The 55,861-nt window shown below is 68.5% G+C and carries 56 protein-coding genes, 1 tRNA gene and 1 pseudogene (2 of these 58 cut by a window edge); 41 read left to right on the forward strand and 17 right to left on the reverse strand.

The window, feature by feature from the left end:
• Positions 1–578 carry the 3' portion of a prolyl oligopeptidase family serine peptidase gene (locus BG482_RS08970; RefSeq protein ID WP_069768369.1) on the forward strand. 1,240 nt of this gene lie to the left of the window's left edge, so the window shows 578 of its 1,818 coding nt (coding positions 1,241–1,818); the start codon falls outside the window, past its left edge; the stop codon is at positions 576–578.
• A 295-nt stretch (positions 579–873) separates the two neighbouring features.
• On the opposite strand, the gene BG482_RS08975 is transcribed toward BG482_RS08970, so the two are convergent.
• On the reverse strand, positions 874–2,757 hold the full coding sequence (locus tag BG482_RS08975; protein ID WP_069768370.1) for an NAD(P)-binding protein: 1,884 nt from the start codon (positions 2,755–2,757) through the stop codon (positions 874–876).
• A 452-nt stretch (positions 2,758–3,209) separates the two neighbouring features.
• Between BG482_RS08975 and BG482_RS08980 the strand changes: the two genes are divergently transcribed.
• The 5 genes from BG482_RS08980 (at position 3,210) to BG482_RS09000 (ending at position 6,643) form a co-directional block, all read left to right on the forward strand.
• Positions 3,210–4,208, forward strand: a complete 999-nt coding sequence (locus BG482_RS08980) for a permease (protein WP_069768490.1) — start codon at positions 3,210–3,212, stop codon at positions 4,206–4,208.
• Positions 4,205–5,119, forward strand: coding sequence for a TIGR03943 family protein (locus BG482_RS08985; protein WP_069768371.1), 915 nt, complete (start codon positions 4,205–4,207; stop codon positions 5,117–5,119). Before BG482_RS08980 ends, BG482_RS08985 begins: the two co-directional genes overlap by 4 nt.
• A 113-nt stretch (positions 5,120–5,232) precedes the next feature.
• Positions 5,233–5,628 carry a luciferase family protein gene (locus BG482_RS08990; protein WP_069768372.1) on the forward strand — a complete coding sequence of 132 codons (396 nt, stop codon included), beginning with the start codon at positions 5,233–5,235 and terminating at the stop codon, positions 5,626–5,628.
• Positions 5,629–5,916: 288 nt separating this feature from the next.
• Positions 5,917–6,432: a hypothetical protein gene (locus BG482_RS08995; RefSeq protein WP_069768373.1), complete on the forward strand. Its 516-nt coding sequence runs from the start codon at positions 5,917–5,919 to the stop codon at positions 6,430–6,432.
• Between the two features lie 25 nt (positions 6,433–6,457).
• Positions 6,458–6,643 carry a ferredoxin gene (locus tag BG482_RS09000; protein ID WP_069768374.1) on the forward strand — a complete coding sequence of 62 codons (186 nt, stop codon included), beginning with the start codon at positions 6,458–6,460 and terminating at the stop codon, positions 6,641–6,643.
• 916 nt (positions 6,644–7,559) lie between these two features.
• On the opposite strand, the gene BG482_RS09005 is transcribed toward BG482_RS09000, so the two are convergent.
• Positions 7,560–7,781 (reverse strand): hypothetical protein, encoded by a 222-nt coding sequence (locus BG482_RS09005; protein ID WP_069768375.1) that lies wholly within the window; start codon positions 7,779–7,781, stop codon positions 7,560–7,562.
• A gap of 311 nt (positions 7,782–8,092) precedes the next feature.
• Here BG482_RS09005 and BG482_RS42440 point away from each other — a divergent pair, with 311 nt between their 5' ends.
• Positions 8,093–9,352, forward strand: coding sequence for a hypothetical protein (locus tag BG482_RS42440; RefSeq protein ID WP_069768376.1), 1,260 nt, complete (start codon positions 8,093–8,095; stop codon positions 9,350–9,352).
• A 216-nt stretch (positions 9,353–9,568) separates the two neighbouring features.
• On the opposite strand, the gene BG482_RS09015 is transcribed toward BG482_RS42440, so the two are convergent.
• On the reverse strand, positions 9,569–10,603 hold the full coding sequence (locus BG482_RS09015) for a LacI family DNA-binding transcriptional regulator (protein ID WP_069768377.1): 1,035 nt from the start codon (positions 10,601–10,603) through the stop codon (positions 9,569–9,571).
• Positions 10,604–10,882: 279 nt separating this feature from the next.
• Here BG482_RS09015 and BG482_RS09020 point away from each other — a divergent pair, with 279 nt between their 5' ends.
• From BG482_RS09020 to BG482_RS09030, 3 genes are all read left to right on the forward strand, one after another.
• Positions 10,883–11,665, forward strand: coding sequence for a TIM barrel protein (locus BG482_RS09020; RefSeq protein ID WP_069768378.1), 783 nt, complete (start codon positions 10,883–10,885; stop codon positions 11,663–11,665).
• A gap of 336 nt (positions 11,666–12,001) precedes the next feature.
• Positions 12,002–13,249: a serine hydrolase gene (locus BG482_RS09025; RefSeq protein WP_069768491.1), complete on the forward strand. Its 1,248-nt coding sequence runs from the start codon at positions 12,002–12,004 to the stop codon at positions 13,247–13,249.
• 684 nt (positions 13,250–13,933) lie between these two features.
• Positions 13,934–14,302 (forward strand): hypothetical protein, encoded by a 369-nt coding sequence (locus tag BG482_RS09030; RefSeq protein WP_069768379.1) that lies wholly within the window; start codon positions 13,934–13,936, stop codon positions 14,300–14,302.
• Positions 14,303–14,636: 334 nt separating this feature from the next.
• Here the strand turns inward: BG482_RS09030 and BG482_RS09040 are convergent, their stop codons facing one another.
• Positions 14,637–14,963: a hypothetical protein gene (locus BG482_RS09040; RefSeq protein WP_069768381.1), complete on the reverse strand. Its 327-nt coding sequence runs from the start codon at positions 14,961–14,963 to the stop codon at positions 14,637–14,639.
• Positions 14,964–15,119: 156 nt separating this feature from the next.
• Between BG482_RS09040 and BG482_RS09045 the strand changes: the two genes are divergently transcribed.
• Complete coding sequence (locus tag BG482_RS09045; RefSeq protein ID WP_069768382.1) at positions 15,120–15,932, forward strand: hypothetical protein; 813 nt, start codon at positions 15,120–15,122, stop codon at positions 15,930–15,932.
• On the opposite strand, the gene BG482_RS43850 is transcribed toward BG482_RS09045, so the two are convergent.
• The gene (locus BG482_RS43850; RefSeq protein ID WP_176741332.1) at positions 15,929–16,084 is read right to left on the reverse strand and encodes a hypothetical protein; all 156 of its coding nucleotides are present in this window, start codon (positions 16,082–16,084) and stop codon (positions 15,929–15,931) included. The genes BG482_RS09045 and BG482_RS43850 overlap by 4 nt on opposite strands.
• Positions 16,085–16,295: 211 nt before the next feature.
• Positions 16,296–16,610 carry a hypothetical protein gene (locus BG482_RS09050; protein WP_069768383.1) on the reverse strand — a complete coding sequence of 105 codons (315 nt, stop codon included), beginning with the start codon at positions 16,608–16,610 and terminating at the stop codon, positions 16,296–16,298.
• A 380-nt stretch (positions 16,611–16,990) separates the two neighbouring features.
• On the opposite strand from BG482_RS09050, the gene BG482_RS09055 reads away from it, so the two are divergent.
• From BG482_RS09055 to BG482_RS42450, 4 genes and pseudogenes are all read left to right on the forward strand, one after another.
• A complete protein-coding gene (locus BG482_RS09055; protein WP_256096311.1) occupies positions 16,991–17,368 on the forward strand; it encodes a DUF5958 family protein in 378 nt (125 codons plus the stop codon).
• A 703-nt stretch (positions 17,369–18,071) separates the two neighbouring features.
• Positions 18,072–18,431, forward strand: a complete 360-nt coding sequence (locus tag BG482_RS09060; protein ID WP_141746559.1) for a hypothetical protein — start codon at positions 18,072–18,074, stop codon at positions 18,429–18,431.
• Positions 18,413–18,883 (forward strand): hypothetical protein, encoded by a 471-nt coding sequence (locus BG482_RS43395; protein WP_141746560.1) that lies wholly within the window; start codon positions 18,413–18,415, stop codon positions 18,881–18,883. The genes BG482_RS09060 and BG482_RS43395 overlap by 19 nt, the downstream gene beginning before the upstream one ends.
• 720 nt (positions 18,884–19,603) lie before the next feature.
• Positions 19,604–19,705 (forward strand): annotated as a pseudogene (locus BG482_RS42450) (site-specific integrase); the annotation flags it as partial.
• Between the two features lie 195 nt (positions 19,706–19,900).
• Here the strand turns inward: BG482_RS42450 and fxsT are convergent.
• Both fxsT and BG482_RS09070 read right to left on the reverse strand, forming a co-directional pair.
• Positions 19,901–22,348: an FxSxx-COOH system tetratricopeptide repeat protein gene (gene fxsT / locus BG482_RS09065; RefSeq protein ID WP_069768386.1), complete on the reverse strand. Its 2,448-nt coding sequence runs from the start codon at positions 22,346–22,348 to the stop codon at positions 19,901–19,903.
• 23 nt (positions 22,349–22,371) lie between these two features.
• On the reverse strand, positions 22,372–22,806 hold the full coding sequence (locus BG482_RS09070; protein WP_256096312.1) for a hypothetical protein: 435 nt from the start codon (positions 22,804–22,806) through the stop codon (positions 22,372–22,374).
• Between the two features lie 413 nt (positions 22,807–23,219).
• Between BG482_RS09070 and BG482_RS09075 the strand changes: the two genes are divergently transcribed.
• From BG482_RS09075 to BG482_RS09110, 9 genes are all read left to right on the forward strand, one after another.
• Positions 23,220–23,615: a hypothetical protein gene (locus BG482_RS09075; protein ID WP_256096313.1), complete on the forward strand. Its 396-nt coding sequence runs from the start codon at positions 23,220–23,222 to the stop codon at positions 23,613–23,615.
• Positions 23,612–24,769 (forward strand): caspase family protein, encoded by a 1,158-nt coding sequence (locus BG482_RS40725; RefSeq protein ID WP_079141698.1) that lies wholly within the window; start codon positions 23,612–23,614, stop codon positions 24,767–24,769. Before BG482_RS09075 ends, BG482_RS40725 begins: the two co-directional genes overlap by 4 nt.
• A gap of 1,576 nt (positions 24,770–26,345) precedes the next feature.
• Positions 26,346–27,134 carry a TIGR04255 family protein gene (locus BG482_RS40730; protein ID WP_079141699.1) on the forward strand — a complete coding sequence of 263 codons (789 nt, stop codon included), beginning with the start codon at positions 26,346–26,348 and terminating at the stop codon, positions 27,132–27,134.
• A 740-nt stretch (positions 27,135–27,874) separates the two neighbouring features.
• Entirely contained in the window at positions 27,875–28,783 is a 909-nt protein-coding gene (locus tag BG482_RS43400; RefSeq protein ID WP_141746561.1) for a hypothetical protein, read from the forward strand.
• 594 nt (positions 28,784–29,377) lie between these two features.
• Positions 29,378–29,905, forward strand: coding sequence for a hypothetical protein (locus BG482_RS09090; RefSeq protein WP_069768389.1), 528 nt, complete (start codon positions 29,378–29,380; stop codon positions 29,903–29,905).
• A 57-nt stretch (positions 29,906–29,962) separates the two neighbouring features.
• Positions 29,963–30,814: a helix-turn-helix transcriptional regulator gene (locus tag BG482_RS09095; RefSeq protein ID WP_079141700.1), complete on the forward strand. Its 852-nt coding sequence runs from the start codon at positions 29,963–29,965 to the stop codon at positions 30,812–30,814.
• A gap of 97 nt (positions 30,815–30,911) precedes the next feature.
• On the forward strand, positions 30,912–31,313 hold the full coding sequence (locus BG482_RS09100) for an ATP-binding protein (RefSeq protein ID WP_069768390.1): 402 nt from the start codon (positions 30,912–30,914) through the stop codon (positions 31,311–31,313).
• 175 nt (positions 31,314–31,488) lie between these two features.
• Complete coding sequence (locus tag BG482_RS09105; RefSeq protein ID WP_069768391.1) at positions 31,489–32,340, forward strand: sigma factor-like helix-turn-helix DNA-binding protein; 852 nt, start codon at positions 31,489–31,491, stop codon at positions 32,338–32,340.
• Positions 32,337–33,158: an integrase gene (locus BG482_RS09110; protein ID WP_069768392.1), complete on the forward strand. Its 822-nt coding sequence runs from the start codon at positions 32,337–32,339 to the stop codon at positions 33,156–33,158. The genes BG482_RS09105 and BG482_RS09110 overlap by 4 nt, the downstream gene beginning before the upstream one ends.
• Before the next feature lie 13 nt (positions 33,159–33,171).
• Here the strand turns inward: BG482_RS09110 and BG482_RS45055 are convergent, their stop codons facing one another.
• Positions 33,172–34,080, reverse strand: coding sequence for an LGFP repeat-containing protein (locus BG482_RS45055; RefSeq protein WP_176741333.1), 909 nt, complete (start codon positions 34,078–34,080; stop codon positions 33,172–33,174).
• Positions 34,081–34,865: 785 nt separating this feature from the next.
• Between BG482_RS45055 and BG482_RS09115 the strand changes: the two genes are divergently transcribed.
• The 9 genes from BG482_RS09115 (at position 34,866) to xerC (ending at position 41,034) form a co-directional block, all read left to right on the forward strand.
• Positions 34,866–35,213: a hypothetical protein gene (locus BG482_RS09115; RefSeq protein WP_069768393.1), complete on the forward strand. Its 348-nt coding sequence runs from the start codon at positions 34,866–34,868 to the stop codon at positions 35,211–35,213.
• 5 nt (positions 35,214–35,218) lie between these two features.
• Positions 35,219–36,583, forward strand: a complete 1,365-nt coding sequence (locus tag BG482_RS09120) for an FtsK/SpoIIIE domain-containing protein (RefSeq protein ID WP_069768394.1) — start codon at positions 35,219–35,221, stop codon at positions 36,581–36,583.
• A gap of 87 nt (positions 36,584–36,670) precedes the next feature.
• Complete coding sequence (locus BG482_RS09125) at positions 36,671–37,372, forward strand: DUF2637 domain-containing protein (protein ID WP_069768395.1); 702 nt, start codon at positions 36,671–36,673, stop codon at positions 37,370–37,372.
• A gap of 15 nt (positions 37,373–37,387) precedes the next feature.
• Positions 37,388–37,567 (forward strand): mobile element transfer protein, encoded by a 180-nt coding sequence (locus BG482_RS09130; RefSeq protein WP_030795965.1) that lies wholly within the window; start codon positions 37,388–37,390, stop codon positions 37,565–37,567.
• A 15-nt stretch (positions 37,568–37,582) separates the two neighbouring features.
• Entirely contained in the window at positions 37,583–37,738 is a 156-nt protein-coding gene (locus BG482_RS43860; protein WP_167467581.1) for a hypothetical protein, read from the forward strand.
• 19 nt (positions 37,739–37,757) lie between these two features.
• Positions 37,758–38,111, forward strand: a complete 354-nt coding sequence (locus tag BG482_RS09135) for a SpdD protein (RefSeq protein WP_069768396.1) — start codon at positions 37,758–37,760, stop codon at positions 38,109–38,111.
• Between the two features lie 60 nt (positions 38,112–38,171).
• Positions 38,172–39,518 (forward strand): replication initiator, encoded by a 1,347-nt coding sequence (locus BG482_RS09140; RefSeq protein WP_069768397.1) that lies wholly within the window; start codon positions 38,172–38,174, stop codon positions 39,516–39,518.
• A complete protein-coding gene (locus BG482_RS09145) occupies positions 39,515–39,721 on the forward strand; it encodes a helix-turn-helix domain-containing protein (protein WP_069768398.1) in 207 nt (68 codons plus the stop codon). Before BG482_RS09140 ends, BG482_RS09145 begins: the two co-directional genes overlap by 4 nt.
• Positions 39,709–41,034 carry a tyrosine recombinase XerC gene (gene xerC / locus BG482_RS09150; protein ID WP_218108780.1) on the forward strand — a complete coding sequence of 442 codons (1,326 nt, stop codon included), beginning with the start codon at positions 39,709–39,711 and terminating at the stop codon, positions 41,032–41,034. The genes BG482_RS09145 and xerC overlap by 13 nt, the downstream gene beginning before the upstream one ends.
• A 74-nt stretch (positions 41,035–41,108) precedes the next feature.
• Here the strand turns inward: xerC and BG482_RS09155 are convergent.
• From BG482_RS09155 to BG482_RS09165, 3 genes are all read right to left on the reverse strand, one after another.
• Positions 41,109–41,182: transfer RNA gene (locus BG482_RS09155), tRNA-Pro, on the reverse strand.
• Between the two features lie 42 nt (positions 41,183–41,224).
• A complete protein-coding gene (locus BG482_RS09160) occupies positions 41,225–42,010 on the reverse strand; it encodes a Pr6Pr family membrane protein (RefSeq protein ID WP_069768399.1) in 786 nt (261 codons plus the stop codon).
• Between the two features lie 98 nt (positions 42,011–42,108).
• The gene (locus BG482_RS09165; RefSeq protein ID WP_069768400.1) at positions 42,109–43,035 is read right to left on the reverse strand and encodes a metallophosphoesterase; all 927 of its coding nucleotides are present in this window, start codon (positions 43,033–43,035) and stop codon (positions 42,109–42,111) included.
• A gap of 94 nt (positions 43,036–43,129) precedes the next feature.
• Here BG482_RS09165 and BG482_RS09170 point away from each other — a divergent pair, with 94 nt between their 5' ends.
• On the forward strand, positions 43,130–43,594 hold the full coding sequence (locus tag BG482_RS09170; RefSeq protein ID WP_069768401.1) for a GatB/YqeY domain-containing protein: 465 nt from the start codon (positions 43,130–43,132) through the stop codon (positions 43,592–43,594).
• A 183-nt stretch (positions 43,595–43,777) separates the two neighbouring features.
• On the opposite strand, the gene BG482_RS09175 is transcribed toward BG482_RS09170, so the two are convergent.
• Positions 43,778–46,060 carry a transglycosylase domain-containing protein gene (locus BG482_RS09175; protein WP_069768402.1) on the reverse strand — a complete coding sequence of 761 codons (2,283 nt, stop codon included), beginning with the start codon at positions 46,058–46,060 and terminating at the stop codon, positions 43,778–43,780.
• Positions 46,061–46,466: 406 nt separating this feature from the next.
• On the opposite strand from BG482_RS09175, the gene wblA reads away from it, so the two are divergent.
• Positions 46,467–46,805, forward strand: coding sequence for a transcriptional regulator WblA (wblA, locus tag BG482_RS09180; protein WP_069768403.1), 339 nt, complete (start codon positions 46,467–46,469; stop codon positions 46,803–46,805).
• Positions 46,806–46,831: 26 nt separating this feature from the next.
• On the opposite strand, the gene BG482_RS09185 is transcribed toward wblA, so the two are convergent.
• Together BG482_RS09185 and BG482_RS09190 are read right to left on the reverse strand one after the other, a co-directional pair.
• A complete protein-coding gene (locus BG482_RS09185) occupies positions 46,832–48,334 on the reverse strand; it encodes an ArsA family ATPase (RefSeq protein ID WP_069768404.1) in 1,503 nt (500 codons plus the stop codon).
• Positions 48,331–49,308 (reverse strand): ArsA-related P-loop ATPase, encoded by a 978-nt coding sequence (locus tag BG482_RS09190; RefSeq protein ID WP_069768405.1) that lies wholly within the window; start codon positions 49,306–49,308, stop codon positions 48,331–48,333. Before BG482_RS09190 ends, BG482_RS09185 begins: the two co-directional genes overlap by 4 nt.
• Positions 49,309–49,428: 120 nt before the next feature.
• On the opposite strand from BG482_RS09190, the gene BG482_RS42455 reads away from it, so the two are divergent.
• From BG482_RS42455 to BG482_RS09205, 4 genes are all read left to right on the forward strand, one after another.
• Positions 49,429–49,587, forward strand: a complete 159-nt coding sequence (locus tag BG482_RS42455; RefSeq protein ID WP_020129281.1) for a DUF4177 domain-containing protein — start codon at positions 49,429–49,431, stop codon at positions 49,585–49,587.
• Complete coding sequence (locus tag BG482_RS09195; protein ID WP_069768406.1) at positions 49,584–50,048, forward strand: RidA family protein; 465 nt, start codon at positions 49,584–49,586, stop codon at positions 50,046–50,048. Before BG482_RS42455 ends, BG482_RS09195 begins: the two co-directional genes overlap by 4 nt.
• A gap of 162 nt (positions 50,049–50,210) precedes the next feature.
• Complete coding sequence (locus BG482_RS09200) at positions 50,211–51,089, forward strand: NUDIX domain-containing protein (protein ID WP_069768407.1); 879 nt, start codon at positions 50,211–50,213, stop codon at positions 51,087–51,089.
• 118 nt (positions 51,090–51,207) lie between these two features.
• Positions 51,208–52,038 carry an MBL fold metallo-hydrolase gene (locus tag BG482_RS09205; RefSeq protein WP_069768408.1) on the forward strand — a complete coding sequence of 277 codons (831 nt, stop codon included), beginning with the start codon at positions 51,208–51,210 and terminating at the stop codon, positions 52,036–52,038.
• A 9-nt stretch (positions 52,039–52,047) separates the two neighbouring features.
• Here the strand turns inward: BG482_RS09205 and BG482_RS09210 are convergent, their stop codons facing one another.
• Positions 52,048–52,875: a nucleotidyltransferase gene (locus tag BG482_RS09210; protein WP_069768409.1), complete on the reverse strand. Its 828-nt coding sequence runs from the start codon at positions 52,873–52,875 to the stop codon at positions 52,048–52,050.
• A 19-nt stretch (positions 52,876–52,894) separates the two neighbouring features.
• On the reverse strand, positions 52,895–53,569 hold the full coding sequence (locus tag BG482_RS09215) for a Crp/Fnr family transcriptional regulator (RefSeq protein ID WP_020129286.1): 675 nt from the start codon (positions 53,567–53,569) through the stop codon (positions 52,895–52,897).
• A gap of 328 nt (positions 53,570–53,897) precedes the next feature.
• Between BG482_RS09215 and nth the strand changes: the two genes are divergently transcribed.
• The gene (gene nth, locus BG482_RS09220) at positions 53,898–54,890 is read left to right on the forward strand and encodes an endonuclease III (RefSeq protein WP_069768495.1); all 993 of its coding nucleotides are present in this window, start codon (positions 53,898–53,900) and stop codon (positions 54,888–54,890) included.
• Positions 54,891–55,167: 277 nt separating this feature from the next.
• Positions 55,168–55,861, forward strand: the 5' portion of a protein-coding gene (locus tag BG482_RS09225; RefSeq protein WP_069768410.1) for a CoA pyrophosphatase. 2 nt of this gene lie beyond the right edge of the window; only the first 694 of its 696 coding nucleotides appear in the window; it begins with the start codon at positions 55,168–55,170; only part of the stop codon is in view: it crosses the right edge, with 1 base visible at position 55,861.

Raw genomic sequence — 55,861 nt, forward strand, 5'->3', positions numbered from 1 at the left:
TCAACTACCGCGGCTCCACGGGCTACGGGCGCGCCTGGACGGACGCGCTGAAGCACCGGGTGGGCCTGATCGAGCTGGAGGACATCGAGGCCGTGCGGGAGTGGGCGGTGAGCTCCGGTCTCGCCGACCCCGCCCGGCTGATCCTCACCGGCGGCTCCTGGGGCGGCTACCTCACCCTCCTCGGCCTCGGCGTCCAGCCCGACGCCTGGGCCGTGGGCATCGCCGCCGTCCCCGTCGCCGACTACGTCACGGCCTACCACGACGAGATGGAGGCCCTGAAGGCGATGGACCGCACCCTGCTCGGCGGCACCCCGGAGGAGGTCCCCGAGCGCTTCGAGGCCTCGTCCCCGCTGACGTACGTCGACAAGGTGCGAGCCCCCGTCCACATCTCGGCCGGCGTGAACGACCCCCGCTGCCCGATCCGCCAGATCGACAACTACGTCAAGCGCCTGGAGGCGAGAGGAGCGGTGCACGAGGTGTACCGCTACGACGCGGGCCACGGCTCACTGGTGGTGGACGAACGCATCAAGCAGGTCCGCCTGGAACTGGAGTTCGCCCAACGTCACCTGCTGTCCTGACCCTCTCCTCTCCGCTCCCTTCAGCCCCTGCCCGGTCATTCAACCCCTCCGGCTTTCGAGGAGCGGGGGGCGGGGAGCAGGGAGCGGGGGGCGGGGGCGGGGAGCGGGGCCTCGGGGGCGCAGCCCCCGAGGACGGGACGGGACGGGACGGGACGGGTAGGGGAGGCGGGGGCGGAAAACCCCATCGGCCGGGGGGCGAACACCATCCACCGCCCCACCCACCCCACCCGCCAGGGAGCCGGCCAGAGGGTGGCCGGAGGCCGGGGGACCGGGGGACCGGGGGCACCCCGACCCACTACCGCCTGCGCCGCAGCAACTCGGCCAGCCCCCGGCGGGTGGCCGCCAGCACCACCCGGTCCGAGCCCCGCAGGACGTACTCGTCCGGCAGATCCCACACCAGCCCCGGCCCACCCTGCCGCTCCCGCCCGGTGTCCAGCGCCAGCACCCGCCAGTAACCGGCCCGGAACGCCTCCTCGACCGTCTTCCCCTCCAACTGCGCGTACCCCGCGACCTCCAGCGCGGCGAACAGCAGCACCCGCCGCTCCACCGGGATCGCGCCCAGGATCTGCCGGCCCATCATCGCCCCGGCGAACGACGGCGCCGACAGGTGCGAGACGCTCCGGCTACGGGTCAGCGCCTGCGGATGCGCCGCCCGCAGGGTGCGGTACACGGCGGTCGCGAAGTCGTCGTCGTACAGCCGCAGCACCACCCGCAGATCGGGCCGCAGCGACCGCGCGTACAGCGCGGCCTCCAGGTTCGTCGTGTCGGAGCTGGTCACCGCGAGCAGCGCGTGCGCACGGTGGATCTTCGCGGCCTCCAGCACCCCCTCCTGGGTGACGTCCCCCAGCACCACCGGCGCCCGCAGCCGCCGCGCCACCGCGAGCCCGCGCGCCTCGGGCCCCGCCTCGACGCACACCACCGGGATGTTCAGCTCGCGCAGCCGGATCAGCACCCGCGTGCCGATCTTCCCCAGCCCGAGGAGCACGACGTGGCCGCCGAGCCCCCGGGGCGGCCGACGCAGCGTCCCCGCCCCGCGGAACGTCCCGAGCGCCTCCAGCACCGCCGCCAGCAGCACCGGCAGCAGCAGCAACCCGACCAGTCCGGAAAGGAGTTGCAGGACCTGCCGCTGGGTGGTGGCCCCGACCGCCGGGTCGTTGATGGCGAACAGGTCCAGCAGCGTCAGGTACAGCGCGCCCAGCGGATGGATCCCGGTCGCCAGCCACAGCGCCACCGCCAGCGCGAACACGCACCCGACCAGTCCGGCCAGCGACCATCGCAGCCGCCGCGAGAAAAGCGAGGCGAACGGCGCCATGACCCCGACGCCCCGCCCCGCGGGCAGGGCCGGACCGGCCGAGTACGCGACCTGCTCCAGGACGACCGAACCGCGCCTGCCGGACGCGGCCGCCTCCCGCACCGTCGCCGCGTCCGGCAGCAGCAGCGGGCCCTGCTCGCCGCTGGTCTCGGAACCGTCCGCGAACGCCGGATCACTGCCGTTCGCGGACAGCAGCGCGAGGGTGGGACGGCCGGGCTCGTCGGCCTCCCCGGCCCCGGACGGCGGCCGCTCGACGGCGCGCAGCAGCAGCCCGTCCGTCTGGACGACCTTGCTGGTGCCGACGACGGCGGTCGCGGCGAGCGCGGGTGCGGCGGTGTCGGCGTCGGACAGGACGGTCGTCGAGGCGTCGCCGCGGGAGTTCGGGGAGTCCGGGCCGTCGCCGGTGGCCAACGCGGCCGCCTGGTCGAGCAGTTCCTCGATGTGCTGGCCCAACCGCCGGTTGTAGAGCCGCAGCACCAGCCGCAGCCGGGGGTTGAGCCGACGGGCGGTGAGGGCCGCGCGGATGTTGGTCTCGTCGTCGTCGTACACGAGCGCCAGCGCGGCGGCCCGTTCCACGCCCGCCTCGGCCAGCACGGCCTCGGTGGCCTCCACTGCCTCCAACGTGCGCTGACCGCTCACGGGTTCACCCGTGGCGGTGGACGGCGCGCCGTTGCCCGCCGCCCGGTTGACGGCCGCGCTCACCACCCGGTCGAGCAGCGCCGCCGACACCGCCCGAGCCCGCCCGACGACCGGCGGCCGGACCATGCGCTCGGCGGGCGGCACGACGAGCGTGACCTGTTCCTCGTACACGCCCCGCAGTTCGGCGGCGAGCCGGTGCGCCAAGCCGTCGTCGCCGCACACCACCATGTGCGCGCCGGCGGCGCCCGGCGGCTGACCCTGATTCGGAACGCTCCCCACGAGGGAGAAGACTGCCTCACCGGGACGGGAGGTTCCACGAAGGACGTGAACACCCGGGGCGGAACTCTCGTATGAAAGGGGAGGGAATGCGAGAAACAGGCAACAGGGAGAACCCGGAAGCCGGAGGTGCCCGACCCGTGGCCATCGCCAAAGCGGCCCCGCACGAGGGGGGCACGCACCCGGCCCGGCAGGACGCCGACCGGGACCGCAGGGCCCTTCACGACGGGCCGGACGAACAGAACCAGCAGGACCGACCGGCCCGGCAGGAGGCGCAGGACCGCCCGGACGTGCAGGACCCAGAGGTCCCACACGGCGTGCAGGCCCCGCGGACCCCACAGGCCCCGCAGGGCGTGCAGGAAGCGCAGGGACGGGCCCCGCAGGTGCCGCAGGCCCCGGAAGGCGTGCAGGGCGGCCGGGCGGGGGAGGGGGCGGTCGCCTCGTCCGACCGGCCCGCACGGCTCAGTTCCCCGCTCGTGCTGACCATGCTGCTGCTCCTGATGGTGCTGCTGCAGAGCCCGGTCCGCCGCGCGCTGTCCGCGCCGGTGATGCAGAGCTGGATGACGGTGTTCGTGGCGGTGGTGGTGCAGGCACTGCCGTTCCTGGTGCTCGGGGTGCTGCTGTCGGCGGCCATCGCCGTCTACGTACCGCCCTCGTTCTTCGCCCGCGCGCTGCCCTCGCGCCCCGCGCTCGCGGTGCCGGTCGCCGGGCTCGCGGGCGCGGTGCTGCCCGGCTGCGAGTGCGCGTCGGTCCCCGTGGCCGGCGCGCTGGTCCGCCGGGGCGTCACCCCCGCCGCGGCCCTCGCCTTCCTTCTCTCCGCCCCGGCGATCAACCCGATCGTGCTGACGGCGACGGCCGTGGCCTTCCCCCGCAACCCGGAGATGGTGCTGGCCCGGTTCGCCGCCAGTCTGCTCGCGGCGTGCGCGATGGGCTGGCTGTGGCAGCGGCTGGGCCGCACGGACTGGCTGCGGCTGCCGGCCCACGCGCCGCACGAGGGCGAGACGAAGGGGGCGGCGTTCTGGGACTCCGTCCGGCACGACGTGATGCACGCGGGCGGCTTCCTGGTCGTGGGCGCGATGGCGGCGGCGACGCTGAAGGCCGTCGCCCCGGCGAGCTGGCTGCGCACGGCGGCGGACAACCCGGCGGTGGCCGTCCTGACGCTGGCCGTCCTCGCGGTGATCCTCTCCATCTGCTCGGAGGCGGACGCGTTCGTCGCCGCGTCCCTGACCCAGTTCTCCCTCACGGCCCGGCTCGCCTTCCTGGTGGTCGGCCCGATGATCGACCTCAAGCTGTTCGCGATGCAGGCGGGCACGTTCGGCCGGGGCTTCGCGCTGCGCTTCGCCCCGGCGACCTTCGCGCTGGCCATCGCGTCGGCGCTGCTCACGGGGTGGGTGCTGCTGTGAACCGACAGTCCCAGTCGGCCGTCCTCTTCCTCCTCGGCGCGGCGCTGCTGCACGCCGGCGCCACCGACCTGTACCTGCGCTACGTCAAGGCCGGCCTGCGGCCGCTGCTGCTGGCGGCCGGCGCGGTCCTCATCGTGACGGCGCTGGCGACCTGGTGGTACGAGCGGCGCAGAACGAAGCGGCACCACCCGAAAGCCGCCCCCCGGCCCCACGGCCACGCACACCTCCGGACCCCCGCCGCCCACGACCAGGCCGCGCCCCGGACCCACGCGCAGACCGACGCCCAGGCCGCCACCGAGACCCGGGCCCCGGCCGACGACCAAGGCGGCCATGACGACCAAGACGGCCATGACGGCCATGACGGCCATGACGGCCAAGGCGCCGCACCGGCAGCCCACTCCCATCCCGAACCCCGGGTCGCCTGGCTGCTGATCCTGCCCCTCCTGGCATTGATCCTGGTCGCCCCGCCCGCGCTGGGCTCGTACAGCGCGACCCGCACCGGCACGGCTCTGCAGGAGCCCCTCGCCTATCCGTCCCTCCCCGCCACGGACCCTCTCCCGCTCGGCGTCGTCGACTACGCGGGCCGGGCCGTCTACGACCACGGCCGCACCCTCGCGGGCCGGGAGGTCCGGGTGACCGGCTTCGTGGCCCTGGGCCGCGACGGCACCCCCTACCTGGTCCGCATGGCGCTCAACTGCTGTGCCGCCGACGCCCAGCCGGTCAAGATCGGCCTGACCGGTCGCATCCCCCCGGTGCTCCAGCCGGACGCCTGGCTGACCGTCACCGGCGTCTACACCCCGCGCACGGCCCGCGACCCGGTCAACGACGGGCCGATCCCCTTCCTGAAGGTCACACAGGCCAAGCCGGCGCCCACCCCCGGGGATCCGTACGACGAGTCGTGGAACAACTGAGGGTTCCGGGTGGATCACGATCGGTGCCGGACAGCGACCGCCTCCCTCGATCAGCCTGGTTAAGCCTTCCTCAACCTCTGGTGGCCGGGCGGTGAGCGCCTCATGATGGGGCCATGACGGCGGCCTCGCGTGCCATGACACGACTGGCGATCTGGCCGGACCTCGCGGAGGGCCGGCCCAGTTGCGGCACCGGCCGGGCGTTGCGCTCGGGCCTTGTCGAGATCGTGCACTTCCACTCCGACCGAAGCGTCGACCTGCATCTCACCGCCAAGGCGATCCGCCGGTTCGAGAAGGACCTGAGACACTCCACGGCCATCCGGCTGCTGCCCGGCTCGTCGTGGGTCACCGTCCATCTGGAGTGCGAGACGGACATCGACCTGCTCATGACGCTGGTCAGCGCCGCCCTGCAGGCCCACCAGAGGCATCCCGGCGCCGACGACGCCCCCCTCCCGCGATGCAACGACCACCGGGAAGCGACGCTCACCCGCGAGAGCGTCGGCGGCGTCTGAACCCCGTTGGTCCATCGATCCGTTGGCCCATCACCCCGATACGCCGTCACCTCGATACCTCGTTGCCCCGTTGCCCCCTGGGACCGTCACCCCCGTTGACCCCTGGGCCCGTTGGCCTGTCGGTCTGTCGGTCTGTCGGTCTGTCGGCCGGGTGGGGCGCCACGGCGACCCCACGGCGACTGTCGCGGCGACTGTCGCGACGGCGGTCACGACGACTGGTTACCTGACGATGCGTCAGTTATTGTCTGCCGCACCGGAACACGTGCCGACGCAGAAGGGGTGAGCGCCATGGCGGCCGACCCGGACCGTTCGACCCGACCCCCGCACAGCCCGCAGCCGCAGGGGACCCCCCGTTGGGCGGCGATGTTCTACGACCCGCTCTCGGCGTCCTGGCGGTGCGCAGCCGAATCCCCCGACCGCACGCCCGTGTTGTACGCGATCGGCGAGATGACGCAGGTCAAGCGGGCCCGGGGCGACGACGTGACGGTAGCCCTGTGGGGCCCCGACGGCGGTGAGTGGCAGCGCTTCGACCTCGGCGAGGCCAAGGCCGTCGACGCGCTCGCGCCGGAGTCCGCCGTCCCGCCGAAGGCCGAGGACTCCGCACGTCCCGGCCACGCGAGGCATGTGGAGCGCCTGGAGGACCGCCGGTACCAGGTGCTCAGGGCAGGCCTGGGCAAGGCGGGTCTCTACGACCTCGCCCCGGACGACGAGAGGGCCGTGCGGACCCTGGTCGACAGCGTCGACGAGACCACGCTGCGCCGGGTCGCGCACTGGATGGCCCTGGCGGGAAGGCCGATTGAGTGACCGGTCCGGCGGGCAGGCACGTCGTATGAGAGTCTCCGTGGACCCTGAGGTGTGTTACGGCTCCGGAGAGTGCGTGCACCGCGTGCCCTCCGTCTTCACCGCGGTGGACGGACTCGGGGCCGTCATACCGGGACGCGAGGAGACGGGCGGGGACCCCCAGGTGCGGGACATGGCCGAACGATGCCCGTCGCAGGCCATCCGCCTCCACTAGGGGAAGCCGGAACGGATCCGCCGCGCCCCCGGTGCGGGCCCCTGGGCCCCCGGGAGAGCCCCTGGGCCCGTCGGGAGCGCCCTCGGGGGCGCTCTGGAGGTCGTGGGTGCGATGTCGCCCTGAGGACCGCGGTGCCGCGGGCAGCGAAAGACCCGGTCGCTGGCGACGGGGGATGCACCAGCGACCGGGCTATGGCCAAGGCTAACAAGGCGGCTGGTCCGGCGGGAGTCGACTTCTCACCTGCCCTGCCGTTGTGATCGGGATCACTCTCCGGGGCGGGTTCGATCGTCGGCCCGCTCGCCAGCAGGCAGGGAGGCGCGATCCGGGACGGCGGGGAGCCGAACGGGCCGGATCGGGCATTCGGGTCAGGGCATGGCGGCAGGAAGCCGCAACACGGCCATCGAGCCGCGGCACGCAGGAGCGCCCAGGGCCTGAGAGGACGCCCGAGCACAAGAAGACGCTCGGTGCGCGAGAGGGCGCCTGAAGCGTGAAAGGACGCCTGGAGCGTGCGAGGGCGCCTGGAGCGTGAGTGCCGGCCGCGATCCCCGGGTCCACAAGCATCGCGCCGGAGTCGTACTGCGTTCATGGCCGGACGGCCCAGGAGGCGGGTCTGCTCGGCATCCCGCCTGAACGGCCGTGAACGTAGCTGTCCGGGCTAGCTCGCCCTGCGGCGGGCCGTGCTCGCGTGCGAGCCGGACGCGTCCCCGTCCTCGGCAGCGAAGGAGGCCGGGAAAGTCTCGTCGTCCCCGAAGTCCGGGGCCTGGAACGGGTTCGTCACCGGAGGCGGCGATGCCGCGGCCGAGTGCGAGAGGGCCCCCTCCGGGGCGGAGAACAGCGAGGTCAGGTCTATGAGAGGTCTCCCCTTCGATACAGGCCCGCTAAGGGGCCTGGTGTGCCGTGACCGGGCACAGCGGTACTACAGCTTGCTCATTTTGGCGTACGGACTCAAGATCCGCAGTTGCGCCGACCCGAAATCCACGAGCGCCGCGATGCCGTCTTCGATGCCGATCACGCGGCCGAGGCCGTACATGTCGTGCGTGACCTGGTCGCCCACGGCGAAGTGCTTGGGCGGTGGGGCGACCGGAGCCTTGAAGGGGCTGGTAGGCAAGTAGCGCTTCTGTGCAGCTGGCTTTGTCATTGACTCCAGTATGGCCTGAGGTAGTCGGTTCGAGGCAGCCGTCCGCGTGCGCTCTTCGGCACGCAGCCGATCGACGCCCGCCGCCGTACCGCGGAGAATCCGCGACCGCGCGCCACTGACCTGGTGTTTTGGTGCAGGGGGAGCGGCAGACGCCCGGACTGTTTGACGCCTTGTTTACTTCGACTGATTTTCTGCATCCGGCACACTTGTGGCGTGCGGTCCGGCCGGCCGGACCGCGCAGCCCGGATTTCACTTCGCCGACCGAGCCACTCCCTCGCGCGGGGAGGCCCTCTCCTGACAGGCTCGGACACGTGACGTACGTAGTGACCGTGGACACCTGCATCCCGGAGGGCACTCCGGAGATGGATCCGCTTCAGCGTGCCGGCGCCGTGGCGCTCATCGAGGACGGCTTCGACTCCGTCCGGGCCGTCGAGGGGCCCGACGGCGTGAAGGTGGACCTCCTCGACACCATCGTGTCCGTCCACCCCGGCGGCGCCCTTCTGAAGGTCGTCGTGGACGCACCGGCGCTGGAGTTCGCGGAGGACTCGGTGCAGGTGCTCGTGGACGAGCTGCTGGAACGCACCGAGCTGCTGGCCGACTGGACGATCGAACGGTGCGAGGTCGAGCTGCACCAGGACCGGGCCCGAGCCAGCCTCGACGCGGCCGAAGGCCCGGACGCCCCGCCCGACGACCCGGCCGCCCGCAAGGCCCGCCACACGGCGGCCCCACCCTCCGAGGACGCCGAGGACGGTCACGACACCGGCCGGGACGACGGTGAGAGCGCGACGGACGTACGAACCCGGATCCTCGCCATGGCCGACGAACTGCGCTCCTTCCCCCTGACGATGTTCGGTGCCCGCGCCGACGACGCACCCGCCGAGCCCGCCGCACCCGCCGGAGCCGTCGGGGTCGCAGAGCCCGCTGTGGCCGCAGTGGCCGCCGGGGCCGAAGGGGCCGCCGGGGCCGATGGGGCCGCCGGGGCCGAGACGGCGGGGGTGAGGGCCGAGAGCGCCAGACTCGCCGCCGGCGCCCTGGTATACGCGACCGACATCCTGGTGGAGGAGCTGTTCGAGGACGTCCAGGTCCTGGCCCAGGAGGACGCGAGCGTCGCGGAGTGCGAGGGCCCCCTGTGGCACCTGGAACGCCTCCCCGACCGCTACGCCCTCCAGTACGACGCCCGCTTCGCGCGCCGCTTCCTCGTGACGGTGATCGCCCTGACCACCCGCTTCACCGACGGCAGCTTCGGCCGCCTGAGCTGCGTCGCCGAGGAGATCGCCCTGAGGTTCCTCCTGAACCAGGCGACCACGACCCTGGAGCTGCACGGGCTCCTCGACGAAGAGGTCTCGGCCGCGCTCGACGCGTTCACGGACAACGTGTACGAGGTCTACGAGGCGTACGGGGGGATCGGCCACGAGTGGCTCTACGACGACTCGGCCGACGGCGTCCATGAAACCCTCACCAGAGCCGCACCGGGAGTCACCTCGACCGCCTTCAGGTCCTGGTTCACGCCGTTCGACGACGGCAGATACGTTCCTCCCCAGGCGCCGGGCGAACCGGAGGAAGCCCGCTGACCCCACGACGGGCACGTAGGGCATGGGTGCACTGCATGGGTGCGCGGCATGGCGCACGGCTCGGCGCCCGTCGAGGCGCGGTCCTGGCTCGTGCGCCATGCGCCATGACCCTCGTGCGCCGTGCGCCATGACCCTCGTGCGCCATGCGCCATGACCCATGTCCTATGCCCCACGCCCGATGCCGCACGGCGGCCGCAGCAGGCCGGTGGCCGACGCTCAGGGCGGCGGGGCCGTCGTCCCACGGACGACGAGACGGGGAGGGACGACGTCCTCCACCGCGGCCGGGGCGGCTCCGCTCTCCACACGGGCGACGGCCCGGCCGACGGCCAGGCGGGCGAGGCGGGAGACGTCCTGCCCGACGGTGGTCAGGCCGATGTGGGCCAGGCGGGCGAGTCGGCTGTCGTCGAACCCGACGACCGAGACGTCCCCGGGCACGGTGACGCCGGTGCGCAGAAAGACGTCGAGTACGCCGCTCGCGCAGCGGTCGTTGAAGGCGAGCACGGCGGTGGGGCGCGGACCCGCGGTCACCAGGGCGCGGGCGGCCGCTGCGCCCGCCTCCTCCGTCGGCCCGCCGGGGAGGACGCGGAGGTGCGCGCCCAGGCCGTGTCGGTTCATGGCGGTGCGGTAGCCACGGCGCCGGTCGGCGGCGCCGGGCGCGCGACCGCCGTCGACATGGACGACGTCGCGGTGGCCCAGGGCGACGAGATGGTCCACTGCCTGCCGGGCACCCTCGTCGTCGGCCGTCCGCACGACTTCCGGCCCGGAGCCCGAGCCCGAGGGCCGCAACCGCCGGGCCACGGAGACCACCGGCAACTGCCCGGCGAGTTCCGCCAGCCGGGCGGCCGGGACCTGCGGACCGAGCAGGATCAGCGCCTCGCAGCGGTCGGCGAGCAGCGTCTCCACGGCACGCTGCTCGCTGCGCCCGGCGGCCACCGCGCTCAGCGCGATCTGATATCCGGCCGCGTCGGCCGCCGCGTAGACGCCCTCCACCAGGTCGGCGTGGAACGGATGCTGCAGAGCGAACTGCACCCCGAGCAGCCGCGAACGCCGGCTGCGCAGCAGTCGCGCCCGCGCGTCGGGCCGGTAGCCGATCTCCCGTGCGGCCTGAAGCACGCGCTCGCGGGTGGTGGCGCCGGCGCCCTTGGCGTCGCGCATCACGATGGACACCAGAGCCGTGGACACACCGGCTCGTGCCGCGACGTCCGCGAGTGTGGGCCGCTTCCCGTCCGGTACGGCGGGGGTGAGTGACACCGGCGCTCCCTCCTCCGCATACGCGGGAACCGACTCGTCGCACCCGACTATAGAACGTTCTAGGGTCGCTCTGCCGAGCACCGGAGCCGCAACCGGAGCCGCACGGGACCTGGACCGGACCTGGACCGGAGCTGGGCCGGAGCTGGACCGGAGTCGAAGGCTTGACAGGGTGGAACACGGGCTGGCGTACTGCTGCACGTGAGCGACGTGACTGGAACGTTCTAGCGACTAGAACGTTCCAGTCGTGGACGCCGACGAGGCTCTGGAAGGGTGCTGGGGATGTATGAACTGGCCGTCTGTGCCGAGATGGTTTTCCTGGATCTGCCGATGGACGAGCGGGCCCGGCGGGTCCACGACGCCGGGTTCCAGGTGGAGATCTGGGACTGGACCCGACACGATCTGGACGCTCTGGCCCGCACTCCGGCCGAGTTCTCCTCCATGACCGGGTACGTCCGGGGCAGCCTGACCGACGAGGAGGGCGCGGCCGAACTCCTGCGCACCGCCGAGGAGTCGGTCCGGGCGGCGGATCAACTGGGCTGTCCCCGGCTGAACCTGCACGGCACGGGACTGGACGGCCGGGGTCTGCCCTTGTCGCCCGTGACCGGGGAGCCCACCGGCGCGATGTGGATCGCCGCCCACCGCACGGTCACCCGGATCGCGGAGCTGGGCGAGAGCGCCGGCGTGGTCTTCACGCTGGAGAACCTCAACACGGCCGTCGACCACCCCGGAGTGCCGTTCGCGACGGCCGCCGACACCCTGGCCCTGGTCCAGTCGGTGGACCGGCCGGGGCTGCGGATGAACCTGGACCTGTACCACGCCCAGATCGGCGAGGGGAACCTGATCGAACTGGTCCGCCGGGCGCACGCACTGGACCTGATCGGCGAGATCCAGGTGGCCGACGTCCCCGGCCGCCGCGAACCCGGAACCGGAGAGATCAACTACCCCGCGGTGGCCCGCGCCCTGAACGAGCTCGGCTACGAGGGCACGGTCGCGATGGAGGCATGGGCCTCCGACGACCCCGAGTCCGCCCTCGACCGCTTCCGCGCGGCCTTCACCGTCTGAGCAGTCCGACGACCGGGACACCAGGCGTCGCTCGGGCCCGACACCTGGTGGTGGAGTCCGTCGGGCAGGTCGTGCGCCGTGGTGGGAGCGCGGCCCGCTCGTCACAGGTGGTGTGGCAGCCGCCTTGCCGGCCGCCCTCGGCCGGTGCGCCTGGGAAACGCCGCGCCCGGCCACGACTCCCGTTTCCTCGTCCACGGGACCTGGAACCAGGTACCAGGGTCTGATCAGGGTCTGCTCAGGGCGCCCCCTGATGAGCTGGGCTGCCGGTGCGGAAGAGACTCGTGGGCGGGCCGGTCGATCACCGGTGCGACCACCACGAGTTTGGAGAGCGTCATCATGAACAGCTCTGCCCGTAGGGCCCGTTGGACCACTCTGGCCGCCTGCGGAAGCCTGCTGGTGACCCTGGCCGCGGGGGCGGCCGCTCCCGCTTCCGCCGCTCCTTCGGGATCGACACGCGCTGCCGCCCCCGCGCCGTTGCCCGGGCTGGATCCGTTCGCGCTCAAGACGGCCATCGGCGGCCTGCCGAATGCGGACGTCACCGGCGCGCTGCTACGGATCACCGGTCGGGCGGGCCACTGGTCGGGCACATCGGGTGTGGGCAACCTGGAGACCGGTCAGGGCGTGCCGCCCGATGCGCACATCCGGATCGGCAGCATCTCCAAGGTCTTCACCGCCACGATCGTTCTCCAGCTCGCCGCCGAGCACCGGATCGACCTGGACAAGCCCGTCCAGCAGTACGTGCCGGGCGTCCTGCCCGCCGACCTGCCGCCCGTCACGATCGGCCAGTTGCTCAACCACACCAGCGGCCTTCCGCGCGGCGCCGGCAACTCCGACTTCGGTGACGGCAGCCCCGAATGGTTCGCCGCCAACCGCCTGAAGAGCTTCACACCACAGCAGGTGATCGACTTGATGGCGGGCCAGCCCATGCAGTTCGCGCCGGGTACCGCGCAGCAGTACAACGGGATGAACTACTACGTCGCCGGCGTGCTGGTCGAGAAGATCACCGGGCACAGCTTCGCCGACGAGGTCCGGTCCCGGATCACCCGGCCACTCGCCCTGCACGACACCTACGTCCCCGACGCCCACGACCCGCGGTTGCCGAGTCCGCACTCCGACGGCTACCTGACGGTCGAGTTCCCGGACGACACGACGCATCCGGTGGACGTCACCGAGCAGAGTCCCTGGCCCTGGGCGGAGGGGGGCATGATCTCCACCCCCGCCGACCTCGACCGTTTCCTGACCGCGCTCTTCCGCGGCCGCTTCCTTCCGTCGGCCCAGCAGGCCGAGCTCTTCACGGTCCCCGACGTCCCCAGTTTCCACAGCAGCCAGTGCCGTACCGAGGCCGACGCCGGCCGGGCCTGTATGACCATGGGGCTGATGCGGGTCACGGCATCCAACGGTGTCGTGGTCTGGGGCAAGACCGGCTCCCGTCCCGGCTACACCAGCGGTGTGTTCTCCACCCGCGACCTCTCCCGCAAGATCATCTACTCCCTCAACCCCACCAACCTCAACGGCACTGAGATCCGCTACGTCCAGCAGATCGCCGCCGCCTCCTTCGGCGCCGTGATCCCGGCCAAGAGCTGACCCCTGACCTGGGGCTGCACGGAAGAGAGCGTGACGCGAACCGAACTCGCCCTGAGCTCATCGAGGCCGATCCCGGCATCCTGGGGCATCCGTTGCTGCCGATCGGCCGGCAGGTGCTCACGCCGGCCGTGGCAAGCAGGACCCATGGAACGGGTCGGATCGGTACGTGTCGTCCGTAGCGAAGGGCGTCGTCCCATTTTCTGCCCCCGGCCTCCTCGCCGCCCCAGGGTCCAAGCGGCCTCCGGAGCAACGGGGCCGCGGCCGCCGCTCCGTCCCCAGCACGTCGCACGAGTCCACGGATGGTCAACGGCCGGCTGAGCACCGCTTCAGGGGTTCGATCGCTCCTCGGCACTGTCGGGAGGTCGCCCGCACACGCGCGCCAGCTGTGCAGGACTGTCTACGTACAGTAATCACCTACAACGCGACCCAAGCGCCGTAAGCATTCCATGGTCGGTACACCCAGGGGCAACCGGGACGATTGGGAGGATCGATGCCCTTCATCGCCAGGCTGGACCGATGGGCTGTATCGCGCGATTTTCGCACACAATCAGACGTGAAGATCAACACCTCAAGTTTGGCTCAAGCAGATTGCCGACGATTTAATTTACGTGCGAGAGTTCACCTCGACCACAAGCGCAGGTGCAAGTAGTCACTTCCTAGGGGGAAATTTTGAATACTGTTCGTATGGGTGCCAAGGTCACGGCTCTTGCGGTGCTGGCTCTGCCCATGCTCGGCAGCACTGCCTACGCCGCGCCGCAGGATGAGGCCTCTGCTGCTCCGCTGTCGAGCAACCTCGTGTACACCTCGTGGGGCTGCGACAACAACCCGAGGGTGAACCGCTTCAACACGTCGTACGGGCCCGGAAACAATACCGTCACCGTCTACTACAACAACCACTGCAACCACAGCGTGAAATTCCGTGTGGAGTTCTTCGACACCAAGAACCAGGAGAACCACATGACGAGCTGTGTCACGGTCGCTGCCGGCGTCAAGAGTCACAGGAAGTTCGACAAGAGCGTCTTCGACAACGTTACAGGCGTCACGAAGTGCTGACGCCAGCTTGATTTTCGCTCGCTCGTCGACGGAAATCAAATGAACGGGATAGACGGCTTTCGCCGGGTGGGTTTCAGTGGAATTCACCCGGCGAAAGCCGTCTGTCTTCCTGTTTGACCGAGCAGAGGGTGGCGTCGGCAGGGGCTGACGGCTCATGACCCATCCGGCATGCCGACTGCATGAGGTAGGCGCAAGGGGCGGGCTGACCGACGAGCGGCGGTCCTTCCGCGAGAAGTTGAGGATGGTGGCGGCCGAGAGGTTCGCCCAGGACGACGAGAACGCGGTCATCGCGCAAGACCGGCGGAATAACCAAGGCTTGTGGACCGGCAGTTGATCAGATTCGAGTTGATCGGAGCCTGGTGAGCCCTCCGACCGCCGAGAGCTCGTCGTTGAAATGCTCGGCGGCGGCCGGCGAGGTCATGAGCAGGAGTACCGACACGTCGGGGTGCTCGTCGTCGTAAAGATCGTCTTCCCCGCCGTCTCCGGGAATGGCGTTTGGCTGGATCTGGAAGCGGGTCGCGTCGGCGAGGGTGGCCAGGAAGTAGACGCCGAGGTAGTCGCTCTCACGCTCGGTGAAGTTCACGTCGAGTCGGTCGGCGAGCAGGCCGGCCAACCCCTTGGCCGTGTAGGCGCTCGTGCCGTAGGTGCCGGAGACGGTCATCTGGGCATTCTCCTCAGGCCGCGTGGCTTGTTGACCGCGGCTGACCCCTGCATCTGGCACGGAAGTGGCACGCGGCTATCTGCGTCGTGCACCTTCTGATCCGTAGCTCCAGCCGGATCGGTCGGTGACGGCCATTCCGGCCGCTACCAGGCCCCGGTGGGACGCTACGGGACGCGGGATTCGGCCTCACCCGCGAGCGCGGCCGGCGGGACACCCACCACGCCCACTCAGCTGTTCACCAACTACCGGAGCTGCGCGACCGACGCGGACCGGCCCACGTACATCTGGGGCGGAGACGATCTTATCGTCGAGGGCATTCCCGGGACCACCGACACCAGCGACAACTCCCAGGTCAGCGTGCGGTATCAGGTCTGGCCGGTCACCGACCCTGTGCAGACCACGACGTTCACCCGCGACCACGCCACACCCGGCTTCGAGGCCAGCGGCACCCTGCCCTCGGGGTCGCTCGCCGAGGGGCAGATCTACGCGTGGCGGACGCAGACGGTGGCCGGGGGCGCGGCCTCGGACTGGTCGGCCCCCTGTTATGTCACGACCGACAACAGCCGCCCGGCGAACGCCCCTAGCGTTTCCTCGCCGAACTACCCGCCGGACAAGTGGAACCAGGGCGGCGAGCCGGCCGAGTTCACGCTGAGCGCCAATGGCGTCGACGATGTCACCGGGTTCGAGTACTCCTGGCAGCAGGAACTCCCGGTCATCAGCACGACCATCGAAGACCACGGCGTTCCGGAGCCCCTCGACCCGTACTCGGACCCGGGATACTTCACGCGCGCCGACGCCCTCGGCGGTTCGGCCACGCTCAGCCTGGTCCCGCCGAGCGGCTCCGCTGGTCCGATGACCCTGTGGGTCCGAAGCCTGGACCGTGCCTATAGCCCGTCGGAGACCACCAGCTACAGGTTCTACATCAGCTCCACGGCTCCCACCGTCACTCCGGCCGTCCCGTCGCCCTAGCCTTGCACGTGCCATTCACAGAGGCGGACCTTCACCTGACGGTTGTGGTCCGCGTGCCGGATCACCTCACCGGCGACGGCGGAGCCCAGGGCGGTCAACTCCATGTGGTGAGGCATGGCGGTGATCTCGGCAAGGCCGACTGCATTCGGCACGCCATCGAGGAGGAGGAAGACGCCGAACGGGGCGGCCGTACGCTTGGTAGGACTCTCAGCTTGGGAAGCTCGGGTTCTTTGCCAACAGTTGCTGCGCTGACCTGCGGCGCAGCGGTTTCGAAGACTGGGACATCTGCGCTGCCAGTCTCCACTGTTCGCAGTGGTTCCCCGCACGATCTGGCACGCGTATGGCACGCGTATGGCACGCGGCTCACCGTGGCTTTGGTGGCCTAGGGACATCCTTGTCGATCAGCCCGTTGATGAACTCGACTGCGAATCGGTGCGATTCGGGTGACATATCTGCGGGCTCGCTGGCGTACCAGCGGAAGGTGCCCAGCTCTCGTTCGGCCGAGTTCAACCAGTGGGCCAGACGGTGAAGCTGCCCTCCGCTCAGCCTGATGGCGGCCTGGTGGACCCACGCCTCATCTGGCCCGGCGTAGGTCTCCAGAGCCATCACGGCCAGCTCGACCTGGCCCGACTCGAAGACGGACTGGCAGAGGCCGCGGGCGTCGGGAGAAATCGGCATACGCCGAGGATGCGGCGTCCAGGGCTGTAAGACAACGAAGAGTTTTCGCCGGCCGGCGAAACCCGGAGGGTGACGAGTGACCTCTTCGTCCCGAAGCAACTTGGGTGGGGGTGCTGCCTTGGGCTGACGTAGCTCTCATCTGCTGCCATGGTCCGCTGGCCTCCACACTCGTCCGCCGCTGATTGCCTGCGTTGTCACGCAGTTAGACACTCACTCGGGACGCGGACCACCTGCGAGGCGCTGCGCGGGTTCAACGAGGGCCCGCTGCTTGCGCCAGATGGCTATGCCATCAGCGTACGAGAAACCGTGCTGCCCACGGATGGCCATGCCGCGTACCGTCGGTCTGAACCGGGGGGAAGATTGCGTTGTACGCACACGAGGTGGTCCTGAACGAACTTGCACAGGGGCTCAGAGCGCTGACCGACGGTGTCGAGTGGTTCGAGGGCCTCTCAGAGGACGACCAACGCAAGGTTCTGCGCGCCCTGGTGTTGTTCTGCGGGCAGGCCCGCGCCCGCGAGGGCGACGTGCCAGAGAGCATCGTGCGCTCCGGCATCCGCCCCACTCACACGCCGGCCGTGATGCTCGCTAAGTGGCGCTTCGGAATGGACCAACTTCCGGCCTACGAACTTACAAAGTCCTTCTGCCTGCTCGTCGCCCTCTTCGGCGTCGCCGACACCCGCCGACGGACGCTGTACTGCGCTAGGAGTTGTGGTCACCCATGGCACAACCTCCCGGATCCGCCACGGGACGCAACCTGAGATGACTCCTGGCCCTCGGTCTTACCGGGGACCTTAGTGTCCTGGGTTTTCGCTGCTCAGGGACGATGGGATCGTATGGCTGGTGGTCGTCGCTGACCACTGTCGAACGGCCCCGGATCAGCGCTGATCCCCGGTGGTCTCAACCAGAGACGCATGAGCCGTCGATAGCCGGGCTAGCCCGCTATTCCAGTGCCTTGAAGGATGGATGGGACTGCGCATCAACAAGTCGGTCAAGATCGCACCCGGCGTCCGTATCCGGCTCGGCGACAAGTCGAGCAGCCTGAGCGTCGGAGCAAGGCCGACCAAGTCACCCTCAACAGCCGCGGCCGCCGTACGACGACGGTACGTCTCGCCCCCTGCGTGTCTTACTCCACTTCAAAGGGGACAAGGCCGAAGCAAAAACGTATTAATGATCTGCAAGACCTTAGGGTGACCTGAACCTCAGGTTTCACTCAACTGCCGTGACTGGAAGGAGAGTTACGCCCTAGGGTTCAGTTCCTGGCGGTCGATGGGGCCGCTTTCATCAAGCGAAGCACGGGGGAAACACGTGCGTTCCATACCCAAGATCGTCGCAGTCGGCTGCGCCGTCGCCGCACTTGCCGCTGTAGGTGCAGTCCCCGCCAGTGCCGGGACGGCCCATCCTATGATATGCCCGCCCGACAAGGGCTACGACTTCTCGGGCAGCTACAACTATTACAGGGACATGGAACCCCGTTCCGGCGGCGACAGCGGCACGACGATCAGCATCACCTTCCACAAGGGGAAAACGACGACCTCGACGGTCGGCGGGGCGATCTCCGGCGAAGCCAAGGTGGTGATGGTCAAGGCGTCGGCTGAGTTCGACTACCACTTCGCCTGGCAGTGGACGAACAGCTCCACCTACACGTGGTCATGGAAGGTGCCGAACACGATGAGGCACGGTTACCTGCACGCCGGGGCGAAGGTCAGGTACACGAAGTGGAACTACAACCAGACCGAGCCCAACTGCACAACCAAGGTGCTGCGCAAGGGATCGGCGCGGCTGGTCTACGAGGGCCGCGAGACGTGGCACGGGAAAAGCTGACGCGCAGCGCAGGGATCGTTCTGCTGGTGGTGTCCGCCGCTGTGGTTTCCGGGTGCAGCGGCGGGAAGAGTACACCGCCTTCGCCGAGTGTCTCGAAGGCGGCGCTGGTGTCCGATCCGGATAATCCTGACAAGGGCGCTAAGACACCGGGCCGGCTGGGTCCGGGGACGGTGAAGCTGCCCGTGGCTGCGGACCGGATTGCCGCATTGTCCGTGCGGTATGACTGTCTCGGTTCCCTGGGTGGTCTGCAGGTCAGTAATGGGACAGCGCTGCGCGCCGGGATCGAAGTGTGTGACGACAGCGCCACCTACGGTGCCTCGATGAATGCGAAAGACCTGGATGGCCGGAAGTTCGGCGGTACGGTCAAGATCGAGGCCGACAAGCGGACGCGGTGGCGCGTTTCCGTCAGCATCACCGACAAGGACGGCGTCAAACAGACAGTCCATAGCTGAGCTTGACTCTGCCGGGATCTTGGAGTTGCCCGGTGCGTCGGCGTGATTGGTAGGCATGCTCGGGGTGTTCCGAGAGCCTATGCAGTTGTCCAGCTCCCATCCCGTCCGCCGTCGACCCACACACCGTGGAGCGGGCGTGGTTCAGGTTCGTCAAGGTGGAGCGCGCCACTGTACGAACGACCTTGACGCCCCTGGGCCGCGTCTGCTCGGCTCTGCCTGGGTCGACGGTGGATGGGATGGGAGCACCCGCGCACGCCACTACGTGTCCGCGGCCGGCGACGGCGCCCCCTCCATCCTGGTGCCGGCCGATCCCTCGCCGGAGGCATCGTCTTGACCTTGGGCCGCGCTCCACGGTGCTCGACTCATGGCCACCGACCCTATCCACATGTGGGCGCGCGGAGGCGCAGCCGGGGCGGGGCGAGCCGGAGGCAGGAGCGGCGCCCCGAGCGGAGCCGTGAGCGCGCCCGGCGGAGCGGAGCGCAGCCGGGGCTTGAACCAGTAGAGAAAGCTTGAATCATGGTCCAGCTGCCGCGCTGATCATCAGGCTCGCGGGCGCGGCTCCTGCGGCTCTGTGGTGTAGAACCCTGGGTGGGTATGGGGAGTGAGCGACGGGAGCTGATGAAGGCGTTTGGGGCGCGCCTTCGAGGATTCCGAACAGAAGCTGGCCTGACGGGCGCCGTCTTGACGCAACGTGCCGGCGTGGGGCAACCGACCGTGCCGGCTGTGACGGAGGAGGTCTACCGGAAGCAGATCCGGCCCGTCATCCAGACCGGGGCCGTCGCCATGGACGGCATCTTCGGGACCGATGCGCGGCGGCCGTAGCTGCTGTAGTCACGCAGTCGAGCACTCAGGAATCGATAGTCACGCAGTTAGACACGCAGCAACGCCAGAGGGCCCTTACCGATTCGGTAAGGGCCCTCTGATCTGCTATTTAGCTGTCGGGGTGGCGGGATTTGAACCCACGACCTCTTCGTCCCGAACTCTCGGCGGGAAGGTCATGAATGGTTTTCGGGCTGCTCAATCAGCCGTGGGCGGCTTTTGAGGCGCAGTCTTGGTCGCTGAGGTTGCTGTACTTCCGTGCTGTACGGCTTCGGCCTGTTGACGGGCGGTGGCGAGGTTGTTGCGGATGGTCAGGGTGTTGGGGTGGGTGTTGCCGAGGATCTGCTCGCTGTGGGCGACAGCGGCTTCGAACAGGGGGATGGCTCGGCCCAGGTCGCCCGCCTCCTGGTAGGCGCTGGCGAGGTTGTTGCGGCGGATCAGGGTGTTGGGGTGGGTGTTGCCGAGGATCTGCTCGCTGTGGGCGACATTGGCTTCGAACAGGGGGATGGCTCGGCCCAGGTCGCCTGCCTCCTGGTAGGCGCTGGCGAGGTTGTTGCGGCGGATCAGGGTGTTGGGGTGGGTGTTGCCGTGGATCTGCTCGCTGTGGGCGACATTGGCTTCGAACAGGGGGATGGCTCGGCCCAGGTCGCCTGCCTCCTGGTAGGCGCTGGCGAGGTTGTTGCGGATGGTCAGGGTGTTGGGGTGGGTGTTGCCGAGGGTCTGCTCGCTGTGGGCGACAGTGGCTTCCAGCAGGGGGATGGCTCGGCCCAGGTCGCCTGCCTCCTGGTAGGCGCTGGCGAGGTTGTTGCGGCGGATCAGGGTGTTGGGGTGGGTGTTGCCGTGGATCTGCTCGCTGTGGGCGACAGTGGCTTCGAACAGGGGGATGGCTCGGCCCAGGTCGCCTGCCTCCTGGTAGGCGCTGGCGAGGTTGTTGCGGATGGTCAGGGTGTTGGGGTGGGTGTTGCTGAGGGTCTGCTCGCTCTGGGCGAAAGTTGCTTCGAACAGGGGGATGGCTCGGCCCAGGTCGCCCGCCTCCCGGTAGGTGCTGGCGAGTTGGTTGCGGCCGATCAGGGTGTTGGGGTGGGTGTTGCCGAGGATCTGCTCGCTCTGGGCGACATTGGCTTCCAGCAGGGTGATGGCTCGGCCCAGGTCGCCCGCCTCCCGGTGGGCGAGCGCGAGGTTGTGCCGGATAGTCAGGGTGTTGTGGTGGGTGTCGCCCAGCAATTGTTCGCATTGGGTGAGAGCGGCGGTGCCCAGTGGGATGGCGTGGGCGTTGCGGCCTTGTCGGTACAGGTAATCGATGGCCTGGTAGTAGGTGCCGATGGAGTCGGCTGAGGCGGGGGTACCCGGTGGTGTGGACTCAGCCAGGGCCAAGACGTGCGGCAGCAGTTGATTCCACAGCGCCACCGGTTCGGGCAGAGAGTCATTCAGCGGAGTCGGCAGAGCCTCGCGAACGGCTTGTTCTGCCTCTGCGCGGCCCGGGGCGTAGATATCCGGATCCGATTCGGTCGGCGTGCGGGTGCGCAGGACGGTTTGTACCAGGCGGTGGACACTCACGCCTTGGCGATCGTCGGTGAAGGCGATCATGTTGTACGCGTGCAGCTCACCCAGGGCGTTACCCAGTGCGAGGGAGTCGGGGGCGAGGGGCGCGAGGAATGCGCGGGGGATGTCGTCGGGGGCCAGCCAGGCCATGGTGTGCAGGAGGGTGACGGCCAGCGGGTCGCGAGCGGTGATGGCGGTGAGGGTCTGGTCCCAGATCCGGGCGATGGTGCGCTCCGGGTCGTTGACGTCACGGTCCTCATCCAGCACGAGTCCCAGCGAGTGGCGGTAGGTGTCGAGGTCGGTGCCGGTCCGGTAGGCGTAGGCGCCAGCCTGTTCCAGGGCCAGCGGCAGGCACCCCAGATCCTCGGCTAGCCGACGCGCCGCCTCCCGCTGGGCACCGGTGAAAGTTTGGCCGGGGAAGGCGATGGCGCACAGCAGGTCGGTGGCCTCCCCCGTGGGGAGCAGGCCCAGGGGTATGGCGGGGGCGATTGCGTGCCATCCGGTGGCTTTTCGGCTGGTGGCAAGGTGATGCCCGCCGTCCAGGGTGCCCAGGTAGGGGCGCAGGTGCGCCGGATCCTCGACGTTGTCGAAGATCAGCAGCCAGTCGGGGTGGGCCTGAAGCCAGGTGATCGCCCAAGCTGCCCGCTCGTCCGTACCGACTGTCTGTGCCCACTGCGGGCACAACCGCGTGGTGATTGCGGCGAGGCTGGTCACGATCGACTCGGGGGACTCGGCGGCGATCCACCACACCAGCCCGTATTCACCGCGGTAGCGGTCGGCGTAGTGCAGGGCCAGGGTGCTCTTGCCGACCCCGCCTAGCCCGTGGATCGCCCGTGCTCGCGACACGGGCTGCTGCGGCTGGACCACGGCGGCCGAGCCCTGGCCCGTCAGCATCTCCCGCAGCTCGGTCAGCTCGCGCTCACGGCCGACGAAGACTCCTGACACCGACTCCGGCAGGAACCCGGCCTTCGCCGGAGCCCGAACGGTGTGAGCCCAGTGCACGGCCTGCGCCGGCAGCACCACTACCCGCGCGTTGTCCCCGCTGATCGCCACCCCGATCGACTCGGCCCCGATCGACCGCTCACCGGACGCCCTCACCCCCATCGGCTCCCCCGGACCCCGCGCACTCATTGCTGCGGGTGGATGGTGGTGTTGTCGCCGGAGGCAGCGATGCCGATGTGCTGCGCGCCGATCGCCCGCGTCCCGGACACGTTCACCGTCACCCCACCCGGTGCGGGCAGCAACGCCGCCAGCTCACGCACCAACTCCGCATCCTCCCGCAACGCTTGCTTGAGTTGATGCCGCAACGCCCCCGCCGCATCCGCGTCGTCCGGCTCCTCGGCAGCCGTCGCCACCGCGCCCGCCAAAGCCGCCCGACCTTCCTCGTTCCGTCGGCGCCACACCAGATGCAGAATCCGCTGCCCCAGACCCGCCGTCCCCTCGACCGCGGCACCCACAGCCGCATCCTCGGCCCGGCTCAGAACTGCTGCTCCGTATGCGGTCACTGCGGCCGACAGGTACGGCGTTGCCTGCTCCATCAGTTCGACGATCTCCGTACTCACAAGCACTCCTGACCGTTCGTCATCCTGTTGTCACAGGTGACTAAGCGTAGGAATCGAAGACACTCCTTGAGTGCAAAACGGCTAAACCGCCTGCTGCAGTTTCAGGGGCGAAGCTTCACAGCGGAATGCCGGACGCAACCGGACTACTTCTTCTTGCCCTGGGTCTTGCCGGGGATCTTGGTGACCTGCGTTTCCGCTGCTCAGAGGCGGTGGGCACGTGCGCCCGGTGGTCGTCGTTGGTCGTCATTGGCCACTGTCGAGCGACCTCGGACGGCCCAGAGACGGCCCAGTCGTGGCCCGCATGATCGGCGTCAGCCAGAAGAAGGCGGCTCGTCTCACGCAACGTCTTCGTGCGCGTTCCTGTGAACGTCTCTCACCCGCTGCGACTTTGACCGACGATGGGATCGCAGACGTTGAGCAAGATCAGTTGGTACGGGGAGGGGCACGTTGTGCACGTTGATCTGCGCATGGAACACGGTGCGGGTGAGCTGCGCTCACTCCACGCTTGGTTACGAAGTGACGCGACTGTGCGCCGATCGGCCACCATTGAACTGCAGGACGGATCGTTCCAGCCGGGACAGATGGGCTCTGCCGTCGAAGTGATCAAGCTGGTCACCGAGAACGGGTGGAGCGCGGCTTCATTCGTGATGGCCGTTGTGGCGTGGAAACGGGCGCGATCGCAGAGTCCACAGATCACGATTAGCCGTGAGGACACCACCGTCTCGCTCACGAACTGCAGCGACGAGGAAGTAGAGCGCGTGATCCGGATCCTGAGTGAGGGGCAGACCGGGGAAGGGCAGGACGAGTGAGTGCGCTGCCCGACCCAGGAGCATCACGAGCCCTACTGATTGGCTCCAGTCAGTTCGACCACCTGGAGCAGCTACCGGCTGTCGCTAATAACCTCACAGCGCTTGCAGAGGCTCTCTGCCTCCCCACCGCCTGGGGGCTGCCACCGCAGAACTGCGTAGTTATGTTGAACCCGGCATCCAACGATGAAGTGATGGAGGAGTTGCGATCCGCGGTCGAGCACGCCCGCGACACGCTTCTCGTGTACTACGCCGGGCACGGGCTGATCGACCTGCAGAATGCCCTGCAACTTGCGCTACCAAAGTCCCACCAGCAGTGGGTAGGGTCGGCACTTCCCTACGACTGGTTGCGTCAGGCTGTTCTCGCAGGCCCGGCAGAGCGCCATGTGCTTGTGTTGGACTGCTGCTTCGCCGGCTTGGCCCTGGGGACGATGGCCGGCACGCCGGAACTGGCCGATCAAGCTTCTGTCGAAGGAAGCTACCTCTTGGCGGCAGCATCGGAGACGAGCTACGCCCTTGCTCCGCCCGGCGAGAGGTACACAGCCTTCACCGGCGAGCTTCTGGAAGTTCTGCGCGCAGGCATCCCGGATGGGCCGGAGCTCCTGGAGCTCGATTTCGTTTACCGGCATCTGCGCCGCTCACTCGGGGCCAAGAGGCGTCCCATACCGCAGGCTCGCAACAGGAACACCAGCGCTCGACTAGCGCTCGGGCGGAACCGAGCTTTCCTACCCAGTCCGCCTGTGGGCACCGTTGGCGCAGACTCAGTCAGTCGCGTTTGGCCTGCCCCGGACGGTGTGCGTACCGCTCAGGATTTCATCGCCAGGCTTCGGGATGTGCGCCAGAGGTGCGGCTTGACGCAAAGGGCTGTCAGCCAACGGTCAGACGGACGGATCTCGGAGGGCAGCGTCAGGACGCTGCTCAATCGCGAGAGTCTCCCCACAACATGGACAGCTACCCCAGCCTTCCTATCCGCTTGTGGCGTGCCGGAAGAACAAGTGGAGCAGTGGCATGTGGTCTGGGCGAGACTACGGGTGGACGCGCCGAAGTCCGTCGGTACTGCGCACCCGTCAGAAGCGCAGGTGGCGAAACCTGCCGCAAGGATAGGAGCTGCCTGGCGGACACTAGCTGGGCGAATTGGGCGACCGAAGTCCCGCTAGTCCCGGCGACTAGCGGGCAGGCGAGCCATGGGCAGTTGGACTTGTTTGCTGAGGAGTTGTACTCGGCTGATCTGAGTCGCTTCCGAAGATCGTGTTCCAGAGAGCGATGGCAACGACCGCCAACGTCACGATCACCCACGTTGAAGGCTTCTTCGCCCTTCTTGAGACCACCGTCGGCCTTACGTACGTGGCCGCCCGGTAATGGCCCCTCCGTTGCTGCGCCATCGCTCACCCTCCCCCGAGGTCACTAGTGGGGCGAGCTGCTCGCCCTGCTTAGCAGTGTGACAGTGAGGTGCGTGGGCTGAAAGTGGGTTGCAACCATGCGGCTGGATTCCGTTCCATGCCGCCACCTGTCCACTAGAGGGCCGATCGGAGGTACCGCAGAAGAGAAGGGCGCACAGCATCTGGCCCATACCGTCCTCGCCCCAGCGAGTGATCAGTGCCGCGCTCTCCGTGCTCTCGTGCTGCGACTGTGACTGCCCAGAGGTTGGGCGCCTCCAAGAAGTGCCGACCGCAGACCTGGGATGCGGCCGGCACGGGGCTCGGCTACGCCATGCCTCCTTGTGCCGACTAAAGCTGGCCAAGGTGGGTCAAGGTGGGTCAAGTAGCGTCCACGGAACCTCTAGCGACGACAAGCACGGTGCAGTGCCGACTACTTGCGATTCCTGTACAGCAGTTCTGAGCCATGACGGTGCATGCGCTCGCCTCTGCTGTAAACGGTGGCTGAGCGGTCGGTGGGAGCCGTAGGGTTGCCCGGGCCGCCTCCGTCAGCAGTATTGGCCATATTGAGAGGACGCAAGTGCCACCTCGTACTCGAGCCAAAATCGTTGCCGTGGTTGCCAGTGCTGCGGCTGTCATCGTCGCGCTGCTGCCGGTCGGTTTCACTAGCCAAGGCGTGACCTACTCATGCGGATCCGCGCTCTCCGCGACGTTTCACAGATGGCCTGGGTGCCGAGATGCTGCCCCTCCCTACCTGATCGCCGCGGTCGTGATCGCTGCTGCGGGTGTGGTAGTTGCCCTCAGCATGGCGAATAAGGATCACTGAGTCGCCGTCGATTCGACTGCATGTGTCCTGATAGTCGGCCCCCTGCTGGCTCGGGCACGACGTGAGCCCCTCGTCCTCAAGCGACTTGGGTGAAGGCTGTTCATTGGGTATGGGGCGCCGCTCACCTGCAGTACCGGTCTGCTGGTGTACGTCCTTGTCCGTCACCGTTGTCACTCAGATAGACACTCAGCCGGGCTCAGACGTACACCGCCTTGCGGCTGCCAGTTAACCGGCTGCGGCAGGAGTGGTCGCTGTACTTCACTGCTGAGAGCAACGGCTCCGGAAGGCGCGGATACTTCGATTGTTTCTGCAGTTCACAGAGCTACCAGAAGATCGCCCGGTTCCGCACGTCCCAAAGGTGGTGCGGGGCAGCTCAGCAGGGCTCTGGTGCTGGAGCTCCTGGAGGCTCCCGTGCCCGCCAGGCACGGCCTGGTTAGTCGCTGGTCCTGCCGTCATCGAGGTGAGGGCCCGGGCCTCCCACATGGGGCAAGGCGGGTGCGCCGCGGGTGGGTGTGAAGTAGAGTGTGAAGCATGGGAGACGGACTGTTCGGAGACATGCCTGCGATCGAGGTGCCCTTGAGTCGGGCTCCGCTGACGCGGGTGCTGACCCAGGTCCGCTTCCCATCGGTACCAGAGATTGCACTTGGTGACGGTCAGCATCGTCTTAGTAGTCTATTGCGCAAGGCCTATCCGATTGTCCGCCAAAAGACCGGCGTTAACCTTGTCATCACGCCCAACGGAGTGATGCAGCAAGAGGGACAAGCAGGCGTTTGGCAGTTGCATGATAAGGCGAGCCGTTGGCAGGTTTCCTTTTCTGATGGTTTCGTTTCTCTTGAGACTTCGGATTACACCTCCAGAGACGATTTTTGCGCCCGCTTGAAAGGCGTACTTGAGGCTCTTGCGGAGGTAGGCGAGCCGGTACTGTGTGACCGTATCGGAGTCCGGTACATCAATCAGATCACCGGAAGTCCTCTCGAAGACATTGGCAGATTTCTCAGCCCCCACCTCGTAGCGGGGTGGACTCTTTCGCGATCAACGGAAAAGGCCGCGCTGATTCAATCAGTAAACGAAATGCTCTTCGTTGAGGCGTCCGACAAAATGCTGATTCGAAGCGCATGGGTTCCGCCGGGCGGGATGGTCGAACCTACGATTCCAGTCCTTTCGGAACTAAGTTGTGCGCTCGACTTGGACGCGTTCACTGACAAGGCTGAGGATTACTCGCCTGAAGACGTATCTGCGCGAGTTCGAGACCTGGCCGACGCCGCCTACCGAGCGTTCAGGGCGCTCGTCACTGACGATTTCCTGGAACACTATTCGTAAGGAGTTTCAGGTGACTGCCCTTTCACTTCCCTTCGGTTCCCGAACTGAGGCAACAGGGTCGCGAGTGAACAGCGACTTCTCTAAGCCTGTTCGCATGATATCGGCCGCAGTGCTTAGCTTTTGGGGAGTCACGGGAACAGCTAGCACAGCGTACGCCGCTCCGCCCCGCCAGGAAGAGATCGCCTACGTCAGCTTCCAGACGGGCGATGGAACGGCGGTGGCCCCTCGCCCTGTTCTTGAGGGGCAAATCGGCACAGCAGCCGAAGTCCGCGTGCTCAGAGAGCGGTCTGGCCTCAGCTGGCAGCAGGTGGCTCGGATCTTTGGCGTCAGCCGGCGCGCAGTGCACATGTGGGCTGCGGGAGGGCGCATGACGGACCATCATGCTGCTCTACTTGGGCGTCACCTTGCCGTGGTGCGGGAGCATGATCAGGGAAACGCAGAAGCTACCAAGCGGTACCTGCTCGCGGCTGCCCCAGGGGAGCGTTCGCCGTACCAACTGATGGTCGACTATCAGCTGAAGTGCCGAGAGAAGCCGCTTCGCGGGGAGCTTCGAGCGGCTACGCTGTTGGCAGCAACTGAACCAACTCCCTTGTCGGGCACGGAAGTCGTTCGTGGCGGCCGTCGTCTGGGCAAGGCTGCCGACCGGAGCGTGAATGGGGAGCCAGGAAGCGGCTGACGATCAAGGGTCACACATCTGTAAACAGGTAAGTGACGTGTTGACCCGCTGGCGTCAAGGTGACGTGCTGAAGAACGTCTCCGCCGTGCGCCTCGTTGATTTGAGTCGCCCCCTGACCCCTGCCGCTGAGGCTTTGCGTGAGGCTGAAGGTGTTCCGCTAGCGACTGCTGACGTGCAGCCTCCCGAGCTGGCCATTTTGGACTCCATGGAGCCCGGAGGCTATGCGGTTGTTTCGCAGACATGTGACGTGGTTAGACACGTTTCAGTACAGCCGTTTATCCAGCTCTGTCCTGTGCGGAGCATTCCTGCCGATCAGCTTCGCCAGATCCAGAAGTATGAGTCGACTCAGTTTGTTTGGCTGCCGCAGCTCGGTGAAGATCAGGCTGCGGATCTGACTCGGACATTTACCGTCGAGAAGAGTGTCTTGGTCGGACAAGAGCCGATTCATGGAGTCGAAACCGACGAGGAGATCCGAAACTTCGCGGCGGTAGTAGCGCGTCGCTTTGGTAGGTTTGCGTTCCCGGACGATCTCCATGACTCTATGGTTCGGTTTCGGTCCAAGATCGTATCTAAGCACGGAAAGGGTAGCGACGAAGGTTCTGCCCTGCGGCAGATTCATCAGATACGTGCGGAAGCGCTGCCGAATTGGGGCGCTGAATCCATTGAGGTAGTGCTCCATTTCATACTGGAACCCACTGTGCTACCCGAAGTGGAAACCTGGCCCAAAGGTAGCCCCAACCTGCCTTCTGTTTCTATCGTTGAGGCAGCCCGGAATGTTGCGACCTCATCAGGCACGGATGGGGTTAAGGCGTGGATGGCCTTGGCACATGCATGGGTGTCACTGTGTGAGCCCACTGGGGTTATCAAATCCATTTCCGCGCAGGTGACCACCACCGAGCTCTTCAGTATGGAAGACATTCGGCGTACTGAGCAGTTGGATATGGATTATCTTTCCGTTTCTGCTGGCAGTTAAAGCTACGCCCTTTGGGATGCCGTCCGGGACTACTCGCGCGTCGAGCCATCCGCCGCAAATCATACGTGCGCGGCCAGATGAAAGGTCGGCGGAGCGGCTTTGGGCTGGAGCTGCTTTGGCGCGAGTGATCATGGCCCCGTAAGCTTCCGGCGCGTCGGGCAGTCTGTGGACCTGCCCGGTAAAGCACGACGTTGGGGCCATGATCTTCGAGGCTCGCGCCAAAGTGGCTGCCTAAAGCCGTGGAGCCGACCGCCCCAGCCACGACGTACCCCTTCTCTGGCATCAGGCGGCTGATTGCTCTGTGCGCGGCACGGGCGCCGGCCGGGCTGGAGCGGGGCGGAGACAGGAGCGCAGGCCCGGCCGGGGGCCGGGCCGCGCGCGGTGAGCGGAGCGAGCCGCCTTGAACCAGTAGAGAAACTTTGAATCATGCTCGTGGGGCTGTGCTGTCCGGTCCCGGGAGATGCTTGACACTTCGGTCCCAGCTGACGGTGGCCGTGATCGGCTTTTCTGTGCACGTCGTTGCGGCGTGTGGCAAGGCGAGGGCGAACCCTGCACACCAGGCATCAGGGACACGCTGGCCGTTAGCCTGTCCGCGTGATCCCTACCGATGATCGGCAGTTCCCAGCTGCCCTTGCCGCCGCGCTGGCGCTCCCGTTCGACTACAACGACGGCGACGGGGTCGACTTTGAACCCTTCCAGGAGTTCCTGTCTGCGGAGGAGACCGCCGACTGGTTCCAGGCCTGGACGGGGAATGCGGAGCTGAGTGGCGACCGGTTCCGCGTGTTCGGGCAAGACGGGTCGGGCGGATACGCGGCGTTCTGGGTGATCCGGCCCAGCTGCCCGCTCGCCGATCAGCCTGTGGTCTTCCTCGGTTCTGAAGGCGAGACCGGCGTCGTGGCGCGTGATCTGGGTGCCTTCTTGTGGCTGCTGGCTGGTGGCTTCGGCCCTTGTGAAGCAGCCACCTCGGATGAACCTGACTGGATGCCGTCGCTTAACCGCGACTTCGTGGCCGTCGCGGAACGATTCGCGGCCGACCGGCGGCAGCCGGCAGCTGCCGTCATAGAGCAGGCCACCCGTGAGTTCCCAGACTTCGATGACGCGATCATGGAGCTCTGCCGCTGACTCGGTCCTCAACTCCTAACAGGAGCTCCCTCCGCTCGGTGGTGTAGAACCCTGGGTATGGGGAGCGAGAGGCGAGAGCTGATGAAGGCGCTGGGGGTGCGTCTGCGGGGACTTCGTACAGAGGCTGGCCTGACGGGCGCCGTCCTGGCGCAGCGGGCTGGGGTGGGGCAACCGACCGTGTCGAAGGTCGAGAACGGGCGCATGGTTCCCAGCCTCGATGTTCTGGGCCGTCTGTCGGTCGCTCTCGACCTGGACGAGCCGACCTCTCGCGAGGTGCGTGACCTCTTGGCCGCAGTGGAAGCCGCGCCAGGCGCAGTGCCGCTGTCCGGCGAGGAGGTTCCCGCTGGAACAGTCCTCGATGAGGCGGTGCGGTCTGCTCGGCTGGTCCGGTCGTTCCAGTGCGTCGTTCTGCCGGCCATGCTTCAGAGCGCCGAGTACGCTCGGCACGTCTTCGCCAGTGCGCCGTACTCGACGCCGGAAGCCGTCGGTCGCGCTGTCGCTGCTCGTGTCGAGCGGCAAAGCCTCTTGTACGAGCCGGGCCGTGAGTCGGTGTTCGTGCTGACCGAAGGGGTGTTGCGAACCTGGCCGGGGGGTCCTTCGCTCATGCTCGCCCAGTTTGACCGGCTGCTGGCTGTCGAGAGTCTGAGCACTGTGCGCCTGGGGGTGATCCCGTGGCGTCGTGCGGTGCCGGTCATGCCCCGGCACGGGTTCACCTTGTGCGACCGGCGGGCGGTCGTGGTGGAAGCCTTCCGCGGTGAGCGAGTCGTCGAGGACTCCGACGAGGTTGCCGCGTATGAGGAGACCTTCCGGCGCTTCGAGGGGGCGGCCGTCTTCGGCCGCGAGGCGCGCGAGCTCCTGGTTCGTGTGATGCGGGAGTTCCAGGAGTTGGAGGACTCCACCACCCATTAGAGGAATAATTCCTCAAGATGCCTGGTCGACCGGCCACGCGTGGGAATACTCTGCTCGCTGAGTCGTCTAGCCCCCTAGACGAGGAGGAGTGTTTCTCATGCCCAAAAGCTGGTGCCGGATGTTCCCCGGCCTGACCTGGCAGGTTGCCCAGGCCCGTCACTTCGTCGCCGCGTTGCTGGAGGACGAGACCGCAGAGCTGGTCGACGACGCCGTCCTGGTCGTCGGCGAGCTGGCGGCCAACGCCGTCAAGCACACACGGAGCGGCTGGTACCGAGGATGGTTCCTCGTGCTCGTCCACTTCGTGGATGACCTGGTTCGTATCGAGGTCGTCGACCAGGGCGGCGACGAGGAACCTATGGTTCGCAGCGTCACCAGGCACATGGAAGAGGACGGCCGCGGGCTGATGCTGATTGCGGCGTGCGCCAAGAACTGGGGTGTGAAGGACCGGCCCTCGGGTGCGCGCTGCGTCTGGGTCGAGCTTGTGCGGACCGGCTCGTGATGGGCGGCTTTCCGGCGGTGATGTGTGGTGGCCTCGCGGGCAGTGGAGTGTGAGTCCCCGGGGAGTGCCTGGGCGCCGGGCCGGCTTCTACGTGATCGGAGTTCATTCGGGCAGGCGACTCCCGCCCGTTCCGTCTAGGGCCCTAGACTCCTGGTTACTTCTAGGAGGTGTGGTCATGTCGGACGAGTTGCAGCGGATCATGGCGATCGATGATCCGTACCTGCTTCTGCGTGAGGTCACGACACGTTTGGCCGACGCGCAGCAGGAGGTGACCGAACTCGCCCGGCTCCGCCGTCGTGTCGTTCAGGACCTCCACTCGCAGGGGTTGTCGTACGCGCAGATCGCCGAGAAGGCCGGCCTGAGCCGCGGGCGGATTCACCAGATCCGCCACACAGGCCCGGCGCCCGAGGGTGCGTTCCTCGGCGCGGGCGCCGTCACGGTCGTGACTCCGCTGCGGTGGGACGACGAGAAGAAGCGCCCTGTCGTCGCCATGGCGGACGTGAACTCCGGCAGGCGGCTCGAAGAGCTGGCCAAGTCATACGGGCTCGACGTCAGTTCCGGCCACGTCCTGGTGAGCGGTGAGGTCGACCTCAACCGTGACGGCCTGGTCGTCGTCTGCGGACCGGGCATGTCGCGGACCATGAGCGACCTCTACGCGCAGGATCCCGTCCTCAGCTGGGAACACCCCGACGACGAACCGTGGGCGCTGGTGGACAGGCGTACCGGCACGGCCTATCGCGCGGGAGCGGACACCGAGCCGCAGCGCTCGCACGACGTCGGATACCTCGGCAGGTTGCCCCGCCCGGACGGCAACGGCTCCGTACTCGCGATCGCCGGCATCCACACCGCGGGCTCCCTCGGCGTCGTCCAGCTGCTCGCCTCCGACCTGAACACGCTCTGGGGTCAGGTGGGAGAGCATCACTTCTCCACGCTGGTGAGCGTTGAGTACGACCCGGAGACGGACGAACCGCAATCCGTCGAACTGCTCACCCCGATCTACCGGCACGACGAGGAGACGACGGCGTGAACGTCGCCCTCGCCTCATTGCCCGCCGAACCCGGCCAGGCGAACGAGGACTTCGCCGCCGCTGCTGCCGGGGCGGCCGTCCTCCTCGACGGGGCCGGGGTTGCCGGGGCAGATACCGGGTGCACGCACGGCATCGCCTGGTTCTCCTCGACGTTGGGCGGGCTGCTGCTGAGTACCATCACGGCGCACCCCACCCGGCCGCTCGCTGAGTGCCTGGCTGACTCGATCCGCGTTGTCCGGTCGCTGCATGAGGACGGTTGCGATCTGACCTATCGGGGCAGTCCGACCAGTACGGTCGTCGCCGTCCGGGTCGACGCGGGAGCTCTCGAATACCTCGTACTCGGCGACTCGACCCTTCTTCTGGCCGACCAGGACGGGAAGACGACAGCCATCACTGACCAGCGCCTGGACGAGGCCGGCAAGCGGCTCCGTGGTCCAGTCGACGAACTGCTCACGGGCTCACCCCAACATGCTGCAGCCCTGGCCCGGTACCGGGACGCCCTTACGGGGCTCCGCAATCGGCCGGGCGGCTTCTGGATTGCCGGGCCCGATGCGCAAGCGGCCGAGCACGCCCTAACCGGGGTGGTACCGCTCAAGAAACTGGCGTCCATAACGCTGCTAAGTGACGGTGCGACGCGACTTGTCGACTCCTTTGGCATCGCTACCTGGGAAGGGACGTTGTCCGTCCTCAACTCCTTCGGGCCGAATGAACTGATCCACCACGTGAGGAAAGCTGAGGCTGGCGATCCTCACGGCCGCCGCTGGCCCCGTGGCAAAGCGAAGGATGATGCCACTGTCCTGCACTGGATGATGTTCTAGTTGGCCTAGCAAACTAGAGGTTTGGCAGGGTGTTGCTCCAAGCCCAGGCCCCGCGCGTTGGGGTCCAGTCAATGCCGTAGGTGGTGTGGTAACCCGAGCGAGGGTAGTTATCGCGTGTGGTGAAGAGACTCCTCCTGCCACCAGGGATCGCGAACTCGTCAGATGTTGGGAATCCTAGTTGGCTGTTCTCCCAGCCCATGGCTGCCCACTTGTCGCGAATCGCTCCGTGGACTTCATGTGCGCCGGTTGAAGGAGACCAGTAGATCGATCCGGTCTGGAAATGGTTGAACGCGCCCGGCTTGTTCGGTGTGCGCGTCTCGTCAGATGTTGGGAATCCTAGTTGGCTGTTCTCCCAGCCCATGGCTGCCCACTTGTCGCGAATCGCTCCGTGGATTTCGTGTGCGCCGGTTGAAGGAGACCAGTAGATCGATCCGGTCTGGAAATGGTTGAACGCGCCCGGCTTGTTCGGTGTGCGCGTCTCATCATTGAGTGGCAGTTTGAGGAAGCTGTTTTCGAACCCCATCGAACCGTATTTCTTGTTGATCTCGCCGTGAGTTTCGACGCCTCTCCCCCGCTCATTCAGTTCCAGGAACAGAGTCGAATCAGGAAAAATGAACCGCGCTGTCTGGTAGTCGCTGTTGGAATCCGGGATTTCGACTCGTGCCAGACCGCCTCCGCAGCCGTGTGCCCATAGCTGGCTGCTGCTGTTGAATATGTCCTCCCAGGCGGCCTTTCCGCGGCCATAGATCTGGTAGATCCGAGATTCCTTGACGACATCTTCGTTGTATGTCTCAAAGGCGACCTCCGGCGGGTAGCCTGCGCCTGTCGCTTTGAATGGAGACTTATGGCAAACCGGCGTCGGGAAATCGAGCGAAATGGCATCGGCGGATGCTGGGGTCAAAGCGCACAGGGCGAAAGCCATGCCCAGAACGGCAAGAGTGGACCGCTGACTGTTGAAGCGATTGCGTCGCACGATTTTCTCGCTTTCGACCGATCCGGTGCTTAGCCCTGAGAACTTACAGGTGCTGAGTGAGTTGCGAAAGCCTTACCTCAGGTAAGGGTGGTCTGAGATTCGTGTAATCGGCACTGGCCGTGAAGGTCTCGGTAGCGGTTTCGTATCCTCGGGCGCGCGCGTATCGGATATGGGTCCACGTCAGACGCCTTGTGGGTGGCTGTGGCTGTTCGCTGCCGCCTGATTTGGGATCGTTGTGCCGGCGGCCTGTGAGCGACGGTCACCTCAGGGAGTTGTACGCGCTAGTGACGAGAGGCTGCCACTCGTCTGGCGTAGGCTCTGTATCTCATCCTTGGCCAACGGTTAGAGGGTGCCGCTCGCCGCTGAATATTGCCGCTATATCAATTTCAGTGAAGGGAGGATAGCCAAGCCCCCGGCGAGCAATGCGGTGCATGAGGCGCTTGGGCCTTCGTCGTGCCGCAGAGCAGGCGGCGTGAGGAGGTTGTGCCGCAGCCATCGAGTCGCCCAGCTGCCCGCGTGCGCGCTTGAGTCACCACTGCGCCTGCTGAAGTCGCGGAAGAAGCGCAGCCTGAGGGCCAGCTTGCCTACCCCCCTAGACAGTTGACGGTCCATCGGTCTAACGTAGTCGTCAACCCCCCTAGACAGTCAGGCGGGTGGCCCCTCTGATGTCTAGGGGGGTATCCAGACTCAAGCGGTGCGGGCTGAACGCATCGCCACCAAGTGAGGTTCACGAAATGCGTGTAATCCCCGTAGATGTCTCCGCTGCGACGCTCCTCGTCACCAAGCTGCCTGAGGTCAAGGTGAAGGACCGTCAGACCGGTGAAATCGCCATCGACCCGGTGACCAACGACCGGCTCATGGTGCTGGAGCTGGTGTTCATCGCGGCGGGCGGTTCGGACATGATCAAGGTCACCGTTCCCGAGAAGGGCATCGGTGAGGGCCTGGTGATGGGAGCTCCGGTCATCCTGCCCGGCCTCATCGCCCGACCGTGGGAGAGCGAGTTCGGCGGGCGCATGCGTCACGGCATCGCCTACCGCGCGGACGCGGTCATGGTCAACGCACCGGCTCCGGTGCAGGGCTGAACGCCATGACCAACCCCGTATGGACGCTGGCGCTGTGCCTGCTGGCACTCGTCGCCGTGTTCGTCCTGCGCCGGCACGCACCGGTCGCGTTCTGGTGGCTGGTCGGCTATCCGTTCGTCGCGCTTCGCGTGCTCACCACCTACCGGGCCACGATGGACGCCTGCGGCCTGACGGTCCCGGCCTCGGCCGTCCGTCGGGCCACGGCCCGGATGATCGGGCGGGAGGCGGCTCCCGTCCCTCCTCGGCGGTCGCTGCCGTGGCCGACAGGGTCCGGGCTCGTGATGCGGCTGCGCATGGCGACCGGGCAGGCTCCCGAGGACTTCATGGCCTCGGCCGACCGGCTGCGCCACGCCTGGGCGGCACACGCTGTGCACATCCGCCCGACCAAGCCGGGCTGGCTCGAACTGCGCTTGATCGGCTGGGACGTGCTCTCCGATGTGCAGCCCGCACGGCGGTGGAAGCAGCGCGGGCCGCTCACCCTCCCGCTGGCGCTTCGGGATGACGGACGGTGGCACGTACGGGACTTCCGTGCTGTGCCGCATGAACTCATCCTCGGAGCGACGCAGTCGGGCAAATCTGTCTACCTGCGGAACCTGGTGTGCGGCCTTGCCCGGCAACGGGTCGTGCTCGTCGGGGTCGACTGCAAATGGGGAGTCGAACTGGCTCCGTTCGCACCCCGGTTGTCCGCGCTCGCTGACACTCCGGACCGTGCGAACGAACTCCTTGACGTCCTGCTGGAAGAGATGGAGGCACGGTTCCGTCTCATCGGTCTCTCGTCCGCTGCGGGCCCGGACGCTGTCCTCACCTCGGACGTGTGGGGGCTGCCGGACGCGGTAAGGCCGGTGCCGGTCGTGGTCGTCGTCGACGAGGTCGCGGAACTCTTCCTCGCCGCGAGCCGCGACGACGAGAAGCGACGCGACGCCATGGTCACCAAGCTGATCCGGATCGCCCAGCTCGGCCGTGCGGCCGGCATCTACCTCGAAGTGTGCGGGCAGCGCTTCGGCTCCGAACTCGGAAAGGGCGCGACCATGCTCCGCGCCCAGCTCACCGGCCGCATCTGCCACCGGGTCAATGACGAGTCCTCGGCGAACATGGCGCTCGCCGACATCTCCCCGGAAGCGGCTCTCGCCGCCACCTCCATCCCGGCCGAACGGCCCGGCGTCGCCATCGTCGGCGACTCCTCCGGCGGCTGGTCCCGCGCCCGCTCACCGCACCTGTCCCTCGACGAGGCGGCGGCCATCTGCCGCGACACGGCCGCGCTGGTGCCGGAACTGCCCCGCCTCGACTCCTTCCGGTCCGTCGTCGCCGTCGAGTCCTCCAAGGCGCTCACCCCGGCCGGCGTGCCTACCGCCCGCCCGGTGACCGAGTAGCCGCACCACCCTCCCCACGGTCGGCGTGACCGCCTCACGCCAACTCCCTACCCCTCCCATGCCTCGAACAGGAAGGAACCCGATCCGATGCGCGCCCAGTTGGCCCGTGTGGACGCCGTGATCGTCCAAGCCGTCATTGCGGGCGCCCTGTCCTTCTCGCACCTTCACGACCTCGCCGACGCGGCCGGACAGGGTGGCTGGAAGGCATGGGCCTATCCCGTCTCCGTCGACCTGCTGCTCGTCGCCGCCTGGCGCCGGATGCGCGAACAGCAGCACGCCGGCCAACCGGCCGGGGGACCGCGGCTGTGGTTCCTCATCGCCCTGGCCGCATCCCTCGGGGCCAACATCGCCACCGCCGGGCTCCTCGACCTGGACGACGTCCCGGCGTCGCTCCGCGTCGTGGTGGCCGGCTGGCCCGCCGTCGCGTTCTTCGGCGGAACCCTCCTCGCCCACACACCACGCATCGTCGACTCGCTGCCGGTCGCCGCGATCCCCGAGACGGACGGTGAACCGGACCCCGTCCCGACGGTGGTCGACGCCCCCGACCGTGACGCGCTTCCGGCACCGGCCGCCGAGCCGGACCCCCACACGGAGTCGCCCACAACGTCCGCGCCGGTCGCGGCTCCCGCAGCCCCGGCAGTCACCTTGCCGCCCGCCCTCATCGACCGCGCCCAAGCCCTGGCCGAGCAACACCGTGCCACGACCGGCCTCGTCGCCGACCCCGACGACGTCCGCGCCCGGCTCGGCCTGCCTCCGTCCATGACGGCCTCTGTCGCCGCTCACCTCTGAGAAGGGACGAACACCGTGAACCCGCGTTTCCGCAACGTCCGCCGCATCGGCCCGGTACAGGTCGCCTCGTACATCGCCCGCGGCCGTAACCGCCACCTGGCGGCCTGCACTGCACCCCGCTGCGACTTCTCCACCGAGTACGACAGCCGCGCCGCCGCCGAACTCGCCGCCCGCACCCACCGCTGCAAGGCCTGACAGGAGACCGCTGCCATGACCGTCCCGCTCTGGTTCGCCGTGCTCGTCGTCGCCGTCCTCGGCATCCAGCTCGCCCGCCCGCCGTGGTGGCTGGTCGCCCTGCTCCTCCTCGGCGGCTACCTCGTCGCCAACAGCGTCCTCGCCCCCGCCGTCGCCACGCTCCTCGACTGACCACCGAAGGGACCGCCCCGTGTTCACCCCCAAGTACCCCCGCCCGGACACCGCACCGATCCCCACCAGCACGCCCACGACGACCTACGCCTCGTCGGCCTGCCAGCCCGCCGCCTACGCGCCCGCCCCGGTACAGGCGGCTCCCGTCTCCAACCGGCCGACGGTCCAACTCGCCCCGGGCAGCGTGTTCACCCTCGCCGCCGGCGGGGGAGCCCTGGTCCTGGTTGTCGGCGCTGTCCTGGTCTCCATGCTCCTCGCCGTGGCCATCACCGCCGCTTCCGTGGCCATCTGCGCCGTCGTCATCCGCTCGATCCTCAGAGCGACTGCCGCTGACCTCATCTGCGCAGCATCCCGGCCTACCCACGCTGTCTAGCCCCCTATGCAGGCCAGGTGTCCGTCCCGAACTTCCGCCCCTCCAAGGAGGAACCCGCACATGCGCCCCGAGGCTCCCACCGGAGCCATTCGCCAGTTGGCAGCCCTCGCCCAGCACGGTGACCTCAGCGCCTACGCACACCAGGTTCAGCGGCTCGGCGGCTGCGAGCGGCCCGTCCGGATGGAGGGCCACCGCCTCGACGTCCACGCGGCAACCGGCGAAATCGTTCGCGAAGTCGTCGACCGCGACCTTCCCGCCGGACAACTCCTCATCCGCTGCAACAACCGCCGCGCGACCCGCTGTGCCGCCTGCGCCGAGGTCTACCGCAAGGACACGTACCACCTCGTCACGGCTGGCCTGAGCGGCGGCAAGGGGATCGACCCGGCTGTCGCCCAACACCCCCGCGTCTTCGCCACCTTCACCGCCCCGTCCTTTGGCCCCGTCCACAATCGGCCGGGCGGCGGTCGCTGCCGCTGCGGACGCCTCCACCCGGACGACGACCCCGCCCTCGGAACCCCGCTGAACCCGGAGCGCTACGACTACCGCGACGCCGTCCTCTGGAACGCGCACGCCGGTGCCCTCTGGGCCCGCTTCACCACCTACCTGCGCCAACAGATCGCCTCCCGCGCGGACATCACCCGTTCCGAACTGCGCCACTGCCTCAAGCTCTCCTACGCCAAGGTCGCCGAGTACCAGCGACGCGGAGCCGTGCACTTCCATGCCGTGATCCGCCTCGACGGCCCCGAGGGTGCCGAGGACTCCCCGCCCGTCTGGGCCACGACAGAACTCCTCACCGACGCGATCCGCTCGGCCGTCCAGCTCGCCGAGACCCCCGGACCGATCCTCGACGACCGCACCCACACCTTCCGCTTCGGCGAACAGCTCGACATCCGCCCCATCCGCTCCGCCGACTTCACCGGAGCCACCGACCTGACCAGCCGGGCCGTCGCTGCCTACATCGCCAAGTACGCCACCAAGGGAGCGGAAAGCGCGACCGGCACCATCGACCGCCCGATCCGCAACCCCATCACCGATCTCATCGGGGCCGACGTCACCAACCACGCCCGACAGATGATCCTCACCTGCTGGCACCTCGGAGGACTGCCAGAACTCGAAGAACTCCGGCTGCGCAAGTGGGCCCACATGCTCGGCTTCCGCGGCCACTTCTCCACCAAGTCCCGCGCCTACTCCGTCACCCTCGGTGCCCTCCGCCAGGAACGCGCCGACCACAACGAAGCACTCACCCGCGAACGCGCGGCCCTGGCCGGCCACCCTCTCCCGGACCCGGACACAGTGCTTGTCCTCTCGCACTGGCGCTTCGCCGGTACCGGCCTCACTGCCGCAGAAATTCTGTTCGCCGCCTCACGTAACCCTGCGCCCGAGGGAGAAGGAGAAGCGACTCCATGACCACGGCCACGCTTCACCGCAAGTGGCACACGACGGCTGAGGTCGCCGAGATGCTCGGCTTCAGCCTGTCCAAGACGAAGATGCTCGTCCTCACCGGCGAGATCCGTTCCGTCAAGATCGGCCGCAACCGCCGCATCCTCCCGGCCTGGGTGGACGACTACGTGAACCGCTACGCCGACGAATCCGAAAGGTGGTCCGCGTGAGCGGCAAGCGAGGCAATGGCGAAGGATCGATCTACATCTACCGGAACGGCTACGCGGCCTACGCCTGGGTCACCACCCCGGAGGGCAACCGCAAGCGGAAGTACGTCTATGGACCGACCCGCAAAGACGTCCATGAGAAGTGGCTCAAGCTCCACAACGAAGCCAAGAAGGGGTCGGTCGCGACCAACACACCGACCCTCGCGCAGTACCTCGCGTACTGGCTCAAGGAAGTCGTGGAGCCCAACCTCCGGCCGCTGACCGCCGCCACCTACGAGACGACCGTACGCCTCTACATCGTGCCGCTCCTCGGCTCAAAGAGGCTGGACCGGCTGACCGTTCAGGACATGCGGAGCTGGCTCAACAAGCTCGCCGACACCTGCCAGTGCTGCGCCCAGGGCAAGGACGCCAAGCGGCCCGAGGAGAGTTGGCGGTGCTGCGCCAAGGGGGAGTGCTGCCGACAGACCCTCTCGAAGCGCTCGGTCAACGACGCCCGGACGATCCTCCGCAGCGCGCTGACCAACGCCATGGTCGAGGAGCGCATCTCGAAGAACGTCGCCCAGCTCGTCAAGGTCCAGCGGGCCCGGCGTAAGCGGCCCGAGCCCTGGTCGGTCGAGGAGGCATGCAGCTTCCTGGAGAACGCTCAGCTCTGGCGCGACTACCTGTACTGCGCCTACTCGCTGATCCTCGTCCTGGGCCTGCGCAAGGGGGAGGTGCTCGGCCTCACCTGGTCGGACGTGAACCTTGACACGGGGGAGCTGCACATCCGTCATCAGCTTCAGCGGGTCCGCCGGCGTCTCCTGCACACTGACACGGCCAAGACGGAGGCTTCTGAGGCGGTGCTCCCGCTGCCGGACATCTGCCTGACCGCCCTCCGCCTCCGGCAGAAGGAACAGCAGGCGGCGAAGGAGCGGGCCGAGGATCTCTGGACCGAATCGGACATGGTCTTCACCACCCGCTACGGCACCCCGGTCGAGCCGAGGAACTTCACCCGCGAGTTCGACCGCCGCTGTGAGCGCGCCGGCGTCCGCCGTATCCGCGTGCACGACACCCGCCACACCTGCGCCTCGCTCCTGGCCGCGCTCGACGTCCACCCGCGGATCGCGATGCAGATCCTTCGCCACTCCGAGATCGCGGTGACGATGGAGGTCTACACCCACGTACCTTCCGCCGATACCCGCCGGGCGCTCCGCAAGCTCGGAAAGGCACTCGGCGGCAGCAAGCAGAAGAAGGAAGGGAAGGAAAAGAAGGGCAAGCGCAAGCAGCAGAAGAAGGCGGAAGAGCAGGCGGCCAAGGAGGGCCAACCAGAGTCATAGCGGTTGCTGTACTCCGCTGCTGTACGCACGACAGAGGCCCATTCACGATCACGTGAATGGGCCTCTGACCTGTGTCGGGGTGGCGGGATTTGAACCCACGACCTCTTCGTCCCGAACGAAGCGCGCTGCCAAGCTGCGCTACACCCCGATGTCGCTGCTTGTCCTGCTTGTCGCGGCGACGTCGTTTACTTTAGCCCACTGGTGGCTGGAGACGAAATCCGGTTTTGATGCGGTGAGTGATCGGGTTCGGGCGGACGTGGTCGAGGGCTACGAGGACGACTGCGAGGGCGTAGAAGGAGAGCCCGAGCAGGAGGGCGTTGGCCAGGGTGTGCCTGTAGCCGTGGGCCTCGACGTCGAGGAACGGGTAGAGATACCGGCCTGGGGTGCCCGCGGTGATGAGCTGGGCGCGGGCGAGGGTGAAGGCCAGGTAGGCGACCGGATAGAGCATCCAGGTCGCGGCCCGGCGTAGCCGCATGCGACCCGGCGCCGTCAGGAGCAGCCAGTCCAGGACAGCGGCCACCGGTGTCAGCGTGTGGAGGAGGTGACCGGCGACCGCGTGCCAGCCCGTGGGGGCGGTGTTGGTGCTGGTGACCGAGAAGGGGACGGAGGCGTCGGCCAGGAGCAGGTGGTACACCAGGCCGGTGATCGCGACGTACAGCAGCGCGGCCCCCGTCAGGGCCGCGGGGAGCGGTCGGCGGGCGGTCCATGCGCGGCGGGCGGACAGCAGGGTGACCAGGGCCAGCAGGATGTTGCTCTGGATCGCGAAGTGACTCAGGACCCGCAGCGGACTGCCGAGCAGGAAGGCGAGGGTCACGCCGGCCGCCGCGGTGCCTGCCAGCAGCAGGCGGAGGGCGGCGGCCAGTGGGCGGCGCACGGGGGTCACCACCGCTGAGGCGGGGACGGAGGAGAGGAGGAGCGCGTGGGTCCGCGGAATCCTAGGCAGATCCGGGATGTCCCTGGGTATCGGCGCGGTCATGCCCTCACGCTAGGCAAGGGGGACGAAACGGGCGATACGGGTGGGCTGTTCGAGGGACGCCCCGCCCTGGGGTCCTGGTGCGGCCTTCGCCTTCGCTCCTACTGCTTCTCCACCAGCGTGAGCAGCGTCACCTCCGGCGGGCAGGCGAACCTGATCGGGGTGTAGCGGCTCGCGCCGCAGCCTGCCGAGACGTGCAGGTAGGAGGTGCGTCCGTCCGCCGTGTGCGTCGACAGGCCCTTCACGCGGTCGGTGTCCAGGTCGCAGTTGGTGACCAGGGCTCCGTAGAAGGGGATGCACACCTGGCCGCCGTGGGTGTGTCCGGCCAGGATCAGGGGGTAGCCGTCGGCCGCGAACGGGTCCAGGGCCCGCAGGTACGGGGCGTGCACCACGCCCATGGAGAAGTCGGCCGACGCCGACGGGCCGCCGGCCACGCGGGCGTAGCGGTCGCGCTTGATGTGCGGGTCGTCCAGGCCCGTCAGCTCCACCGACGCGCCCTCGATCTTCAGCACGCCCCGGGTGTTCGTCAGGTTCAGCCAGCCCGCCGCGTCGAAACCGTCCCGCAGGTCCTCCCACGGGTTGTGGACGACGTTCGTCGCGGGCGGGTTGCCGTTCAGGCCGTGGCGGCCCTGCGTCTTCTCGAGGAGATAGCGGGCGGGATTGCGCAGCTTCGGGCCGTAGTAGTCGTTCGAGCCGAAGACGTACGCGCCCGGGAACTCCATCAGGGGGCCCAGCGCGTCCAGGGTCTCCGGGACGCCCTCGGGGTCGGACAGGTTGTCGCCCGTGTTGATCACGAAGTCGGGGCGCAGACCGGCCAGCGAGCGCAGCCAGCGCTGCTTCTTGCGCTGACCGCCGACCATGTGGATGTCGGAGACGTGCAGCACACGCAGTGGACGCATCCCGGCAGGCAGGACGGGGACGGTGACCCGTCGGAGGCGGAAGGAGCGGGCTTCGAAACCCGCCGCGTACGCCAGACCGGCGGCGCCGGCCGCAGCAATGGACAGAGGTACTCCGTATCGCGCGCGCATACGTCCATCGTGTCAGACGCCGCCAACCCCCTTTGCCTCGCCGCCCCTTAAATCGGCGGGCGTGCGGACGTCCGCACCTGCGACAATCAGACCCATGACCACGCTCAAGTCGAAGCTGCACGAAGACCTCAACGCCGCGATCAAGGAGCGCGACGAGCTCCGCTCCTCGACCCTCCGGCTGACGCTCGCCGCGATCACCAAGGAAGAGGTCGCGGGCAAGCAGAAGCGCGAGCTCTCCGACGACGAGGTCCTGAAGGTGATCACCAAGGAGGCGAAGAAGCGGCGTGAGGCCGCGGACGCCTTCGCGCAGGGTGGTCGCGCCGAGTCGGCCGAGCGGGAGAAGGCGGAGGGCGAGCTCCTCGCCACGTACCTGCCCAAGCAGCTCAGCGACGAGGAGCTGGACGGCATCGTCGCCCAGGCCGTCTCGGAGGCGAAGGCGGGCGGCGCCGAGGGGCCGCGGGCCATGGGCGCCGTCATGAAGATCGTGAACCCCAAGGTGGCCGGTCTGGCGGAGGGCGGCCGGGTCGCCGCCGCCGTCAAGAAGCACCTCGCGGGCTGACCTCCGCCACGACCCCGCCGCTCCCTGACCCCGGCCGCTCGCTGGCCCCGGCCTCGCCGGCCACGGCGTCGCGTCTCATGGCGTGGCGTAAGCCGAACGGAACGACGAACGACGAACGGTCCCTGACACCCCCTTCGGAAGGGTGGTGCCAGGGACCGTTCGACTTGCGTGTCGGAGCCGGTGTCAGCCGCGTCGGCCGCCGTTGGCGTTTCCGTTGCTCTGGCCCTGGAAGAACCCGCCCCCGTCGCCGGCGGTCGAGTTGCCGCCGTTGCTGTTGCCGCCGTTGGTGAGCAGGCCGGTGAGGAAGCCGCCGTCGTCGCCGTTGCCGCCGTCGTCCTGGTTGTTGCCGCCGTTGGCGTTCCCGTCGCCATTGCCCTTGTCGCCCTTCTTGTCGGGCGGGTTCGGGATGCTGACGAGGTTGAACTGGCCGGAATCCTTGCCCTCCAGGGCGCCGGTCATGGCGTCGCGCCAGATCGGGCCGGGGGTGTCGCCGCCGTAGACCTGGTCGTGGAAGTGGCCGCCGATCCAGATGTTGGTCATCTCGACCTTCTGGGTGGCGCTGCCGACCCAGACGGCGCCGGAGAGCTTCGGGGTGTAGCCGACGAACCAGGCGTTCTTGCGGGAGTCCGTCGTACCCGTCTTACCGGCGTTGTCCCGGCCGGACAGGCCGGCCTGCTTGCCGGTGCCGGAGTCGACCACGCCGCTCAGCAGGGTGTTGACGGTGTCCGCGGTCTTCTCGGACATGGCCCGGGAACAGGTGGACTTCGGGACCTCCAGCGACTTCTTCTGGTCGCCGACCTTCTGGGTGATCGACTCGATGGCGATCGGGGTGCAGTACATGCCGCGCGAGGCGAAGGCGGCATAGGCGGTGGCCATCGTCAGCGGGGAGATGCCCTTGGATCCGAGGGCGATGGCGGGTACCTCGGGCAGCTTGTCGCCGTTGCCCTGCACGACGTGCAGTGCGTCGGTCATCTTCACCACGGGGCACAGACCGATGTCGGAGATCATCTGCACGAAGTAGGTGTTGACCGAGAGCTCCATGGCCTTCCTCAGCTGGAAGGGGCCCTTCTCGGACTCGCTCTCGTTCTCCAGCTTCTCGTTGTTGGTGTTGACCCACGGCTTGCTGGCGCAGGTCTGCACCGGGCTCGGGTACTGCATCTGGTACGGCGACGAGTACTCCTGGTTCGGCGGCCGGCCCTCTTCCAGCGCGGCCGCGGCCACGAACGGCTTGAAGGTCGATCCGGTCGGGAACCCGAAGTTCGAGCCGCCCATGGAGGAGCCGACCGAGTAGTTGTACTCGGTCTCGTTCTTGCCGTAGCCGAAGGGCTTCGACTGGCCCATTCCGAGGATCTTGCCGGTGCCGGGCTCGACGAGCGTGGCGGCCCCCGCGACCTTGTCCGACTTGTAGACGTGGTCCTTGAGCGAGGACTGGACGGACTTCTGGGCCTGCGGTTCGAGCGTGGTGCGGATCGTCAGGCCGCCCTGGTTCCAGATCTTCGCCCGCTGCTCCTTGGTCTTGCCGAAGACCGGGTCGCTGAGGAAGACGCGCTCCACGTACTTGCAGAAGAAGCTCGCGCCCTGGACGGCGGTGATGCAGCCGTTCTTCGGCTTCTTGACCTTCAGGCCCAGCGGGGCCTTCTGCGCCACGGCCGCCTCGGCCTCGGAGATGTCGCCGACCTCGGCCATGCGTGCCAGCACGGTGTTACGGCGCTTGGTGGCCTCGGCCTCGTCGTTGACGGGGTCGTAGCGGCTGGGCGACTGGACGATGCCGGCCAGCAGGGCCGCCTGCGGCAGGGTGAGGGACTTGGCGTGCGTGGAGAAGTAGCGCTGCGAGGCCGCTTCGACGCCGTAGGCCTGCTCGCCGAAGAACGTGATGTTCAGGTAGTTCTCGAGGATCTTCTTCTTGCTGAGCTCTTCCTCGAGCTGGATCGCGTACTTCAGTTCCTTGATCTTGCGGCCGATGGTCTGCTGCGTGGCCTGGGCGACCTTCGTCGGGTCGTCACCGGCCTCCTCGATCGCGACGTTCTTCACGAGCTGCTGGGTGAGCGTGGAGGCGCCCTGGGCGACCCCGCTGCTCTGCACGTTCTTGTTGAGCGCGCGCAGGACGCCCTTCAGGTCGACCGCGCCGTGCTTGTAGAAGCGCGAGTCCTCGATCGCGACGATCGCCTTCTGCATGTAGGGCGAGATGTTCTTCAGGTCGACCACCGTGCGGTCACGGGAGTAGACCGTGGCGATCTGGCCGCCCTCGGAGTCGAGGATCGCGGTGCGCTGGCTCAGCGGCGGCGTCTTGAGGTTGACCGGGAGTTCGTCGAACGACTCCACCGATCCCTTGGCGGCGAGGCCCAGCACGCCGAACGCGGGCAGGGCGATACCGGCCAGCACCGCTCCCGCGAGCACACTGACACCGAGGAACTTGGCGGCCTGCTGCGTTGGCGACAGACCACCGCCCGAGCGCTTCTTTGGCATGAGGGCAGCCTACGTTCTGATTCGCCGGACACGCGTCAATGCCTTGGCCTAAGCTGCTCTCAACTGTCACAGCAGCAGGGCTACGTATCAATACGTCCGGTGACCCCGAATCGTTCCGGATGTTCCCCGGGTTTTTGTTGGGGGCGTGTCCAAATCCGCCTTGTGTGTCACTCGGCGTCCGTTGTGACTCAGGTGAACTGTCCCGTTTGTCGGGAAAGTCATATATGTCGCGGGCTCACTCCCCCGGGTGATCTGCCGCTTACCCATAGTCCGTTCGGGCCATTCAAGATTGGGCCCGAAGGGGGTGTTGCGCTGTGCCCACCTTCCGTAACGTCCTCAACTGGCGGCGGTGAATATGCCGCTGCCGCCGTGGGGGAGCCTCGATTCGGGAGAGGACGGCGCCGGTATGGGCTGGGTAACCGACTGGAGTGCGCAGGCTGCCTGCCGCACTACCGATCCGGATGAACTGTTCGTTCAGGGAGCAGCGCAGAACAGGGCCAAGGCGGTGTGCACCGGATGCCCGGTACGCACCGAATGTCTGGCGGACGCGCTCGACAACCGCGTCGAGTTCGGCGTGTGGGGAGGCATGACGGAGCGCGAGCGCCGCGCACTGCTGCGCAGGCGTCCGACGGTGACGTCCTGGCGCCGGCTCCTGGAGACGGCGCGTTCGGAGTACGAGCGTGGGGCGGGCATCCTGCCGCTCGACGACGACCAGATGTACGAGAACTACGCGGCGGTGGGCTGAGCACAGACCTCGGCTCAGACCTCGGCTCAGGCTTCGGCAGCCTCGGGCAGCTCCGGCCGCTCGGTCGCGAGCCGGTTCCCGATGTCCCGCAGCCCCGTCAGGTCGTGCACGTCTCCGGGCAGTGCGGCCACCTCGGTCACCGCCACCTCCGGGTGGAGTGCGGTGAAGCGGTCACGCGTGCGCTGCTCTCGGGAGAGCAGGTGCATGCGTTCCGCATGCAGCCTCAACAGGCTTGCGGTTAGGCCGTCCACGGCCCGCTCCGCCTCGGACGCCGCCGTCCCGTCGGCGTCCGTCGCCGCCGGGTCCGCGTGGGTGCCCGTGGCGTCGGGCGAGTCGCCGCCGTCCGCAGTCGTGTCGGTGTCCGTGCCGGGGTGTGTGGCCCTGCCGGGGTTCGCCGTCCGGGCCGCGTGGGTGGCCTGGTCTGCGTCGATGGTCCGGTCTGCGTCGGTGGGGGCGCCGCGCTCCGGATCGGGTGCGGATGATTCTGAACTGCCTTGCGTTTCGGGAGAGTTACGAAGTCCAGCCTTCCCGCCGTCCTGATCCACAATGCCGGGCTCTTCAAGATTTTCCGCTGCGGCGAGCGCCCGCTCGGCGGACAGCTGGGCGGCGCCGCTGCCGTGGACGCGGTTGAGCACCAGACCGGCCAGCGGCATGTCCTCGGCGGCCAGCCGCTGCACGAAGTACGCGGCCTCCCGCAGCGCGTCCCGCTCGGGAGCCGCCACCACCAGGAACGCCGTTCCGGGTGCCTGGAGCAGCTTGTACGTGGCGTCCGCGCGCGTACGGAAGCCGCCGAACATGGAGTCCATCGCCGCCACGAACGTCTGCACGTCCTTCAGCAGCTGCCCGCCGAGCAGCTTGCCCAGCGCGCCGGTCATCATCGACATCCCGACGTTCAGGAACTTCATCCCCGCGCGGCCGCCCACCTTCGCCGGGGCGAGCAGGACGCGGATCAGCTTGCCGTCCAGGAACGACCCGAGCCGCTTGGGCGCGTCCAGGAAGTCCAGCGCCGAGCGGGACGGCGGGGTGTCGACGACGATCAGATCCCACTCGTCCCGCGCGCGGAGCTGGCCCAGCTTCTCCATCGCCATGTACTCCTGCGTGCCCGCGAATCCCGCCGAGAGGGACTGGTAGAACGGGTTGCTCAGGATCGCGGCGGCCCGGCCCGGGTCCGCGTGCGCCTCGACGATCTCGTCGAAGGTGCGCTTCATGTCGAGCATCATCGCGTGCAGTTCGCCGTCCCCCTCGACGCCCTTCACCCGGCGCGGGGTGTTGTCCAGCGAGTCGATGCCCATGGACTGTGCGAGCCGGCGTGCCGGGTCGATGGTGAGGACGACGACCTTGCGGCCGCGTTCGGCCGCCCTGAGCCCCAGCGCCGCCGCCGTCGTCGTCTTGCCGACGCCGCCCGAGCCGCAGCAGACCACGATGCGGGTCGTCGGGTCGTCGAGCAGCGGGTCGAGCTCCAGCACGGGCGCGGGAGAGAGACGGCGCCGGGTGCTGCTTCCCTGGTCGTGGGTCTGGTCCGCACTCATGCGATCCCCTGATTCCGCAGTTCGGTGGCGAGCTGGTACAGGCCCGCGAGGTCCATTCCCTCGGCGAACAAGGGCAGTTCGTGCAACGGCAGGCCCAGCTCGTCCAGGACCGCGCGCTGCTCGTGCTCCAGCGCGTACCGCTCCGCGTACTCCTCGGCCTGTTTCAGGAGCGGATCCACCAGCCGCTCGGCGCGCCCGCCGCGGCGCGCCCCGCCCAGCCCCGCCGTGGACAACGACCGGGCGACAGAAGAACGCGTCACGGTCCGTACGAGTTCCAGCCCGTCCTCGTCCAACACCTCGGGGCGCACCATGTTGACGATGACCCGGCCCACCGGCAGTTTCGCGGCCCGCAGCTCGGCGATGCCGTCGGCGGTCTCCTGGACGGGCATCTCCTCCAGCAGCGTCACCAGGTGCACGGCCGTCTCCGGCGACTTCAGCACCCGCATCACGGCCTGTGCCTGATTGTGTATCGGGCCGATCCTGGCCAGCCCCGCCACCTCGTCGTTGACGTTCAGGAAGCGGGTGATGCGACCCGTGGGCGGAGCGTCCATGACGACGTAGTCGTACACGAACCGCCCGTTCTTGTCCTTGCGCCGTACCGCCTCGCACGCCTTGCCGGTGAGGAGCACGTCCCTCAGACCGGGCGCGATCGTGGTGGCGAAGTCGATGGCGCCGAGCTTCTTCAGGGCCCGTCCGGCGCCCCCCAGTTTGTAGAACATCTGGAGGTAGTCCAGAAGGGCCAGTTCGGGGTCGATGGCGAGGGCGTACACCTCCCCGCCACCCGACGCTACGGCGATCTTGCGTTCCTCATAGGGCAACGCCTCTGTCTCGAAGAGCTGTGCGATGCCCTGCCGGCCCTCCACCTCGACGAGAAGCGTGCGCTTCCCCGCCGTGGCGAGGGCAAGCGCGAGGGCCGCGGCGACCGTCGTCTTGCCGGTCCCGCCCTTGCCGCTGACGACCTGGAGCCTGCTCACGTCTTCGAGCGTAACCAGTCGGCGCCCGAGGCAACCGGGAGGCTGTGGACAACGGGGGCGGCAATCGGCCACATGGCCTGGGGAACAGCCCCTCCGGTGACAGCGGATACAGTCGCCCCCATGACCAAGTGGGAATACGCAACCGTGCCGCTGCTCGTCCACGCGACGAAGCAGATTCTGGACACCTGGGGCGAGGACGGCTGGGAGCTCGTCCAGGTCGTGCCCGGTCCGAACAACCCGGAGCAGCTCGTCGCGTACCTGAAGCGGGCGAAGGCGTGAGCGCGGTCGAGGCGAGGCTCGCCGAGCTGGGACTGACCCTGCCGGCGGTCGTGCCGCCCCTGGCGGCCTACCAGCCCGCGGTGCAGTCCGGCCCGTACGTGTACACGGCCGGCCAGCTGCCCATGGTGGAGGGCAAACTGCCGGTCACGGGCAAGGTCGGCGCCGAGGTCACCCCCGAGGAGGCCAAGGAGCTGGCCCGCACCTGCGCGCTGAACGCCCTGGCCGCCGTCAAGTCGGTGGCGGGCGACCTGGACCGCGTCGCGCGCGTGGTGAAGGTCGTCGGCTTCGTGGCGTCGGCCGCGGACTTCACCGGCCAGCCCGCCGTCCTCAACGGCGCGAGCGAACTGCTGGGCGAGGTCTTCGGCGACAAGGGCGTGCACGCGCGCAGCGCGGTGGGCGTCGCCGTGCTGCCGCTGGACGCGCCGGTCGAGGTCGAGATCCAGGTGGAACTCGTCCCGTAGCGGTACGGGCGGCCTTTCGGGACGTGGAGAGCCGCGGACGTGTTCCGCGGCCCTTCAGGGGCCCTCCGAAGGGCTTCCCAGGACGTCGAGGGAGTCCCCTGGACGTGCCCTGACCTCGGGTACCTCTCGAACATTCGCGCGCCACGGGATAGCCTCGCGCCCATGGCGAATGGGCAGTGGTTCCCCCAGGACTGGCCGGAACGCATCCGGGCGCTCGCGGACGGCACGCTCACCCCGGTCGCCCCCAAGCGCGCGGCCACCGTCATGCTCCTGAAGGACACCGACGGCGGCCCCGTCGTCCACATGCTGCGCAGACGCGCCTCCATGGCCTTCGCCGCAGGCGCGTACGCCTATCCCGGCGGCGGTGTCGACCCGCGTGACGACGACGGGCACGTCCGCTGGGCGGGCCCCACGCGCGCGTGGTGGGCCGAACGTCTGGGCGTCGACGAGACGGCGGCCCAGGCGATCGTCTGCGCGGCCGTGCGCGAGACGTACGAGGAGGCCGGCGTCCTGCTCGCGGGACCGACCCCGAACTCGGTGGTCAGCGACACCACGGGCGCCGACTGGGAGGCCGACCGGGCAGCGGTGGCCGCCCGCGACCTGTCCTTCGCCGAGTTCCTCGATCGGCGCGGTCTGGTGCTGCGCTCCGATCTCCTCGGCGCCTGGACGCGCTGGATCACTCCCGAGTTCGAGTCGCGGCGCTACGACACCTGGTTCTTCGTGGCCGCGCTCCCCGAGGGCCAGCGCACCCGCAATGCGTCCACGGAGGCCGACCGCACGGTGTGGATCCGCCCGACGGACGCGGCGGCCGCGTACGACAGGGGCGAGCTGTTGATGATGCCGCCCACCATCGCGACGCTGCGCCGGCTCGTCCCGTACGCCACGGCGGCGCAGGCGCTCGCCGCGGCCCCCGACCGCGACCTGAGCCCGGTCCTCGCCGAGGCCCGCCTGGAGGACGGCGTGGTCGTGCTGTCCTGGCCGGGGCACGACGAGTTCACCAAGCACATCCCGGCCGCCGCACCCGGGGCAGGCCCCGTATGACGGCCCCGAGCGCCCGCGCCGTCCCCGTCCCGGGCCACCGGCTCGTCCCGGATCCGCGGCGGGATGCTCCGCTCGGCCCGACGACACTCGGACGACGCCCGATGGAAGGCCTTCCCGCATGACCGACGCAGCCGCCCTCCCCGGCCAGCCGCGAGGCGGAGTCCTCTCGGGCCCCGCGACCGCGCGCGCGGTCAACGTCCTCGCGCCGAACGCGTCCGCGATGACCCTGGACGGCACGAACACCTGGATCGTCGCCGAGCCCGACTCCGAGCTGGCCGTCGTGATCGACCCGGGGCCGCTGGACGAGCGCCATCTGCGCGCGGTCGTCGACACCGCCGAGCGGGCCGGCAAGCGCGTCGCCCTGACCCTGTTGACGCACGGCCACCCCGACCACGCCGAGGGCGCCGTCCGCTTCGCCGGACTGACCGGCACGAAGGTGCGGGCCCTGGACCCGGCGGTGCGGCTGGGCGAGGAGGGCCTGGCCGCCGGGGACGTGGTCAGCGTGGGCGGCCTGGAGCTGCGGGTCGTGCCGACGCCGGGGCACACCGCCGACTCCCTGTGCTTCCACCTCCCGGCCGACCAGGCCGTTCTGACGGGGGACACGATCCTCGGCCGCGGCACGACCGTCGTCGCGCATCCCGACGGCCGCCTGGGCGACTATCTGGACTCCCTGCGGCGGCTGAGGTCCCTGACGGTCGACGACGGCGTCCACACCGTCCTGCCGGGCCATGGACCGGTCCTGGAGGACGCCCAGGGCGCGGTCGAGTTCTATCTCGCCCACCGCGCCCACCGGCTCGCCCAGGTCGAGACGGCCGTCGAGAACGGCCGCACCGATCCCGCCGACGTCGTCGCCCATGTGTACGCCGACGTCGACCGCTCCCTGTGGCCGGCGGCGGAGCTGTCGGTGCGCGCCCAGCTGGAGTACCTGACGGAGCACGGGCTCATCTAGAGCCCCGTCCTAGCCCTCCTCGGGCCTGCGGGCCTTCACGCCGTGCACGCGCGCGTACTCGTCGGCGAGCCAGGGACCGAGGTCGTCCACGTACGAGGAGAGAACGGCGCGGTCGCCCCGCGGGCCGTATCCGAGGGCGGCAGCCGTGCGAACCTGCTCCGCGCGCGTGGGGTAGTACGCGCCGAACGCGTCCGCCATCTCGTGCAGGTCGCTCGTCCAGCCGTTCCAGCGGGGCATGACGAGGGTGAACGCCGTGCGGACGAGGTGCCGGGACATGAAGCGCACCAGAGGCCGCAGAGCCGCCTCGGAGTCGTCCGCCGAGGCGATGCGCTCGCGCCAGCGCGGCAGCAACAGGGCGAGGTCGCCGTTGGTCTCGCGCGCGAGCAGTGCGTCGGGGCGGTAGCGGGGCAGGCGTTCGGCGAGGTCCTCGCCGAGGAGCGGGGTGCACAGGCAGGCGATGAAGAACCCCAGGTCGTGCCGCTCCAGATCGCTCAGCAGGCGGGCACGGCTGAAGAGCAGCGTTCCGCCGCCGTCGATCTGCGGGAACTCCTCGTCGAGGCCCTCGATCAGGGCTCGTCCCGCGGCCCGGTCAGCCTCGGAGGGCTCCTCGCTCAGCGCGAGCAGCAGGTCGACGTCACTGCGTCCCACGCGCGCGGTGCCGCGGGGAATCGAGCCGTTGACGTACGCGCTGTGCAGCCGGTCCCCGAAGAGGCCCGGGATCCGCTCCCGGGCCGCTGCGACGACCGGCTGGAAATCGTGCGTCACGCGCGCGAGGGAGCCCTCGCGGGCGATGTATCCCTGGGCGTCGAGGCCTCGGGAGGAAACCGCTTCGGTCATGGGCGGGGTCGGGCGGGCGCTAGCGCGACCGCTTGGCCAGTCGCTCCACGTCGAGCAGGATGACCGCGCGCGCCTCCAGGCGCAGCCAGCCGCGCTGGGCGAAGTCGGCGAGCGCCTTGTTCACGGTCTCGCGCGACGCGCCGACGAGCTGCGCGAGCTCCTCCTGCGTGAGGTCGTGGACGACGTGGATGCCCTCCTCGGACTGCACGCCGAAGCGCCGGGAGAGGTCCAGCAGGGCGCGGGCCACGCGACCGGGGACGTCCGAGAAGACCAGGTCCGACATGGCGTCGTTGGTCTTGCGCAGACGCCGGGCGACGGCGCGCAGCAGCGCGGTGGCCACCTCGGGGCGGGCGTTCAGCCAGGGCTGGAGGTCGCCGTGGCCGAGACCGAGGAGCTTGACCTCGGTGAGGGCGGTGGCGGTCGCCGTGCGCGGGCCCGGGTCGAAGAGCGACAGCTCTCCGATCAGCTCGCTGGGGCCCACCACGGCCAGCATGTTCTCCCGGCCGTCCGGGGACGTGCGGTGGAGCTTGACCTTGCCCTCGGTGACGACGTAGAGCCGATCGCCGGGGTCGCCTTCGTGGAACAGGGAGTCGCCACGGGCCAGGGTCACCTCGCTCATGGAGGCGCGCAGTTCGGCGGCCTGCTCGTCGTCGAGGGCCGCGAAGAGCGGGTTGCGCCGCAGGACGTCGTCCACGAGTTCTCTCCTTGTCGACCTGCTCAGGGAATCTTGCTCCCCGCGTACCAGGGGTCCGTGTTCCCCGTTTTGCCGGGCGGTCCAAACAGTGTGATCTGTCACAAGGATGCCGCACACGTGTCCTGGGGTAAGCGGCAGGGGTCCAATTGGGGGCCGATCTTCAGGGTCCGGGGCGGATGTCCGTGTCGGGCTTTAGGCTGGCCGAGTGTCCAAAACGCCGGTGAGAGCACAGGCCGAGGGGGCTGGGCGGGTGGTTGCACGTCGCGTTTCCGCTGTGGGCGAACAGGGCTCCGGTGGTGGTAGGAAAACGGCAAAGGTGACGAACGAGATGCCTGCGAAGAAAGCGGCCGACGACGCTGGGACGACCGCCGGGAAAGCCGCGGTCGGCAAGGTCGCCGACAAGCCCGCGGTCACCGAGGTCGCCGCGAAGAAGCCTGCATCGAAGCCGGCTGCGAAGAAGGCCGCCGCGAAGAAGGCCGCCGGAAAAGGCGGTGCGGAGAACGGCGTCGTCGAGAAGCCGGCAGCGGCGAAAGTCGCCGTCGGCAAGCCGGAGTCGCGCACCGCTCTCGTGCGCCGCGCCCGCCGCATCAACCGCGAACTCGCCGAGATCTACCCCTACGCCCACCCCGAACTCGACTTCGAGAACCCCTTCCAGCTGGTGATCGCGACCGTCCTGTCCGCCCAGACCACCGACCTCCGGGTGAATCAGACGACCCCCGCCCTGTTCGCCGCGTATCCCACCCCCGAGGACCTGGCGGCCGCGGACCCGGAGAGGGTCGAGGAGATCCTCCGGCCCACCGGTTTCTTCCGGGCCAAGACCAAGTCGGTGATAGGCCTCTCCAAGGCCCTGGTGGAGGAGTTCGGCGGTGAGGTCCCCGGTCGGCTGGAAGACCTGGTGAAGCTGCCCGGCGTCGGTCGCAAGACCGCGTTCGTCGTGCTGGGCAACGCGTTCGGCCGGCCCGGGATCACCGTGGACACCCACTTCCAGCGACTCGTGCGGCGCTGGCGCTGGACCGAGCAGACCGAGCCCGACAAGATCGAGGCCGCCGTCGGCGCGTTGTTCCCGAAGAGCGAGTGGACGATGCTGTCGCACCACGTGATCTTCCACGGCCGCCGCATCTGCCACGCCCGCAAGCCGGCGTGCGGCGCCTGCCCCGTCGCCCCGCTCTGCCCGGCGTACGGCGAGGGCGAGACGGACCCCGAGAAGGCGAAGAAGCTCCTGAAGTACGAGAAGGGCGGCTTCCCCGGTCAGCGTCTGAACCCGCCCCAGTCGTACCTGGACGCGGGCGGCCGCCCGGCCCCGCCGCTGGGGGCCGGATGACGGCAGGACGGCCGACGGCAGGGCCGACAGCGCCCCGAGCCGCCGCCGGACGGACGGCACGGGTGACGACGGAGCCGACGACGGGCCGGACCGCGGGCCACCCGGCGGGCCGGGCGGCGGGACCGACGCCGTCGGGTCTCGTGCGGCCTGGGACCGGGACGATCGCGGCGGCGCGGGCTGCGGGAGCGGCGGTGGCTGCGGGGGCGAAAGCGCGGCCCGCGGAACGATCTGTCGGTATTCGGGCGTTGTACTCGGCAGAACGGGGGGTGGTGTGAGGATGACGCGCACGAGCGGTACCCAGGGCGGTCCGGTGACTCTCAGCAAGGAGGGCCTGCCCGCCTGGCTGGACCCGGTGGTCCACGCGGCGGAGACGGTCCAGCCGCGCCAGCTCAGCCGCTTCCTGCCGCCGGAGAACGGCGCGGGGCGCCAGTCGGCGGTCCTGATCCTGTTCGGCGAGGGCGAGCGCGGCCCCGAGCTGCTGCTCATGGAGCGGGCGAGCTCCCTGCGCTCCCACGCCGGCCAACCCTCCTTCCCGGGCGGCGCCCTGGATCCGGAGGACGGCGACCCGCACGGTGACGGGCCGCTCAGGGCGGCTCTGCGCGAGGCCGAGGAGGAGACCGGCCTCGACCCGTCCGGCGTCCAGCTCTTCGGCGCGCTGCCCAAGCTGTACATCCCGGTCAGTCAGTTCGTCGTCACGCCGGTCCTGGGCTGGTGGCGTGAGCCGAGCCCGGTGGGCGTCGTCGACCCGGGCGAGACGGCCCGTGTGTTCACGGTTCCCGTGGCGGATCTCACGAATCCGGCCAACCGGGCCACGACCGTGCATCCCAGCGGTCACCGCGGCCCGGCATTTCTGGTCGAATCCGCTCTCGTGTGGGGATTCACGGCCGGTGTCATCGACCGCCTGCTGCATTTCGCGGGCTGGGAGGCGCCCTGGGACCGGGAGAAGCAGGTCCCGCTCGACTGGCGGTCAT

Source organism: Streptomyces sp. LUP30 (genome assembly GCF_001746365.1).
GTDB lineage: Bacteria > Actinomycetota > Actinomycetes > Streptomycetales > Streptomycetaceae > Streptomyces.

Bases quoted from the DNA above. Each gene is read 5' to 3' on its own strand.
- BG482_RS08975 (WP_069768370.1), bottom strand. From the start codon at position 2,757: ATGGTGGTGTGCGGCGACGACGGCTTGGCGCACCGGCTCGCCGCCGAA.
- BG482_RS08990 (WP_069768372.1), top strand. From the start codon at position 5,233: ATGACGGCGGCCTCGCGTGCCATGACACGACTGGCGATCTGGCCGGAC.
- BG482_RS08995 (WP_069768373.1), top strand. From the start codon at position 5,917: ATGGCGGCCGACCCGGACCGTTCGACCCGACCCCCGCACAGCCCGCAG.
- BG482_RS09000 (WP_069768374.1), top strand. From the start codon at position 6,458: ATGAGAGTCTCCGTGGACCCTGAGGTGTGTTACGGCTCCGGAGAGTGC.
- BG482_RS09005 (WP_069768375.1), bottom strand. From the start codon at position 7,781: ATGACAAAGCCAGCTGCACAGAAGCGCTACTTGCCTACCAGCCCCTTC.
- BG482_RS09020 (WP_069768378.1), top strand. From the start codon at position 10,883: ATGTATGAACTGGCCGTCTGTGCCGAGATGGTTTTCCTGGATCTGCCG.
- BG482_RS09025 (WP_069768491.1), top strand. From the start codon at position 12,002: ATGAACAGCTCTGCCCGTAGGGCCCGTTGGACCACTCTGGCCGCCTGC.
- BG482_RS09030 (WP_069768379.1), top strand. From the start codon at position 13,934: ATGGGTGCCAAGGTCACGGCTCTTGCGGTGCTGGCTCTGCCCATGCTC.
- BG482_RS09040 (WP_069768381.1), bottom strand. From the start codon at position 14,963: ATGACCGTCTCCGGCACCTACGGCACGAGCGCCTACACGGCCAAGGGG.
- BG482_RS09050 (WP_069768383.1), bottom strand. From the start codon at position 16,610: ATGCCGATTTCTCCCGACGCCCGCGGCCTCTGCCAGTCCGTCTTCGAG.
- BG482_RS09060 (WP_141746559.1), top strand. From the start codon at position 18,072: ATGGAACCCCGTTCCGGCGGCGACAGCGGCACGACGATCAGCATCACC.
- fxsT (WP_069768386.1), bottom strand. From the start codon at position 22,348: ATGGGGGTGAGGGCGTCCGGTGAGCGGTCGATCGGGGCCGAGTCGATC.
- BG482_RS40730 (WP_079141699.1), top strand. From the start codon at position 26,346: ATGGGAGACGGACTGTTCGGAGACATGCCTGCGATCGAGGTGCCCTTG.
- BG482_RS09095 (WP_079141700.1), top strand. From the start codon at position 29,963: ATGGGGAGCGAGAGGCGAGAGCTGATGAAGGCGCTGGGGGTGCGTCTG.
- BG482_RS09100 (WP_069768390.1), top strand. From the start codon at position 30,912: ATGCCCAAAAGCTGGTGCCGGATGTTCCCCGGCCTGACCTGGCAGGTT.
- BG482_RS09105 (WP_069768391.1), top strand. From the start codon at position 31,489: ATGTCGGACGAGTTGCAGCGGATCATGGCGATCGATGATCCGTACCTG.
- BG482_RS45055 (WP_176741333.1), bottom strand. From the start codon at position 34,080: ATGGCTTTCGCCCTGTGCGCTTTGACCCCAGCATCCGCCGATGCCATT.
- BG482_RS09115 (WP_069768393.1), top strand. From the start codon at position 34,866: ATGCGTGTAATCCCCGTAGATGTCTCCGCTGCGACGCTCCTCGTCACC.
- BG482_RS09120 (WP_069768394.1), top strand. From the start codon at position 35,219: ATGACCAACCCCGTATGGACGCTGGCGCTGTGCCTGCTGGCACTCGTC.
- BG482_RS09125 (WP_069768395.1), top strand. From the start codon at position 36,671: ATGCGCGCCCAGTTGGCCCGTGTGGACGCCGTGATCGTCCAAGCCGTC.
- BG482_RS43860 (WP_167467581.1), top strand. From the start codon at position 37,583: ATGACCGTCCCGCTCTGGTTCGCCGTGCTCGTCGTCGCCGTCCTCGGC.
- BG482_RS09140 (WP_069768397.1), top strand. From the start codon at position 38,172: ATGCGCCCCGAGGCTCCCACCGGAGCCATTCGCCAGTTGGCAGCCCTC.
- BG482_RS09145 (WP_069768398.1), top strand. From the start codon at position 39,515: ATGACCACGGCCACGCTTCACCGCAAGTGGCACACGACGGCTGAGGTC.
- BG482_RS09160 (WP_069768399.1), bottom strand. From the start codon at position 42,010: ATGACCGCGCCGATACCCAGGGACATCCCGGATCTGCCTAGGATTCCG.
- BG482_RS09165 (WP_069768400.1), bottom strand. From the start codon at position 43,035: ATGCGCGCGCGATACGGAGTACCTCTGTCCATTGCTGCGGCCGGCGCC.
- BG482_RS09170 (WP_069768401.1), top strand. From the start codon at position 43,130: ATGACCACGCTCAAGTCGAAGCTGCACGAAGACCTCAACGCCGCGATC.
- BG482_RS09175 (WP_069768402.1), bottom strand. From the start codon at position 46,060: ATGCCAAAGAAGCGCTCGGGCGGTGGTCTGTCGCCAACGCAGCAGGCC.
- wblA (WP_069768403.1), top strand. From the start codon at position 46,467: ATGGGCTGGGTAACCGACTGGAGTGCGCAGGCTGCCTGCCGCACTACC.
- BG482_RS09185 (WP_069768404.1), bottom strand. From the start codon at position 48,334: ATGAGTGCGGACCAGACCCACGACCAGGGAAGCAGCACCCGGCGCCGT.
- BG482_RS42455 (WP_020129281.1), top strand. From the start codon at position 49,429: ATGACCAAGTGGGAATACGCAACCGTGCCGCTGCTCGTCCACGCGACG.
- BG482_RS09200 (WP_069768407.1), top strand. From the start codon at position 50,211: ATGGCGAATGGGCAGTGGTTCCCCCAGGACTGGCCGGAACGCATCCGG.
- BG482_RS09205 (WP_069768408.1), top strand. From the start codon at position 51,208: ATGACCGACGCAGCCGCCCTCCCCGGCCAGCCGCGAGGCGGAGTCCTC.
- BG482_RS09210 (WP_069768409.1), bottom strand. From the start codon at position 52,875: ATGACCGAAGCGGTTTCCTCCCGAGGCCTCGACGCCCAGGGATACATC.
- nth (WP_069768495.1), top strand. From the start codon at position 53,898: ATGCCTGCGAAGAAAGCGGCCGACGACGCTGGGACGACCGCCGGGAAA.